Here is a 57,383-nt window from a genome sequence, read left to right on the forward strand (position 1 = left end):
GACGAGACACGGCTGACGATGAACGCGGGAATGGAGGCCAACTACATGTCGACCGTGTTGGCGCTGGTGCGCCAGGGGCTGGGGATCAGTGTGCTGCCGGAGTCGGCGGCGGACAGTCTGGAAGGGTTGAAGCGCATCAATATCGATCACCCAGGGGTGAACCGGGAGATCGGATTGATCAGTCGCAGCGGGATGGGGCTGAGTCCGGCGGCGCAACGCTGTTTCGATTTGCTGAGTGAGCAACTTTCGCCGTCGTAGACAGGACCGGAGCGCACACGCTGTGACTGATATTAAAGCTTCAAGAGACCGGTCCAAACAGGCTTCGCACTCGTTGCGAAAACAGGCGTTATCAATAAGAAGATAGCGACGCGCGCCCTTGCAATTTCAAGCAAATCTCCGTGTACGCCATGGCTATGATCACGCCTACGACGTTTAAGGGGTTGTCACATTCATGAGCACATCAGAAAACACGGCACGGGCTTTTATACTCGCATCGCTGCATAACCTGGGCGTTGCTCAGGATAAGTTGCAGGCCATCAACCACGGTGCAGACATCTATGGACCGCAGGGGCTATTGGACTCTATCCACTTAGTTGGCCTTATCTCGGCGATTGGTGAATGGGTTGACACCACCGCCGGTAATTCCGAGAGTTTCTTCGATATTCTCGATGACGATCTGTTCGACAACTTTAAAGATATCAATCGAATCGAATCGTTATTGAACGGGAAATTCAGTCATGTCAGCTTTTGCGCCTGATAGTCGCTATATCCACACCGACAAAATTGAAAACATCTCCTATCAGCTGCTGGCAGACTACGTACCCACGCCGTTTTATGCCTACAGTGCCACACAGATAAAAACAGACTTTGCAGAGCTCAAACGCTCGCTCCCCCACGACATCGATTACTTCTACTCCCTGAAAGCCAACCCGAATAAAACCTTGGTTGCGCTCTTGCATGAGGCGGGGACGGGCTGTGAAGTGTGTTCCCTGGTGGAACTGGAAATCGCACTACGCCAAAGTGTGGCACCAAGCGATATCATTTTTGTCGGACCGGGAAAACATATTAACGAGTTGACGCAATGTTGCCTGGCGGGCATTAAAGCCGTGGTGGTCGAGTCCATCGAAGAAATGCGCTTGCTCAATGATATTGCCGCGGGCCTGGGCGTAATCCAAAACATTGCCCTGCGTATCAATCCCGACTTCACTGGCGAAAAAGCCAAGTTGGTGATGAGTGGCAAGCCCCGACAATTTGGTATTGATGAGCAACTATTGCCGCAGGCATTCGCCCTGCTCGGGCAGTTGACGCAACTGCGCCTGGCGGGCATCCATATTTATCTTGGCACGCGCATTCTGGATTGGCAGGCCCTTGCCAACAATACGCAAAATATCCTGACACTGGCCGCCACACTCCAGCAAACCTATGAAATCGCCCTCGACTTCGTGGATGTCGGTGGTGGCTTTGGCGTGCGCTATTTCGACAAGGAAAAAGCGCTCGACCTGCCCGCCCTGGGCGAGGCACTGCTTCCGCTGGTGAATAACTATCGACAGGCCTTTCCACACTGCAGAATTGTTATTGAGCTGGGCCGCTTCCTGATTGCACGCGCAGGCATTTTTGTGACGCGGGTCAACTACCTCAAACCGTCCCGTGAAGAGTGGTTTGCGGTGTGTGACGGCGGTGCAAACTGCCACGGCAGCGCTGCCGGCATCAACTCCCTGATCCGTCGAAATTTCCCGATGGCGCGCCTCGGCCCGTCCCGGCCCGGTGACCTGCATCGCTACCAAGTGACCGGTCCGCTGTGCACGCCCACGGACCTGCTGGGCGAGAACATCATGCTGGCTGAGCTTCGTTCGGGAGACCTGATCGGTATCGCGCATTCCGGGGCCTATGGTGCCAGTGCGTCGCCGGTGGGCTTTTTGAGCTTTGGTCACCCGGCCGAAGTGCTTGTCGAAAACGACCAAGCCTTCCTGATCCGCACAGCCGATAGCGTAGACACCATGCTGGCTCCGCAGGTGTGTCAGCGTTTGTCTTTGGCCAAGGCCTGAGGGAATCGCCATGTCCCTTGAGTTTGCGAGTTCCCATATCGTATGGCGCCAGTTCGAAAAACCAACCACCACGCCCGCCGTCGACGACGCACAACTGAAGCTCGTGAAGGACTTCGTCAACGGCTTTTTTCACTCCCATGGCCATGTGGGCCAGGCCCAGGACGCCCATGCCTTTCGCTGGTACGCCGCACAGAACCAGGCATTCCAGGTCATGCTCAAACAGCTGGTCGGCGAGCTGGCAAGCCAGGCCCTGCTCAAAGACCTGGATCTGGTGGTGCTCGCCCACTGGACGCCGGACGTAGAGGTAGGATGCTCGGTAACCAACGCCATTATTCATGAGACCGGTGCCCATGATGCGTTTGGTATTGCTCTCAGCGATCACGGCTTGAGCAGCACGTTCCTGGCACTGCAGGTCATTGAGGATTACCTCGATGACAGCCACCGTGAAAACCGTGAAAAAAAGGCCTTGCTGTTGATCGCCGACCAGGACGCCATCATGTATGACTGCCCTGGCCTGGCCCGTTTCAACCCAGCAGCCAGCGCCTGCGTTGTACTGTTGCGCAGCGTGCCGAGCGAACGGGCCGGCGGCCAACCTGGAAGCATCGCGTTCAAACACTATCGCAAGGTGCCTTTTCCGGCCACGCGCCAGGCTCTGGATGCCCTACTCCTCACGCTGGCTATGTTCACGCCCAGCGAAGACCGGCTGCCCCTGCTGATCCTGACCACGCCGGTTTTTGCCGAACAGTTGCGCCAGCATGCGCCGTTGGCGAGCCACCGTATCGAGAGCTGGGATGAGTCTTTGTTGTCTTGTGCCCCCTGGGCTCGGCTGGAACAAATTGCGCCGAGCAGCCACCGTATTCTGCTGATGCTGGCACAGGGTGACTCTCTGTCCTGCGCCGGCTTTGTGGCGGGAGCCTGAGATGTATATCAATACGATAACCAGCCTGGTCGCTGCAGACCTCACGCCGCTGTCCGCGCTGGCAGAAAAATATGCCTGGGGTGAGCGCAACACGCGAATTTTTGGCCGTTTTCATCGGATGGAGTCGGCCAGCCTGTTTGAACACGAGGGTTTGCCTGACCTGATGATGCAGCTTTTGCAACAGTTCCGGGCCGAGTGTGACCCGGTACTGTTCGAGCAGATTGGCTATGTGGTCTGGGCGCACTCTCTGAATAGCCCCAGCCCTTTTGATCTTGGGCCTGTCCTGGCCAACAAGGTGCGCAGCTTTCTGGGGCGCACAGAGGTAGAGTTTTTCTCTGTTACCCAAGCGTCGTGCGCGTCGGCGCTGGTCGGACTGAAGTTTCTCGATGCCAAACTGGCAGCGGCTCACGCCAGGCAGGAAAACGTCTGCGGCCTATTGATCACGGGGGAAAAGTGCTTCCACGGCACCGTGCAATACGTCAATCAGAATGGCTTTTTCGGCGAAGCATTCTGCGCCACCCTGCTCAGCGCACGTCCTTCGCCCGGCGCCTTATGCATGAGTGGCATGCATGTCCAGCAACTGGCCGCCTACGGCACACGGACGCGCGAGACCAGTCGCGAACGTGAAAACGCCTACGATCATGCCTTCATTCCCACCATGCTGGAAACCGTAAACACCGCGCTGCTGAACGCTGGCCGACGTCCTGAAGAGCTGCGTACGCTGATCCCGTACCACATCAGCCCACCCACCTTCGACAGGATTGCCGACGCAGCAGGCTTTTCCCGGGACATCATTTACCGCCGTCATCTGTACCAGTTGGGACATTGCTTTTGCAGCGACACGTTCCTCAACCTGAAAAGCCTGCTGACGCACCGCGATAACGCTGTAGCCGTAGGCCCTATTCTCGCCGTGGCGTCCGGCATCGCGGGCACCTTTGCAGCCGTCGTTCTTGAATTGAATAATGAGGATCAGACATGAGCACAAACCATTTGACCCAGTGGCTGGTGCACGCTGCACACCAGTGCCCTGAGGGCACAGCACTGATCGAGGGTGAACATGCCGTGACCTGGGCCGCGCTCCATCAACGCGTGATCAATACGGCCGCCTACTTGCGCCAGCTGCAGGTCGAACGCGGCGACCGGGTATTGGTCTGGCTGCCGAACGGGGTGGATTTCGTCGTCTGCTTTTGGGCCGTGCAATATTTGCAGGCCGTGTTTGTGCCAGTAAACCCGGACACGCCGCTGGCCCGAGTCGGCTGGTTACTCGACAACGCAGCGTCGCACCTGCTGATTGCCCAGTCAGGGCAAGCCGCCGCGTTGGCAGCGGCGACAAATGACCTTGAACTACGCGTGCTGTTTGACCAGGTTCCCGACGCGCCAGAAAGTCATTCGTCACTGCTCTCCCTGCAACAAATGGCGGCAATCACCTCAGCGATGCCATTGGTGGTCGAGGGCGCACTGGATATTGACCTGGCCTGCCTGATCTACACCTCAGGTTCGACGGGCGACCCCAAGGGGGTCATGTTGACCCAGCGCAATATGCTCAGCGCGGCGGACTCCGTCGCCACCTATTTGCAATTGGCAGCCAGCGACCGGATTTTCTGCACGATCCCCATGAGCTTCGACTATGGGCTGTATCAAGCGATCATGGCGACCAAGGTGGGCGCAACGCTGATTATCGAAAAGGATTTCAGCCGTCCATTGTTTGCCCTCAAACAGCTGGTCAAGCACCAAGCAACCATCCTGCCGATCGTTCCCACACTGCTGGCGATCATTGCGCCATTGGCCAAGCGCTATGACTTTTCCTCCCTGCGCAAAATCACTAACACCGCAGCGGCACTGCACGCGAGCGACATCGACCTACTGGTCTCGCTCTTCCCGCAAGCCGAGATTTTTTCCATGTATGGGCTGACCGAGTGCCATCGCTGTACCTGGCTTCCCCCGGCCCTGTTGTCCCAGCACAAAGACAGCGTGGGCTATGCCATCCCGAACACCGAACTCTGGGTGGTGGACGACAGCGGCGTTGCACACCGCAGCAATGCCACGGGTGAACTGGTGATCCGCGGGGCAACCGTGATGCGCGGCTACTGGCGCAACCCGGAGCAGACCGCGAAGAAGCTGCGGCCTGGCCCATTGCCCGGTGAGTCGGTCCTCTACACCGGCGACGTGTGCCGGCTGGATGAGCAGGGCTTGCTGTATTTCCTTTCGCGCAGCGATGACATCCTGAAAACCAATGGCGAAAAAGTCGCTCCCCGGGAAGTCGAAAGCGTACTCAAACGCATGCCGGGAGTGCTCCAGGTCGCAGTGCTCGGTGTTGCCCACCCTGTCTATGGTGACGAAATCGTGGCCTGTATCGAATGCGTCGCGCCCCTCGACACCGCGCAGCTCAAAGCCTTTTGCCAGGCTCATCTTGAAGCCTATAAGCGGCCGCACCGCTATTACTTCAGTGAGGCTTTGCCCAAAAACAATAACGGGAAAGTTGACCGCGGCCAGCTGTCCGCCCTACTGCCGCACCGGGAGAACAGCCTGAACGTCGGGAGCACACAACAAACAGGGAGCCAATATGTATACGCCAACCATTATTGAAGCCATCGGGCTGGTTCTGGAAACGTCAAACCTCTCGGAGCTGAGTGCGCGCACACACCTGGAGCGCGACCTGGGATTTGAAAGCGGTTTGTATATCGAACTCATTATGTACCTTGAGGAGCGCATCGAGGACCTGGTGCTCGACCCGGCCACACTGGAATACCAGCACTTCGAGACCGTGGGCAGCCTGTCGAACTTCATCGAACTCAAACTCGCCAGCCGGGCGGCATGAATGGACGCCTGGTCTGAGCTCATAACGGTGTTTATGCGCTTTGAGGATCAAGCGCATACCGCATGGCGCCACCACTCAATGACGTACAGCTACGCGGCGCTCGCCCACCGCGCGCAGGATATCGCCATTGAAATAGTGCGCCAGCCGTCACGCAGCGAGACGCCGCTGGCGCCGGTCTTGGTTTATGGCCACAAATCCTTCGATTTCCTGGCGGCCTGGTGGGCCTGCCTGCTGTGTGGTTGTCCGATTGTGCCGGTTGAATCTGACAACGCTCCCGAGCGGCTGGAACGGATCGCCCGTACGGTCGGCGCCCGTTTGATTCTGAACACCGACGCCCTTCCCTTGTACGCCACCAATGCCAAGGTGATTGACCTCGCCGCCTTGCCGTGGCAGCACCATGCCCCTGCAGCGCTGCGGCATTTGCTGGACGACACGCGCAAGTGGATAGACAACGCAAGCGGCCCCCTGCTGGCTTACATCATGTTTTCCTCGGGAACCACCGGGGAGCCCAAGGGCATTCAGGTCAGCCAGGCCAATTTAGTCGATTTCGTGGCGTGGATACGCAGCGACTTTCCACTTGATGGGGCTATCACCGGAAATGTGCGGTATTGCTTCGATGTCTCCCTATTTGAAATCTGGCTCGCCTGGCAGTTTCTGCAACCGCTGTCGGTGCTCGACCATAGAGACTTGATCAACACCCGCAAAATGATTGCCCAGCATGCACAGATGGCATTGACCTGCTGGGTATCTACGCCGTCGATGATGCGCCTCTACTTGCTGGACCCGACCTTCACTGGGCAGACACTGGCGCAGTTGCGCCGGTTTATCTTCTGCGGTGAAACGCTGCCCAAAGCGATCGTCACCCAGCTGTGGACGCGCTTCCCAGGCAGTGAGGTGGTCAATACGTACGGCCCTACCGAATGTACCGTGGCGGCGTCACAAGTGCTGATTACCCAGGACATGGTGACCTCGTCACTGCCCCTGCCGATCGGTCGCGCCAGGCCCGGCGCAGTGCTGCAACTGGCCCAGCCCGTGGACGCTGCTGGCCGCGGGCAACTGTTGATCAGCGGCAAGTGCGTCGGCCCGGGTTACCTCAATGCAGCGCCTGCGCGTCAGGCCAGTTTCAGCCATGCGGATGGGCAGCCGACTTACGCCACCGGAGATATCGGCCTGTTTGATGGCACCTGGTACTACTTCCTGGGGCGTGAAGATGGCGAGGTCAAAATCCAGGGATACCGTATTGACCTGCATGAAATCGAACGTTTCCTGCGCGACCGCAACCTGGTCGCCGATGCGGTGGTAGAGCCGTATTGGCGCAAAGGCAACGCAGAGGCAATCCAGGCCTGCGTGATCCTCAATGCAACCTGCGAACTTTCACAACTTGGCCACGCCATGCAAGCCCATTTCCCCCCGTGGGCGATCCCGCGTTACTGGTACAGCACGCCCCGCACCGTACTCAATCACAACGGCAAACTGGATCGTTCAGCTGCCCGCCAACTGGCTTTGGACAACGGAGAAAAATATGTTTTTATCGCAAATCAAACCGCTGTTTGAGCGGCTGAAATATCAGAGCACAGCGACCGCGTTGATCAACGAGCAAGGCACCTACAGCTTTGCCGAACTGGGCGTGCGCACCGCCGCGATTGCGCAGGTGCTCGCACCATGGGCAGGCCGTAACGTGCTGGTTCACGGCCACAAGCAAATGGATGCCGTGGCCGCCATGCTGGCGTGTATCAGCCAGGGTTGCTGCTTTAGCTTTGCCGACCAGTCCAACCCCATTGCGCGAATTGAAAAAATTGCCCGGCTGACCCGCGCCGAGCTGATCCTCACGGCGACGCCCCAGAAGCTCGAGGGTCTGGACCCTTGGCCCCAATGGGTGACCTCCACCCTGGAGAACGGCGACCCGGCATCACTGCCACTCGAACCCAATTTGACCCAGCCAGCCTTTTATATTCTCCCAACATCGGGCAGCACCGGTGAACCGAAGGGTGTCGTCGTCAGCTATGAGAACTTCGCCGCATTCTCGATCTGGTACAGCCCGATGATCCGTGACGGTATCGCACACGGATGCCATGTGAGCCACGCCTGTTTCTCCTTCGACATGGGCTTGCTCGACCTTTTCCCGGTGCTGTGCGAGGGCAGAGCCCTGTTGATGCTGGATCACCGCCACAACATGCTGCCGCGGCAAAATATCCGCCTGATGTCGCGCTATCCGCAAAGCCCGGTCACCAGTTGGTTCTCCACGCCAAGCTTTGTCGATTTGATGTTGAAGGACCCTTTGTTCAGCGGGGAGCAGTTTCCGGACCTGAAGCGGTTTTTCATGGCCGGCGAGCGCGCCTCGCTGGGGTTGGTGACCCAGTTGCAGACGCGTTTCCCGGGCCTGGAGGTAATGCACGGTTATGGCCCGACCGAGACCACCGGCATGACCCATACCTTCGAGCTTGGCCAGCCGCCCCAGCACGTCGCAGGCCTACTGTCCCTTGGCGCTGCCTGCGGGTTGACCGGGATCAGGATCGTCGATGCCGAGGGTCAGAGCCTCCCGCCAGGCGAAATAGGCGAAGTGCGTTTGTACGGCCCGCAAGTCGCACTGGGCTACTTGCCTGAGGACGACCCACGTAACAGTGCATTCAGCCATGACGAGTTCGGACGTTACTACGCCACAGGTGACCGGGGTTTTTTGGATAACGAACAATCGCTGTTTATCCACGGTCGGGATGATGGGCAACTGAAACTGAACGGCAACCGTATCGAGCTGGCCGAAATTGAAAGCAGTGTATGCCGCTATGTGGAGGTGACCCAGTGTTGCGCGGTGCCGATCAAGGAAGAGGGTAAGGTCATCGACCTGCAACTTTTCATTCAATTGCGCGAGGACAGTGCAACCCACCGCGCCGCACTGCGCCAGTTCCTGGCAGAACAATTACCGGCCTACATGATCCCGAAATCCCTGTTCTTTTGTCAGACCTTCCCCGTGACACTGCATGGAAAGATCGACCGCCAACAGCTGGTGGATCAACACAAAGAGCCGCTGTCCGTCAGCTGATGGCCACCTGCAAGCACATATAAAAAACTTCCCGCCACCACGGCGAAAATGCCCATCACTCACGCACCGGCGCCGGACAGGCGCCGGCGTCAATCGTTTTCCCCAAGGATAAGGGCGTCGCGATGCGTTTTAGTCATATCGGTTATGTGGTGGGCGACAGCGACGCAACGGCTGTCGCGGTTAAACCGTTTTTCCCGGTTATCGTCCGATACAAAGAATATGTTGGCGCACAAAAAGTGTTCATCACCCTGCTGGAAACGGATGACGGGCACAGCCAGATAGAGTTGGTCGAACCGTTGGAAAACAATCTTCCCTTGCGCGAGCTATTGGCCAAATCCGGCAAGTCGTCGCTGCCCTACCACATCTGCTTTGAAGTCGATGACTTTGATGAGCAATTCAACGTCATGAAGAGCGCCGGCTGGATCGTACTGACACGCCCGTTCAACGCCTTTGACAGCAACCACCGCTCCAGCCACCTCTATCACCCTGATGCCGGGGTCATTGAAATCATGTCAGGCCCGCTATGAGTCAACTCTACGATGACACGTTCGCCGGGCAATCCTGCCCGTTGGGCGCAGACGCCCAGCAGATTGCCGACCAACTGCGCAACTTCGGCGACACACGGCAGATCATGGAGCAGTGGTCGTTCGCGGCGACGTTGAACCATCTCGGCTTGCCGCAAAGGTACCAGGTACCGCCAAGCCGTCAGGTGATCAGCCTGGCTGAACGCTATGAGCTCTACGAGCAGATCGGTTTCCTCTCCCCGGCGCTGATATTCAGCGCACCCGGGCCGAGCATGGCCGCCTATGTGGTGGCCGGGCTGGGCAACGAACAGCAGCAGGATGCCTTCTTCGGCCAGTTCCAAAAGGCATTGTGCTGGTCCTGTTTTGCGATGACCGAACCTACACAGGGCAGCGATGCCGGGGCCATGCAGACCACAGCGACACCGGTTGACGGCGGGTACCTTATCTGCGGGCGCAAGATGTTTATCGGCAACGGTGTCATCGCCGAAACCGGTGTGGTATTTGCGCGTACCGCACCGGGGCAATTGGGGATCAATGCTTTTGTGTTTTCGCCACAAGACCCGGCCATCACCCGCCACCGCCTTGAACTGACAGGGCTTGACGGTACAAACCTGGCGCTGATGGAGTTCAACAACCTGTTTATCCCGGCAGGGGATTTGCTCGGGCAACACTTGAAACCGACCCAGCGTTTTGCGCAGTCGGCGATGGCCACGTTCGATGCGCTGCGCCCCTGCGTCGGCGCCCTGGCGCTGGGAGTGGCGCGACGCGCATTGCATGAATGGCAAGCCTGCGTCACGCCGACCCCGGCACAGTCACAACGGCTGTCGCATATGAAGCGCCGCTGGTATGCCGCTTACCGTGAGGCGTCGAGGGTCTGTCAGCAAGTCGATGAGCAGCACACCCTGGAAAAAAGCCCTGGCATGGTGAAAACCGCCTGCGTGATCCTCGCCGATGAAATTGTCAGTGAACTGATCCACGCGTTCCCCACAGACGCTCAGCCTGTACCGGCAACCCTGTGGCAGGCATTTCGTGATGTAAAAGCCTTTGAGTACACCGAAGGCACACGACAGATCCACCGCCTGAACCAGCGTTTTTCACCCCGACCAGCCAGCCAGGAGTGCCGATGACGCTCGCCCCTCTCGTGCAGGGTCAACTGAATATCGTCAGTACCTGTGAAGCCATCACGCCGGACAGCCGGCACTTTCTTGCTACCCGGGAGCTATCGACCCAGGCGCGCTGGTATCAACACTGGCCACACATCGATTGCGGCGAGCGCCTGCACGCCAAGGCCGCTGTGGACCTGTGCCGCCGCGTCATCAGTGAGCCGTACCCGACCCAGTTGGTTTACGACAGCCTGCACCCGGCAGCGCGCGGTGCAACGCCCCTGCTGCAAAGCCTGATATCCCAATGCCCGGGCTTCATCGAAATCTGGGGCGTGTGCAGTGGGCAATTTGATCCGCATTACGCCGGTTCTCTGGCTAACACCCTGCTTCAACCCGGGCAACGCCTGCTGTATCTGTATGACCCGCTGCAGCGCCTGAGTGGTGACCCGACGCCCCAACTGGCGACGCTGCACTACCTGATCTTTTCTGCACAAGCCTAGGGGCAAGCAATGGATACCCAGTTTGCTTCATTGATCGAGCGCCTCGCCAAACCCACCCTGCTGCCGATGCGTCCGGGTGAGTCGCGACAGCTGGCGACCCTGAAGGCCGAGGTGCTCACCTGCGGCGAATACCACAGCCGGGTGCTGATAGAGGACAACCACGGCCCACAGGCCAAAAGCGCACTGTTGCTGCACGGCTGGGGTGGTCATCCGATGATGATGTCTGACCTGCAAGCAGTGCTGCAGGCCCAGGGATACAGGGTCTACACCCCCTTCCTGTTGGGCCATGATCCTCTCGCGCCGGCCAATTGCGATTTGCCCGGCCAGTGCTCCTTACTGTTGGCAATGCAGACCCGATACGGCCCGTTCGATACCGTGGTTGCCCACTCGGCCGGCGGGCTAATCACGGCGATGGCGCACTGGCTGGGTTTTACTCTCAACCACGTAGCACTGCTGTCAGTCCCGGCATCACTGTCCAGCCTGTTGCAGCATTATTTGACGCTGCTCAAGGCAGACGAACAGTACCTGCCACTGCTCGGTCGCTATTACCAGAGCCGCTACCCCATGCCCGCCGACTTGCAGACCGCACACCCGTACACCTTCCACGGGGCACGTGCACTCATCTTGCACGGCACGCAAGACCAACGAATCAACCCTGCCGACGCCAGGCAAATTCATGCTCAGTTGCCGGATAGTCAACTGCATATCATCGACAATACAGGCCACCTGGGAATTCTCTCGCACCAGCGTACCCAGCAAGTGCTGGCCGGGTTTCTCGGCGCGAAAGACGCCAATCATGAAAAAGGGAACACCCATGCTGGGGCATATTGAATCCATCACCCTTCACATTCCCGAGCAGCGCACGTCACTGGTCGAGGCCGGCCTCACCCTTGGGTTGACCGCGCTGGATGTCAGGATGTTTTCACGCTTCTACGGCCTGGAGAGCTTCCCGCGTCATCCCGGTACGGTGGATGACCTGATACGCCAGCTCCTAGAACAATTCGTCGCCACTCATCCTGACGTCGTCGCACGCATCCGGCATGTGGTGCATGCGCATACCGTGCCGACCCTGCGGCCGTTTCACGAGACCGGCAGGGCCGTACTCGACGCCTGCGGGTTTGCCCACGACACCGAGTACGCCAGCCTGACGATGGGCCACTGTGCAACCTCGTTGTCGGGCGTGGAATATCTGTGCAGCCGCCTCAAGGACGGGGAATACGCGCTACTGCTGATCGGCGAGAAAGCCTTCCACCCGAAGGTGGAGCTTCTGGACGACACCACCATCATGGGCGAAGCCGGCTGTGCCGTGCTGCTCAGTCGATCAGGAGACCGCGCCAGGGTCATTGCCCGGCACAGTGAGCAGGCCGGCCAGTTCAGTCAACACAAGGGGAATGAACCCAGGACCAACCCGGAATTCGCCGATGCCTATTTCGACTTCGTCAGCACGGCCATGCGCCGTGCGGCGCAGCAGTTCGACTGCGCGCTGGATGCCCTGGACTGGATAGCCCCGCACAACGTCAACCTGTCGTCCTGGCAGAAAATAGCCGACGCGCTCGCTATCCCCCGCACAAAGGTGTTTTTGCAGAATGTTCCCCGCTATGGCCATTGTTTTGGCGCGGACCCCTACCTCAATCTCGCCGCACTCATTCGTGGGCAACAGCTTGCTCCCGGCGCCAAAGTGATGCTGGTCAGCGTCGGCATGGGCGCCACCTTTTCCTCGCTGTTGCTTGAGTTACCTGCCGGCAATGAAACCCCCGTTTTTTGCAACCTCGAGCAATACCCGGATGTGCGGCCCGATTAAGTTAACGCCTAGTTATTCCTCTATGCGAACGCAGCCACCCATGAGCGATATCACCCGCCGCTACCCACAACTTTACGCGCTGTCAGAGCGACTTCTTGCCGCCGGACAGCTCGAGGAAAGCAATCTCCCACTGGCGATCGCCTATCTGGATGACCTAGAGCTTAGAAGCCTGGCCTGTATCGGCATACCTTCACAGTTCAACCCCTGGGAAACGCCGGTCTTTTCCAATGTCAGCTATCCCTGGCACTTGCAAATCATCGAATACCTGAGCCGAACGGACGCCAGCGCCATGATGCTGTTGCCGGGCGCATCCCTCAGTACCCGGGCCATCCTGACCCTGGGCAATGAAGAGCAGCAGACACGTTTCTTTGCCTGCTTTGCCGAACGCCCGGCCTGGACATTCTTTGCCGTCACGGAGCCCGACATAGGTTCAGATGCCGGGGCCATTTCCACTGAGCTCACGCACAGCGAACAGGGCTGGCGGCTCAACGGCACCAAAAAATTGATTGGGGGCGCGATGCTGGCAAGCGCCGGCCTTGTGTTTGCGCGCTATCAACAAAGCCAGCGCCTGGTGATGGTTTTCCCTGATGAAACCGAGCCCGCCTTACTGCGTGAGCCACTGGGTACCGTCGGTTTGGCAGGTGCGGGTTTAACACGCCTGACGTTCAAGGATTATCGCGTCCAGGAAGACGATATTCTGGGGCACGAGCGGCGCGAACTCCTGCAGGGGCTCAACGCGTTGAGCCTGGTATTCGAGCGTCATCGTCCCATGGTGGCCGCCATGGCGCTGGGCACCACATTTGGCTTGCTTACCGCCCTCGACACCCGTCCCTTGCCGGCCATTGCGAGGCGCTCGGTCGCGCGGCTGTGGCGAAAATACCACGCGATCTACCAACAAATGCTGACCGTGGCAGAAGGCTACAGCAACGGCCAGCATCAGCACGCCCTCACCAGCCAACTCAAGCGTAATGCTACCCGCCTGGTCGAGGAAACCGCGTGTCACCTGCCCCACTGGCTCAACCGCGATGACTGGCTGGAAGATCGCTTGCTGCGCAAGCGCTATCGCGACAGCTTTGCGTTTGAGTACATGGAGGGCACCAGCCACATTCACCTGCTCAATAGCTTCCGTCCGCCCGTAACCCAAGGGACCAGCCTGTGACACTCTGCCTCGATCCTGCCGATATCGTGTTCCAGTCGTTTCACCATACTGATCCGGCCATGCCCGAGTCAGACCCCCATATCCCGCACTGGCGTTCTTATACGCAGCATTTCTTTCGGGCGAACGGTGAGACGCTCAGCCCGCAGGACGATCGGGCGCTGGAGTGGGTCACCAGCACGGAGCGCGCCTCCTTCAGCGATATGATCGCCGTGCTGCTGCCCCGGCTGGCCAACGTCATTACGCCTGCGCGAGTGAAAACCGTGCTGATGGCGCATTGGACGCCAGACCTGCACATGGGCAGTTCGGTGGTGAATGCCGCCATCCATCAATTGGGACTCTCCGCCTGCCTGGCATTGGCGATCAGCGATCGCGGAGCGGACGCCGGCCTGTATGCGCTGGACGGCCTCAATGATTGTCTGGCCGGCAAAAACGAGGATGGGCTACTGCTGATTGCCGAGCAGAAAAACCTGATGTATGCCTCGCCGCTGATGGCAGCCCTGCAACCGGAAAACAATGCCTGCGTCTGCCTGTTCAACAAGCAGCAACGTGGCTTGCGCTACCGGGGCTTCAGGCGCGCGCGCCATGCGCAATGGTCCAGCGAGTACCTTGCTCACGCCGTTGAACAGTTGGGGTTGACCCACGAACGCCTGACGCTGATCGGCCCCGCCCAACTACTGGAGGCCGCGCATGCCGGCGCTCGCTCGTTTGCCATCAACCCTAGGTTGCTGTGCGCGGCCCCTTTCGTTGCGCTGCGTACCTTCTGGGAGCCGCAACGTGACTACCTGCTGATCAGCGAAAATGATAACGGGATCAGCCTGTGCGGGCTCGCAGCCGAAGAGGGTCCACGATGAACATTGCCTCCCTGGCCACTTATATTCCTTCGACTCGCGTGTCGCTCGAGGAGGTCGTCGCGCATCGCGGCGGCAGTCCGTCAGAAGCCCGCACATTTGGCCAACTGTTCGGCATGCGGGAGGCATCGACCCTGGCGGATGAGGAAAGTGCCGAGGGCTGCTTTCACGCCTTGCTCCAGCAACTGGGCGAGAGCCTGGATGAAGGGGAGCAGATTGATGCGGTCATCTTGATCCAGGGCCTGCCCTCTCCCTCCGTGCGCCAAAGCGTCAACCTGTCAGCCCTGCGTCAACGGTCAGACTTTATCGCCGTGCAGGCACCGCTGCTGACGCTCAACCAGCAAAACTGCGCCACCCTGTTCTGGGGGTTGCGGCTGGCCGAACGATTGCTGGCAAGCGGCAGACACCGCTGCGTGGCGCTGCTGGCGGGGGACACGCTCGCTGATTTTGACCTGGCCGAGCGCTATATCCCGGGCTGCACAATGATTGCCGACGGCTTCGTGGCCGCCCTGCTCAAACCCGGTGGCGGTCAACGCAGGGTGTCAGGCATCCAGTGCTTTTATCATCCTGGGTTCTGGCAAGGCCTGGACGGTACTCGCGAGGACACCAAGCGCTTCTATCAGTCCCACAACCACCTGGTCGAACATGCCCTGTCGTCCTACCCCGACGACGTGCGCAAGCGTGCCTGGCTGCTGCCGCACAACATCAACCGCCTCAGTTGGCAAACCTGGCTGCGCCATCCAGAAAACCGCGACCGATCGGTCGCCACTGACCTGCTGAGCCAATGTGGGCACTGCTATACCGCGGACCCTCTGCTCCTGCTCGACCGCTACGCCCCGCACGATACTGGCCGCCCTGCGCTGCTGCTATCGGTGGGCCTGGGAGGCTGGGTAGGTTGCGCCGCCATTACCTCAGACGCCTTACCGGAGGCTGTCCATGCTCAATAACCCCAATGCGATTGCGATCGTCAAGCCGTCCGCAGCCAAGTTTGCGCAGCTGGGCTTTCTGAAAATTGCAGAGGCTGCCGTGCGCCAGCACGGGGACAAGGTCTGGATCGGTGAGGGCAAGGATGAAGTGCTGCTGCTGGCTGGCGCGCGACATATCCGGTTTTTCCTTGAGAACGAAAGCCACTTTCACAAGGAGCTCGACAACGGCCAGTCAGCCAGGCGGCTATTACTGGGCCAGTCGCTGATCACCGCGCAGGAAGGTGAAGAATGGCACCTGGCCAGAAAGCTCACCGCACCGCTGGTCAATCCCAAATCAGTGTTACTCAAACAAGGCACCCAACATGCCGCGCAGTGGCTGGTGGACATTCTCCAGGACCCGCAGACAGGTTCCATGCGGGAGATCTGCCTGCAATGGGCGTTGATGTGTGTTGCGCAAGGGTTCGTCGGCTCCACGCTGGGTCCTCTGCAGCTGGATCGCCTGATCAATCACTTTCGCACGATCTACCTGCAACTGATTGTCGACGAGCCGACCGAGGATTACACCGCGTTATGCCAACACCCGGCCCTGACCGCGTTCCGCGAGGAACTTGAGGCCATGATCGGGCCGTTGATCACGGGAGACGGCGGCGGGAACGTCGACATGCTGCAACGTTTTTGCCAGGCGCTCGATATCAAGGCCAACCCACAGGAACGGGAACGGGCGATCAGCATGTTGCTGGGTAATCTGGTTGCCAGCGTGGATAACACCGGTATCGCGCTGCTGTGGTGCCTGACCCATCTGTCACAGCACCCGCATTACCAGAACCAGGTGCGTGAAGAGGCGCGCCACGGAACGCGCGACATGGCCAGCGCCATCGTCAAGGAATCGTTGCGCATGACCCCGGTGACGGCGTTTTTCGAGCGCGGCACCCTCGCCCCTCTGGAGATCGACGGCGTCAGCGTGCCAGCCGGAACCAAAGTGCTGTTTTCACCCTGGTTGATCCATCGCGATGCGGCTTACTGGCCCGAGCCGCTGAGTTTCAGGCCAGAACGTTTTCTTGAAGGCCGCAAAATTGCCCGGGAGCACTTTGTGCCCTTCAGCGTGGGGAAGCGCAATTGCGTAGGCATGGCGCTCGCGCTGGACCAACTCACCACTGCTGTTGAAACGCTGTGCAGCCATTGTCATTTCAGCTTGGCGCCATCGACCGCCCCCGCCGCACTCACACCGCTGTACGGTCTGAATGTGATGCCCAGGGGCACTATCTGTTTCACCCTTGAATCTGTAGACAGAGCCACTGCGCATGAATGCATCGCCTGACCTGGCGGGAGATGCCATCCCGAAACTTAGTGTGTTTTGTTTTTCGGACGTGGCCCGCGACAGCTTTGCGCAAAAATATGAACAGTTGCTGAGCACCGCCAGGCTGGCGGATGAGCTCAACTTTCATGCTATCTGGACGCCTGAACGACACTTCCACACCTTTGGCGGCATGTTCCCCAACCCCTCGGTGGTCAGCGCTGCGCTGGCCGCGAGTACCCAGCGTATCGGGATCCGCGCAGGCAGCGTGGTGCTGCCCCTGCATGACCCGTTGCGCGTCGCTGAAGAATGGGCGCTGGTGGATAACCTGTCTCGCGGCCGCGCCGGCGTTGCGTTTTCCTCGGGCTGGCAACGCAACGATTTCGTGCTCAATGCGCAGAACTACAGCGAACGTCATGCGGTGCTTTTTTCTTCGTTGGAGCAGATTCAGGCGCTGTGGCGCGGCGAGTCCGTAACACGCCACGAACTGTCCCGGCCGGGGCAACCGGAACCCGTCACGCTGCAAACCTGGCCACCGCCCTATCAGGCCACGATTCCGGTCTGGGTCACGACGGGGAGCAATCCGTTGTTGTTCAGCGAGGCGGGAAAGCGCGGCCTGAATGTGCTGACGCACCTGATCTCACAAACCCGTGACCAGTTGCAGGAAAACTGCGCCAGCTATCGCCTTGCACGTCACCACGCTGGGCTGGATCCGGCGGGCGGTACGATCACGCTGATGATGCATACCCAGGCCGGAGAAGAGCGGGAATCGCTGTCGCCGTGCCTGCGACCCGCGCTGGCGCGCTACCTGCGCGCGTTTATGCAGCTGTCGGAAAACCTTAATGCGCCACCGGCGCAGGGCCAAGAAACGACGGACAAGAAGCAGGACTACGCTCTTAAGTGGGGCGTGGAAAAATACCTTCACCACTACGGTTTGTTCGGCTCGGCAGCCGAGTGCCTGACGCAGCTCAAGCAGCTCAAGCGTGAAGGCATCGACGAGGTGGCGGGGCTGGTGGACTTTGGCATGCCTCAGGACAGTGTTGAAACAACACTGCGCACTCTGGCGACATTACTGTGAAATACGGAGGTTGAATGAACAACATGAACACAATGAAATGGGTACTTGCGCTGCTGGCCGGCACCACCGCTTACGCTGCGGTGGCCTCAGAAAAAACCTTTGCGCTCACCGCGTTCAACAGCGTCGAAGTGCGACAGGGTATCAACCTGTCGATCAAATGCGCCGCGACATCTTCAATGGTGGTTTCAGGCGCTCCCGAGACGCTGAGCAAGCTCCAGGTGACGACAAACAACAAGGCACTTTTGCTCGTCAATGCGGCGGCGGAGAATGATCGCTTCGTCACCCATGCACTGGATATCACGCTGTACACCAGCGAACCACTGACCGGGCTGGCCGGCAAGGCAGGGGTTAAGATCGTGGCGCCGGCCTGTGCCGTCGCCCCATCCAAACTGGCGGTTGCCGGCAGCATGGGCACCGACATCCAGGTTGAAGGCAAGACGGGCGAGCTGGCGCTTGACCTGGCCATGGGCGGCACCTTCAACAAAAAACCGCTGCCCTTCATTGCAGAGGTGGCGAACGTGCGCATGAGCATGGGAGCTGAATCATCCTTGTGCAACATCCCACGAATCAACGGCAGCCTGTCTGCCGGTGCCCGCATGGCCGTCAGCCCATCGGCTCAGGTCGATACCGGTGCTACGGGGTCTTTCGCCAGCGAAATTTCAACCTCTGATTGCTCGTAAACAGCCTGTGTAAACGGGTCACTCGCAGTGTGATGGCAGCCGAGCTGCCATTGCACCGGGGTACGTTGCGCAGTAATGATCGCGCCATAAGCCAGGCAGAAAAGCCCCTCCCCTTGCACCTGGCAATAATGGATCTGCCCACTGCTGACGCCAAGTTCAACCATGACCTGCGCCACACCGCTCTCGCCTGCCTGGGGGATCACACAAAAGCTGGCAAGCGGCTTGGTCAGCCCCGTGCCTCGGGCTTTTAACCAGGCTTCCTTGATACTCCATAGCCGGGTAAAGCGCGTGAGGTAGTTGGCTTCGTCCAGCGCCAGCCAGCGTTGCTCGTCCGGGTGAAAAAAGCGCCGGGCGATGGCTTTTTTTGCCGCCACGTTTGCGCTGACTTTTTCCAGGTCAACCCCGACCTCATAGTCCTTGCACAACGCGATCGCGGCCGACTGACCGCTGTGGCTCAAGTTGAAACGCAGCCAAGGGTGCTCAGGCAGCCAGGGTTTGCCGGTCGCGGTCCTGGCCAGGCACACCTGATCAACCGGGATCGCCAGGCAATCAGACAGCACCTGATGCAACCAATGTTGTGCACGTTGACGAACCGTCATTTCCGGCAGCCCATCGTCAAAGTGCTGCAGCAGGCACACGGCCCTGCCTGCGATCAACTCAGGCAGGGGATTGCAGCGGTAAATTGATGGTGACCTTGCAACCGGTCTGTTCATGTCGATTTTCCAGAGACAAGTAGCCGCCGTGGCTCTCGGCAATTTGCCGGCACAAGATCAGGCCGATGCCGGTGCCATTGGGTTTGGTGGTGTAGAACGGCACGAACAGATTTTTCGGGTTGGTCAGCCCCACGCCCCGATCCAGGATGGAGATCAACAAGCGCCCTTTCTCCTCGGCCCATTCGATATCGATACTGTCGGTGCTGCCACCCATCGACTCGTCGGCATTTTTGATCAAGTTGATCAGCAACTGATGGATCTGTACCCGGTCGAGGCTTGCCATCAGCGGGCGCGGTCCCTTCAGGGTAATCACGCGGTGCGAAAACAGCAGCGGCAGCTCGCCCACCAGCGCCGTCAGATCCACCCATTCCTTCATCGCCGGCGCCAGTTTGCTCAACTGCCTGTAGCTGCTGATGAACGCAATCAGCTCACGTGCCCGCCGGTTGATCAGGTCGATGCCTTCGGCAAAACCGGACGGCAAATTGTCAGCGTTTTGCCGGTAATGCTGTTGCAGCATTTGGCTGATAGAGGCGATGGGGCTGAGGGAGTTGTTGATTTCGTGGCTTATCACACGCAACAAGTCCTGCCAGGCTTTCTGCTCTTCCTGACGCAACATGTCGTCAACGTCACTGACAAACAACAGCACGTTCTGCACACCGTCCACCATGTAGGTGTCGCTGGTCACCTTGTAGCGCCCCGGTCGCCCTTCATGATCGGACACGACCGGCTGCTCCGTGTTGGCGTTGTGCAAAAGACTGTCCAGTTGCAAGGTGCTGGCCGTATTGCCAATCAACTTTTCCAACGATGTGCCCGACATCCGCGAGGCGGCGCTGTTACACCAGATCAGTCGATGACTGCCGTCCAGGGCATAAATCGCAACCGTGATATTGGAGATCACTTTTTGCAGCAGGAAATCCATCTCGCGCTGCTGCTGACGGTGTCGCGACAGTTGGCCGGAAATATCATTGATTTGCTCGATGACCCCCTCAAAGGCCCCGGCCCCGTTGGTCACACCGCGCAGGCTGAAATCCTCCTGTTCAACGGCCTCGAGCAGATTGGAAATGACGTTGATTTTATAGATCAGCTGCTGAAAAAAGTGATAGCAGAAATAAACCAGCGTCACGCACAGCATAAACAGGGTGAAGAACTTGAGGTAAACGGACTGCTGCGGAAAAAGCCAGAGCAGCAGGTAAGCAATGATTCCGCCTATGGGGGCCAGGCTGCAGAGCAACAAGTGACGAAGTTCAAATGATTGAAAAAACTTACTCATGGCAGATTTTCAGTTTCTCAAGCCGACGGTAAAAAGCACTGCGGCTGAGCCCCAGCGATTCGGCTGCCCTGACCGCGTTACCGTCATACTGACGCAGGCGCTGTAACAGCAGGGTTTCTTCCGCTTCGGCAAGCGTGCACGCGTCCGTCAATCCTGACGGCAACTCGCTGGCCTGGCCGGCTGCGTCCTGGGCTGGCACCAGAAGCGGCAGGCAGAGGTCTTCCAGGTCAATCACGTTGGCACGACACAGCAACACAGCGCGCTCGAGCAAATGGCTGAGTTCGCGGATGTTTCCAGGCCATGAATAGTCCAGCAGCCGCTGGCGTGCCTGAGGCAACAAGACCGGTCGAGGCTTGTTGTATTTACGCGCAAAACGTTTCAGGAAGCGCTCGGTCAGCGGCTCGATATCTTCCAGCCGTTCGCGCAGCGGCGGCAGCTGGATTTGAATCAGGTTCATGCGGTACAGCAGATCCTGACGGAAACGCCCTTCTGCCACGGCCTTATCCAGGTCGGAATTGGTGGCGGCGATGATCCGGCATTGAGTGGTCTGGGTGCGCGACGACCCGACGCGCTCAAACTGCCGCTCCTCCAGCACCCGCAGCAATTTCACTTGCTGCGTCAGGGGCAGGTTGCCGATCTCGTCGAGGAACAGCGTCCCTTTGTCGGCCAGTTCAAAGCGCCCGATACGGTTTTCTCGCGCATCGGTGAAGGCGCCTTTGACATGGCCAAACATCTCGCTTTCAAACAACTGCTCGTTAATGCACCCCATGTTCACTTCGACAATACTGTGTTCGCACCGCGAGGAAATCTGGTGGATATACCGCGCGAGCAAGCTTTTCCCGGTGCCGTTCTCGCCCAGAATCAGCACGCTGGTATCGGTCACCGCAACCTTTTCCACCAGGCTGATCAGCCGTTTCATCGCCGGTGAGCGGACAACCCATTCGCTGTCCATATCATCTTCGAGCGCCAATTTGAGCAACTTGTTTTCTTCGCGCAGGCAATCACCGGAACGACGCGCCTGGCTGAGGGTGATCTGCTGCTGAACGATGCTCAGCAGACGCTCGTTGTCCCAAGGCTTTTGAATAAAATCGGCGGCCCCCGAACGCATCGCGTTGACGATGATGTCGACGCTGCCCCACCCCGTCATCGCGACAGCCGGCAAGCAATCATCAAATTTTTTCAGCTCGGCCAGCAACTGCAGCCCTTCCATGCCTGAGGTGGTGTCTTTCTGGAAATTCATGTCCATCAATACCAGATCCACAGGCCTGGCCGACAAATGCGTCAGCAGGCGATCGGCCTGGGTTTCCACGGTCACGTCGTACCCTTGCATGCGCAGCAGGATATCGAGGCTGGTCAGGATGCCCGCGTCATCATCTATCACAAGGATGTGTTTTTTATCGTTCATTGTAAGCATCCAGCTTGTACCGCCGTGCCCGGGGAGCACGGCGGTCGTTTATTCATATCGAATCGCGTCGGCGGGCGACATATTGGTTGCCCGTCGCGAAGGAAGCCAGACTGCGAGCGCCACCACCAGCGAAATCATAAGCGCGACCATCCAGAACAGGAGCACAAAGGGCGTGCTTCCATTACCCAGGACGCTCGTCAACTTGGGTGCCACAAAGAATGCCAGGGGCAAGCCGATGGCAAGGCCGGTCAACAATTGCTTACCGCCCTGGAGCATGAGCATACGCAACAAATTATTCTCGGTAGCCCCCATGGCCATGCGCAAACCAATTTCCTGGGTCCGCTGATTGATCAGGTTGCACATCACCGCATAAATACCTGTCGCCGCCAGTATCATCGCTACCAGGCCGAATAACATGAAAAGGTTGGCAATAAAATGCAAACCGGCAGTGTTGCGGGCCAAGCGGTCATCCAACGTCTGGATCTGATTGACCGACAAGTTGCTGTCCACCTGACGGACCGCGTTGATCAGCGCAGGCCCGAGCGTCTCTGGATGCTGGGCGTGCAGCACCAACATCAATGAGGACGCGGGCTGCTGCTCCAGAGAGCGGTACACCGTGGCACGGTGGCGGAAGGCGCTGAAAGGCCGGCCATGAATGACGCTGGGCACCACGCCCACTACGTTGTACCAGCGCTGGTCATCGCTATCGCGAAAGCGCAGGCGCTTGCCAATCACATCACGCTCTCCTGGCCAGAACCGTTCGGCAAAAGACTGGCTGACAACAACCACCTGCTGTGAGTCCCGCGTATCACCGTGGGCGAACTCCCTGCCCGCTGTAGGTGTGATACCCATGGCCGACAGGCTGCCGGGCATGACCTGCACGTCATTGACCATCGGGAAAGACCAGCGCTCGTTGGTGTTATTGGTGGACGAGTCGACATCCACCTGACGCGGCACGGTAAATTGCCCTACAGCACTGGTGGTCAATGCTGCGCTTTGAACCCCGGGGATCGCGGCGGTGGCGTCGCGCAGGCGCTGGTAAAACAGCACACGGCTGGCATCGTCAGGGTAATTATTGACGTTGAGGTGGACTTGCGCGGTGAGGTAGTTATGGGTGTCGACACCGTAATCAGCGCGGGTCGCCTGATAGACCAGCAACGCGAACAACGCACTGATGCACAGGATCGAGCAGGAGAGCCCTACCTCAAACACCACCAGGATCCGCGAAACCCGACCTGCGCCACGGCTTTGCGCACCTCGGGTGCCATCACGGAGCACATCATTGAAGTTGCCATGGACGATTTTCCAGGCCGGCAGTGCGCTGGTCAGCACAGCGGTGATGATCACGAGGACAAGGGCATTGACGATCAACAGGTTATCGAGCGACAAGTGCCACCAGAACGGGATCTTATTGGGCACGAAGCCAGGCAGTATCGTATTGGTGATCTCCAGGCCCCACGCCGCCAGCAGGACCGCCACGACACCGGACAGGAAGCAGATAAACAGACTTTCCAGCATCATTTGCAGTACCAGGCGGCCTGCGGGAGAGCCCAATGCGACCCGGATGGCAATTTCCTTGGAACGCTCGGTCGTTCTTGCCAGCAATAAATTCCCGACGTTACAGCACGCCAATAGCAGCACAAAACTGACCGCGAGCAACATGACGATAAAGATCGGTGTGGTCTCCTCGCCCATGAAATTTTCCTGGAACGTCAGCGCCTGGGCAGACAGTCCCTTATTACTTTCCGGATGTTCCAGCGCCAGTGAACGCATGACACCGTTGAGGTCGCGGTCAGCGTCTTCAAGCGTCGCTCCGGGCTTCAAACGCGCATACACGGAGACTTCCGGAGCGCCTTTACGCACCAGGTACTGCGAAGGTTCGAGCTGGGAAGGCAGCCACAGGTCATGGAAGAAAGGAAAGGCAAAATCGGCCGGCATGATGCCAACGATGCGGGTATGTACGCCATTGATCCTGATATCGCGGCCAATGAGTTGCGCGTCGCCAGCAAAGTAGTTTTGCCACATTGCGTAGCTGATCACCGCGACAGGCTCAGCGCCCGACTGAACGTCTTCCTCGTTTAGCACACGCCCGCGGAAGGGCTGAACAGCTGTATAGGAGAACATTTGTGGGGTATTTCTGATGGCCATATAGGAAACGGCCTTGCTGCCATCACTGATATCCGCACGCTCCGCGTAGAAATACCCCACATCCTCGAGCTGGGTCACGCGCGCCTTGATATCGCTGTAATCCATGTAGTTCAGCCCGGAATCGCTCAGGCTCACACCATTCACGGTCGGGTTGATCAGCACCATGCTTTTTCCGTCCGGGTAAGGGAGCGGCGTGAACATGATGGTATTGATCACCGAAAACATATACAGGGTCAACGCCAGCCCACAGGACATGATTAGCACGGTGATGAAAGTAAAGCCGGGGCTTTTCAGGAGTAAACGCAAGGCATAGCGAATGTCAAAAAGCATCTTATGCTTCCTTCACCAGGGTCAGTTGCGGCGCCTGTTCACCATCGCCGACGACCTTTCCGTCAGACAGGACGATACTGCGCTGTGCGCGTTCGGCAGAGCGAGGATCGTGAGTCACGATGCAGATGGTGGCGCCTTCCTGATGCAACTTATCGAGGATATTCAATACCGCTTCGGCGTTGTGCGAATCCAGGTTACCCGTGGGTTCATCCGCGAGAAGGATCGAGGGGTTACCGACGATGGCCCGAGCCACCGCCACGCGCTGCTGCTGCCCGCCGGAAAGTTGAGAAGGATAGTGACGACTGCGGTGAGACATATTGACCTTGTGCAAGGCCTCGGCGACTCGCTGCTGCCGTTCAGACTTGGAGATATCACTGCGGTAGGTCAGTGGCAGCGCAACATTTTCCTCAATGGTTAAGTCACTGATGAGGTTGAACGACTGGAAGATGAAGCCGATGTCTCGATTACGCACCTGCGCACGCTGTTTCTTGGAAATATTCTCGACGTTGTGACCGGCCAACTGATAAGTGCCGCTCGATGCCGTATCCAGCAGCCCCAGTACTGAAAGCAGCGTGGACTTCCCGCAGCCTGAAGGCCCCGATATGGCCACGTACTCGCCTTTTGAGATGGTGAGCGTGATCTTGCTGAGTGCATGGGTTTCGATTTCATCAGTCAGGAAAATCTTGTTCAAATCTGTCAGTTCTACCAAAGGTTCCATCTTATTGTCTCCAGGGCATTGTCCGGCAGCCGGCGCGAGCGGCATCAATTGGCGATTTGAATGTGATCGGCACCCTGCCAAGCGGTGCTGTCACTGAGAATTATTTTGTCGCCAGCCTTGAGCCCGCTGGTGATCTGAATGTAGTCAGCCGAACCCTGCCCGAAATCCACTTTCATTTTGGTCGCTGAGCGGTCTTTGTCATCCAGCCGGTAGAGCATAGAAGGCAAGTTATTCTGCGCGAATGGCGGCCGCTCGACATACAAGGAATTATTGATTGTCGTCACAGCGATCAAACCGTCGACGCTCAGGTCGGGACGGGCTTCCTGAGGCAGTGGTTGATTAAACGTAACATCCACCTTGACCGTACCGTTGGTAACCGCAGGATCGACCCTCGACAGCACGCCGGTAAAGCGGCTTCGACCTGTGTTGATCGTGACAGCCTGGCCGACCGCCAGATCACGCGACTGCAACTCGGGCACCTTGAGTTCGGCATACAGCTCCTTCTCCTTGGCCAGTCGGGCAATATCGCTGCCTATCGTGACCCGTTGTCCGACCTGGACTTTCACATCTTGCAGAATGCCATCTATGGGAGACTTGACCCTGAGCGAATCAACCTCCTGCTGACTCAACGCAACCAATGACTCCATTTTATTAAGGCGCACGATATTCGCCTTTGTATCAGCCTGGACACTGAGCTTAAGTGTCTTCAACCGCCGTTCTTCAAACACAACCTGTTGCGTGTACTGCTCAGTGAGGATGCGCGTGGTTTCATATTCCAGCCGGGGCACGGCCGCGATGTATTTTTTCTGGGCGGCAAGACGAAGTGTCGAGCCCAGCAAGCGACTCTTGGCCTCCAGCATCAACGCCTCTTGATTAAGAATTTTATTTTGCAGTTCGGCATTTTTTGCCTCGGTTTCTGCCCGTTGCGCGTTAAGTTCCAGCTGGTTTTCCTGAAGTCGCTGTTCGAGCGTCGGATTACTCATGACAACCAGCAACTCTCCCTTGCTGACCTTCATCCCGGCCTTATAGACAACTTCCTCCACCCGAGCATCAACGTTCGCCGCCACCCAGTTGATATCCCAGGGCAACAGTACGCCATTACCACGCACCTCGACGGCAAACTCACCGTACTTGACTTCGGCGACCGTCACGCTGCTACGGGCAACCTGGTAAGGCGAGAACCGATAGGTATAGATAACCAGCAATAGCACCAGCAAAAACACGCCACCCGCAATGGCCTTACTGTGCTTCTTGAATAAGCGCTTATTTCCCGGCTGCGGGATCGAAATATCCATGACAACACCAAAGTTAACGTTCTGCCCAAGCAACAGCATATTCCATGCCAGAATAAGAAAGCCCTATAACTAATTGATACTTATAAAGTAAAAACGTAGAACCAATTAATACGACCTACCCCACATGGCCGGGCGTCTCACTTTCGGAACGAACGCGATATGCCAGCGCCTATTATCGGGTTCCCAAGGACAATCCGTTGTAAATCGCCGATCCCACTATCGGGACGCAACACAACTTACCGCGTAAAAAGCTTTCGAAAATGGGACTGGCTTTTCCCTGAATCGAGATTCACTTAAAAAGCACTTAACAAACAGCCACTTGAGGCGGCTAAAAAAATGGCATAGCAATTGCCTGTTCATCTGCGCTGACAAACGCAACACCCATAATAAATCTCTTCGCCATTGAGCGCTGCAGAACGGAGTCTGTATGTGGGAACGTAAAATTTCAGACGCAGAAAAGACCTTATTTACACAACACATAATGGACGATTTGTATAAACGTCATTTTGATATCTACGGCAAACATGCCCACATGGAAAAAGCCCTGTGTATTGTCAATGTGATTAACCATATCGTGGAAAACATTTCAGAGGAGATCACCCTGGAGGACCTTGAGCAGATTTGTGGTAAATCCCGCTTTGATATTTGTCGGATGTTCAACTTGTTCTACAATGTGACACCGATCAAATGGATGTGGAGGGTCCGCCTGGCACTGGCAAAAGAGTTTATTCATCTGGCCCCGGAATGGTCATTGACTGATATAAGCTATGCCTGCGGGTTTTCCTCCTTGCCGCACTTCTCGCGTAGTTTCAGTAAAACCTATAATGAAACACCGCTGAAACTCAAGCAGTGCGTCATGAAGTCCACGCGACCGGAAGCCAAGAAAGAGTCTTCGGAATATGACTTTATCTTTGGCATACAAAGAAATGGCTTTTCACGCACGATGCTGATCAACAACATCAACTCACTCTGATCAATAAAAACCAGCCGACTACGCACGAACCTCAAGTCACTCATCCATTCGATACGGCAAGGCTAGAACAATCAACGTCACTGTGCAGCCGCTCCCCCTAGCGTCGGGAGACAGTGGGCGCGACAGATGAAGTGATTCTAACATTCGTCGTGGACGTTTGATGGGTACTTGAGGGGAATGCACGAAAGTGCACAGGGGGTACTCGAATAGTCTAGTGACTTTCTGCAATCAGCGAGCATAAGGCTAATGCCTTGGATGTTTGACACGTCTACGAATCGCGGCGCGCAAGCGCAGTGCGGGATGCCCCATAGCGGCATAATCTTCTTGCGCAGTAGCGTCCAGGAAACTGGAAATACGGCTGAACACCGTGGCATCACGCAGTGCGCCATTATGTCCTATGCCTTCGGTGACTATCAGTTTGCTTCTTCCCAAGACATGGTTGAGTACCATGGCCTCTTCCAAATCAATACTGACGTCGGCCTGGTCATGCAATATCAGCACTGGCTGTTGTATTTTGGCGATCAGTTCGGGGCCAATCTTATCGGGGTTCACACCGTAGCGTAACTGGTAGAGCTTCTTCATTGACGTCGCAATATGCCGGGGTAGTTTATGGCTGAGTACATAGTTGTCCAGCACCTCGCCAAAACTGCACGGACTGCTGATCAAGACCATTCTCTTGAACCGCAGCCCTTGCAGTGCAGCCATGCAGCCTACCAACCCACCGGACGAATGCCCGATCACCACTGAAAAAGGACCGCACTGTCGCTCGATATCGATGACTGCCCGGGAGAGATCGTAAAAAGAGACGCCCTTGCCCGGCGACACCCCGTGTGCCGGCAGGTCAGGTGCAAAAACCGTATACCCTTTAGCCTGCAGGCGCTGAGCAAGGTGCCTGAGCATGATGCTGCGGCCATCCCAGCCGTGCAGCAGCAATACTTTTTCTGCCTGCTGCTCGGCTTGAGGGTAAACGAACATCTTCACGAACGTGTGCCGCCAGGTGAGGTTTTCCTGCCGGCACTGGCTGAGCAGCATCATCTCTGCGGGTTTGTAAGGCAACGGTCGGGTTTTTTCAAACAGATGCATCGCATACAGCGCTGATAGGTAGGAAGACATCATGTCCAGCGAGTAAAGATCGAACAACCTGATGAAACGACACACACGAACATAGTGAGTCGTTGGCCTGACCCTGGCCTTCATCAACAAGGTAGGCCGTAGTCGCATCACCACCAGTACACGAAGATAGTTCTGATGGATCAGCGAAACGACCAGCAAGAGCGGATAGATAACACTAAAGAACATGCTCGTTCCCTATCTTGCTCGCCAGCCGCCAATACTCATTGGCAAAGGCGAACAAGTTGATGGTACTGAACAGGATGATGATACTCATGATTGAGTTCAGGTTAGAGAACCGCTCCCATCCGACCAACAAGACGACGACCATCAGTAACTCTATGATGACCGTCAGAATCAACACGCGACGCGCCTGATCAAGTTGCTCAAGTAACGCTTGCAAGGACGCAACAAACGCCGTGATAAAAAACGTCGGCAATAAAATCAGCATCATCTGGCTACTGGCGTCTCTGATCGCCCCATCGCCTGAAAGAAGGCCAATCAGCATCTTTTCACTGAAGTAAATCGCGACGGTCAGCACAAGATAAAGCCCACCGATAAACATCAGCCCACGGTGCAGTAGCCGTTTCAATTCCCCACCGCTACTGATCGACAGGCGCTGATTTATCAATATCGCCAACGCAGAGCCGCACGCCACGGCCGGAATGACCACAAACATCCTGATCTTGGTAATGATCAAGAAGGCGGCGACATATTGCTCACCCAGGGTCCCTATCAGTGGAAATACCAGCAGTGAACTGAAAAACACCACAATGAAAGACGCAAAAATCGGCAACCCCACCTGCTGCAGCAAACCTTTCAAGCGCGGGATGAACGCTTGCGGCCGGTCATCCTGCTCCAGGTAACTGACTCGCCTGACCAGCCAGGTCGCGATCGGGATCAACAAGCCGGACGCCAGGGCATTGGCGACGATAATGGAATAAAAGCCCAAACCGTAGAGGTGGTAGCTGGTGTAGCAAATGCCGGCGTTCAGGATGATATAGGCAATCACAAGCAGCATGCTCACCGCGCTCCTGCCCTGCCCCCGGAGCGCGCTGTTACACATCTCCAACTGAATGAACGGCAACATCGAAAGGAAATACAGCGGCAGTGCCTCTTGATAAAAGCGACCACCAGAGACGGGAAGTAACTTCTCCAACCAAGGCGAAGTCAACGCAATCGCGCCGCTCAGCAATGCAACGATCAAAACACCCAGCACCGATAAAAGCGAAGTTGCCCTGAATACTTTCTGTTTTGACCAAAGGTTCACAGACCGGGCGCTGAACACCTGGTTACTGATGGCCAGGCATTCGAGAATCGCCAGGAACAAAAAGCTGAACGGCTGGATCATCGACAGCCAGTAAATCGATGTTGTCTCAGCGCCGTGCCCCAAAATGGCAGTCTGTATGTTTTGTGAAAAAGACACCGCGACGGCAACCACAATCATGGGCCAGGCAAGCTTCAGCAGATCTGCAATATCCCGGCCTGCGCCCTGGTGTTGCGACAGAACTATGCCGGGTGAGGTATTCACATGACCTCTCCCAGGCTGTCGCGCCGTGACATGGGGTAGTGCCCCGTCGTTTTTCCATACAGGCTGTAGAGCATCATCGAGAGATAGGACAGCGTGTGCGTCGCACCCAGCAGGTAGCCATGCCCCCCCATCAATTTTTCCGCTCTGTTGTTCAGCAGCGTGATCTGCCAGTGGTCTTCCTCGGCGTCCTGGTAGTCCTGCGCGGCGATGCGCATTTCCCACTGCAAAGCCAACTGGTTGCACTGACTGCTGAGGTCCGCGAACTCAGCCTTGATCAGCTGATGCCGGGTGGCTTTCACGCCAAAGCTCCTGCGGTTGGACAAGTGCGCCCAGCTCATGCCGAGCATGCGCATCAACAACCCCAGGCGGGCAGCGACAGAGACAATGAGTTGGAGGCCGTCGGCGGCGCTCGTCTGCTTTTCTCCGAAAAACTTCAGCTCCAAGCCGAGGGCGGCAAGCACCCTGTCCGCCTGCGGTGGTTGCCCGGCTACCACGGTTCGTTCGTTCGGCACGAGTTGATAACCCTGGCTGAATGCGCACCGAGCCGGGTCGGTAGACTCAAGACGCAACAGCCGCACAGCATCTGCGGGCTCATTGCCCGCAAACAGCTGAAAAACCCTGTCAAACAGACCGTCAGGCATAGGAGCTCTCCAACTGCACATGCTGCTCGATCCAACTGATCAATTTACCCACCGTCGTGAAGGCATCCTGGTCGATTTGATCAGGCTCAAACATCAAACCAGGCACTTTCTCTTCGAGGGTCAATAAGAACTGCACAAACAGCACCGAGTCCAAATCCAGGTCTTCGTTAAAGTCAGTTTCCAGATTGACCGACACGGCCGAGGACATAATATCGTTAAGCGCTTCATTAACAGCCAAGAGAAGGTGTGACATATAAAACCTCGCTGGAGTGGTTTCTTTCGATTAGCACGCATGAAAGCGTAACGCCCATGCCCATGGTGATGCAGAGGATTCTGTTGCCTGTGAATGTTTCCAACAGCGCCGACAAGTTAAACAAGATATCGGCACAATACGCATGCCCGTAGTTGGCAATATGTTCGGTAAACATGACGCCCTTGAAGTCCAGCCTGGCGGACACTTTTTTCAGCAACGGCAGATCCAGGTTATTCGGAACGATGGCATCAATGCTGTCAGGCGAGACATTGAATTTATCCAGCGCGTAACGATAAAAATCATAATATTCCTGTTCCAGCGACGCATATAACTCGCGCCGACGTACAGCCGACTCACCCCGGTGATTGTCATAAAAAGACGATAAATGCCTGACGGCGGTGTGTTTCAAGTTCCACAGCGCTGGCCCGGCATTGAGCAGCATCGCCGCCGGCACTTCGGCCAGGACGCTGTTATCCAGTCGACTGACAGCACTGTGAAAAGCCTTCTCTCCCGTCAGCAGGAGCATAGGCTCGCCCTTCTTAATCAATCGGCTTTTTAACAAGTGAATGGCCGACAGGGCAGACGAACAATGATTCAAACTGACGCTGAATACTTGCCAATGCGCTAGGCCACACGCGTGGGCAATATCGTCCAACCAATGATTATCAAAGAACGTGTTATGTGTTTGTGTCTTGGCATACACGAGGCAACCGTTTAACTGTTTGACCTGGGGGTTCGCACTTACCAGTGCGCGCAACGTTTCCACCAGCATCTCGGCATGTGTTGTGGAAGACAGGCCGACCGACGCCAAGGAATAATAGCGCTGGAGTACCTTGCCAGCCCCCGGTTTTAAATCATGGGAGTGCTCAAGCGAACTCAAGGGGACTAAAGAAATACGATCCGGCAACCAACATAAATAATTAAGTGGCAGCATACAGTTTCCGCATGGAGTAATTGTTTAACGCAACTATCAATTACCCACATCGTCCCAGAAACGCGTCGTGCTTTTTGCCTCAAATTGCTTAAAAGGCAGATTTTTCCCATTTGCTGGTCCCACAAATGGAATTTTTAACAACTAACTGGCCGCCAGCTGGACCGCTGGCGGCCTGCAGGTCAGTCCAACATCGCCACATGGCGGGGATGACTGGCGACGCGCGCCATCCACGCCTGAACACCCGGATAAGCGTCCAAGTCAAAACCACCTTCATGGGCCACGTGGGTGTAGGCGTACAACGCCACATCGGCAATGGAGAACTGGTCGCCCACCAGATACGGCGTCAGTTGCAGTTGGCGCTCCATGACCTTGAGCGCCTTGTAACCGCCCTTGTGCAGCTTCTGGTATTCCTCGAGGCGGTCTTGCGGCAAGCCCAGGTAAAACTGGATAAACCGCGCCACTGCAATGTACGGCTCGTGGCTGTATTGCTCGAAGAACTGCCACTGCAACACTTGCGTGCGCAGGCGTGGCTCGGTGGGCAGGAACTCACTGCCATCGGCGAGGAAGTTGAGAATCGCGTTGGACTCCCACAGGCAGGTGCCGTCTTCCAGTTCCAGCACCGGGATCTTACCGTTGGGGTTCTTGGCCAGGAACTCCGGGGTCTCGGTATCGCCGTTGAGGATATCGACATCGATCCATTGATACGGGATGCCCAGCAGGCTGAGCATCAATTTGACCTTGTAGCAGTTGCCCGACTTGTAATCGCCATAAACCTTGTACATGGGGCTCCCCTTATGCCGCTTGCGCGTGCTGTGCTTGACGGACCACCGCGGCCAGGCGCTTGAGACCTTCGTCGAGGAGGGCCGGGTCGATATGGCTGAAATTGAGTCGCAGCGAACCGTGGTGCTGGTCCGGCTCGGAAAAGAACGGTTCACCGGGCATGAACGCGACGTTCTGGTCGAGCGCTTGAGCCAACAAGGTGCGGGTGTCGAGCGGCTGTTTCAAGGTCAGCCAGAAGAATAATCCACCCTGGGGCACTTGCCAGTCGGCCAGATCGGCGAAGTGACGTTCCAATGCGGCTTGGAACGCATCGCGACGCTCGCGGTAAAAACTGCGCAGTTCCACCAGGTGATGCTGGTATTTCTCCGTGCCGATCCACTGCATCGCTTGCCACTGGCCGACGCGGTTGGTGTGCAAATCCGCCGACTGCTTGAGCTTGAGCAGGTGCGGGAACAGGTCCGGGCTGGCAATCAGGTAGCCAACGCGCAGGCCCGGCAACAGGGTCTTGGACACGGTGCCGGTGTAGATCCAACTGGCTTTTTTCAGGCGTCCGACAATGGGTTTGGCGCTGCCGCCGTCGAACGTCAGTTCGCGGTAGGGCTCATCTTCGATCAGGGTCACGCCAAACTCGTCGAGCAAGGCGGCGACGGCGGCGCGCTTGGCTTCGCTGTAGCGCACGGCGGACGGGTTCTGGAACGTCGGGATCAGGTAGATGAACGCCGGACGGTGGCGTTCAAGGTTGACCCGCAGAGCGGCCAGGTCGGGGCCATCGGCTTCCAATGACACGGTGAGGCATTCGGCGCCGAACAGCTGGAAGATCTGCAAGGCAGCCAGGTAGGTCGGGCCTTCCAACAGGATCTGCGTGCCTTTGTCGATATACAGCTTGGCCGCCAGGTCCAGGGTTTGTTGGGAACCGCTGACCACCAGCACCTGGCTGGCCTGGCACGGCACGCCAAGGGCTCGGGCCTCGGCGGCGAGCAACTCGCGCAATTGTGGCTCGCCTTCGCTCATGCCGTATTGGCCGATGTTCAGCGGCATGTCATCCCAGTTCAATGCTGGCAGCATGGCCTCCGCCGGCAGGCCCCCGGCGAACGACATCACTTCCGGGCGCTGGGCTGCCGCGAGGATTTCACGGATCAGGGAGCTTTTGAGGCGCGTAACACGTTCAGAGAAGGCCATGGGGTCACCGGTAGCGAAGAGTGCGTTAAATACGTCAAACTGGTTGACCGAAATTACGACGACTTCAGTGGATACGTCAATATGCTTGACCTTAAAAACCAGACCCGCCAACAAGAGGCCATGGAGGCGTTCTTTTTCGGCTACCAGGCCTTCACCGCCAAAGCCGACGAAATGCTCGAACGTCGCGGCCTGAGCCGCGTGCACCAGCGCATCGTATTTTTTATCGCGCGCTACCCCGCCTTGAGCGTGAAGGAACTGCTGGAATTACTCGGTGTGAGCAAGCAGGCGCTGAACATGCCCCTGCGCCAATTGCAGGAAATGCATCTGGTCGACAGCGTCGCTTCCGAAACCGACAAGCGCAAACGCCTGCTGGCGCTCACTGAAGAAGGCCTGCGTTTTGAGCAATCCCTGCGCCGCGAACAGGTGAAGTTGTTGCAACGCGCCTTCAGTGACGCGGGGGCTGAAGCCGTGGCCGGATGGCTAGCGGTGAACCAGGCGCTAAGTGGCCTGAACTAGCCTTTCATCCACTTTTACGCAGCCGATCGAAAACATTATTTGCTTTATTTGTATACAAAAGCATAATTCGCTTCGTGCGAGTTCCTGACCTATTGGTCAACAAACCCGCCAGTACCTCACAGCGCCTAAGCGCTGGCCATAACAATAAAATGCTTGAGGAGTACTCGCTGTGGACAGCCGCAAATCCGAAGCCTCACCCCTGGACCTCCAACCCACCCGCACCGGCTGGCTGGAACGCCTGTTTAAGCTGCGCTTGCATGGCACCACAGTGAAGACCGAGCTGATCGCCGGCCTCACCACCTTTATCACCATGGCCTACATCATTTTCGTCAACCCGAACATCATGGCCGACGCCGGCATCGATCACGGCGCGGCATTCGTCGCCACCTGCATCGCCGCCGCGCTGGGCTGCCTGCTGATGGGCCTCTACGCCAACTGGCCGGTAGGTCTGGCGCCGGGCATGGGCTTGAACGCGTTTTTCACCTACACCGTGGTCGGCACCATGGGCTACACCTGGGAAACTGCGCTGGGCGCGGTGTTTATTTCCGGCGTTCTGTTCATGGGCCTGACCCTGTCCCGCGTGCGCGAATGGCTGCTCAACAGCATCCCTGTCAGCTTGCGCCATGCGATGGGCGCGGGTGTCGGCCTGTTCCTCGGGGTGATCGGCCTGAAGACTGCGGGGATCATCGTCGACAGTCCGGCGACCTTGATCAAACTCGGTTCGTTGCATGAGCCCGCGCCATTGCTGGCAGCCGTGTGCTTCCTGCTGATCGCGATCCTCAGCTACCACCGCGTGTTCGGCGCGATCCTGATCAGCATCATCGCCGTGACCATCGCGGGTTGGGGCCTGGGCCTGGTGCACTACAACGGCATTCTTGCCACACCTCCGAGCCTGGCACCGACCTGGATGGCGATGGACGTAAAAGGTGTATTCAATGTCAGCATGATCAGCGTGGTATTTGCATTTCTTTTTGTACACATGTTCGACACTGCCGGTACACTGATGGGCGTCGCCCAGCGGGCCGGCCTCGTCAACGCCGATGGCAAGATCGATAACCTGTCCCGTGCGTTGAAAGCCGACAGTGCTTCCAGCGTATTCGGTGCCATGGTGGGTGTACCACCGGTGACCAGCTACGTGGAAAGTGCTGCCGGCGTGGCCGCTGGCGGGCGTACCGGGCTGACCGCCGTGACCGTGGGCATTCTGTTTGTGGCGGCGATGTTTTTTGCACCGCTGGCCGGGATGATTCCAGCGTACGCCACGGCGGGTGCGCTGATTTATGTCGCGATGCTGATGATGGCGAGCATGGCCCATATCAATTGGGATGAAGCCACTGACAGCATCCCGGCGATTGTCACCGCAATCATGATGCCGCTGACCTTCTCGGTCGCCGACGGTATCGCCTTGGGCTTTATCACGTATGTGGCGCTCAAGGCTGGCACCGGCAAGTACCGCGAGATTTCTGTCAGCCTGTGGGTGCTGTGCGCGATCTTTATCGCCAAATTCATATTTCTATAAAGGAGCAACGGATGAACCTGGAAACCTGGCTACTGTTCAGCGGCGCAGCATTGGTGGTGATCCTCATACCGGGGCCACTGTCCCTGCTGATGATCAGCAACAGCCTCAACTATGGGCTGCGCCGCTCGTATCCAGCGTTTCTTGGCGGGGTGTTTGCCTCGATCTGCCTGCTCAGCGCCTCGGCGCTGGGTTTGGGTGCGTTGTTACTGGCTTCCGAGCAACTGTTCAGCGCCTTGAAGATGGTTGGCGCGGTGTACCTGTTTTATCTCGCCTGGCAGAGCTGGCAGCAATCGCGGCAACCGGCCCAGCGTGCCGAGGTGCCGTACGCCGCCCCCGTCCCACGCTTTCGTGCGCTATTTGGCCGGGCGTTCGTACTGGGCGCGAGCAACCCCAAGGACATCCTGTTTTTTGCCGCTTTCCTGCCGCAATTCCTCAACAGCCAACAGCCTTTTCTGCCGCAACTGCTGATCATGATCGTCACCTGGACGGCGCTCGACCTGATGTGCAAGCTGGCCTACGGCCTGGGTGCCCACGGCGCTGCTCGCTACCTGCGCAGTGGCAAGGGCCAGAGTTGGTTTAACCGCATCAGCGCCGGGCTATTCGGTGGCGCTGGCGTGATGGCATTGATAAAGGCTAGGACCGGCTGACTTTGGCGAAATAGACACTCGGTCGGCTCCCCCTCATACCGCGCCACTGGATGCCTGCTACGATCAGAACCAGACGGTTTTCGCTCATGGCGCTGCTGACGTCTACCAGTGGCAGCACACCCGGATTAAAGCGAATGGTTTCATTGAGCCACTGAGCCGTCAGTCGCGTATCCAACTCGATCGTCCCACCGTACGTCCAATGGATTGAAACGTAGTAAACCTTATTGGACAGAGGGTGGGTCACGATCAAATCACGGGTGGTTTTATTGAAATGCTTCACCAGCACTTCATGCACGTCAAAGCCTTGCTGCTGCAACACGTGTGTAATGGCCTGGCGCATGGCAACCCCGCGCTGGACCGGGCGCTTGGGAAGGCGGAATTGAAGCGCAGGATCTAGATCTAAACCTGATATCCGGAAGTCGACTCGGGTAAAGCCTGGCGCTTTGCCTTCTACCCCTATGAATATCGATTTACTTTGTCTGTCAGTAGGCCTCAGCAATCTCAACACATCATCCGTTTGCCCTGGTATCGCGGGGGCCGCTGGCAACCAATCGTTCAACGTCGCACGGAGATTGAGCATATGACTGGCCGTTGCAGGGCGTTCCGGGCCTGATAACTCAATAATTCGTGCCACTGTAAATTCTCGGCTTTTGGTGGTCATGGTGGGGAATGCCGTGCCGACGTACTCCGCCAACGGCCTGTCAAAGAGAGGGGCATGGAGCTGCCACCCGCCCGTTGGCGTGCGCGATACAGGAAGGGGCTGTTCAGCACGTGATGTGCTTGCCCAACGCTCAATATCAACGCGAGCCAATGAAACCAGTGGTTCATCCTGTGTGATAAACACTATGTAACCCAAGGGTGCCTGCCCACCCTGGGGGAGCAATCGGTAATAACCGCTCAAAGGATCGTTCAGGGCCGTATAGGGAGGCGCCAGCCGGAGGACATTGTAGGAAAATCCTCGACTATCTACCGGGACGTGAAATACGCCGGGCGCCGGGGACGTCAATTGTTGATGGTTCAGAACCTGCACACGCCAATCCAACCAGTGGGTGGACGTGGAGGAGGACTGGCGTATCTGGCTTTCCGTCGCCCTGCGCACCACGGGTGGCCACCAATCCGGCGGCGGTGGTACCGGGGGTGTCCACGGGCTAAGCAGGCTCGTACTCGTTCCCGCCACCGGTTGCGGCGCGTCCGCGCCGAGTAACCACTCCCTGGACTGGTGAATATCCAGAATCAGTTCGTCCTGACCCGGCGACTGCTGGTTTTTCAGACGAAACCCTTGCCCGCTGTCCCGTTTGTAAACCGGATAATGGTGTGTGTCATCCGCCACAAATAGCTCTCCATTTTTGACGTAGACACCTTCCCGACCCGGCCCCCTCAACGCCACGGCCCCCTCCGGCACCGATGCAGTCTTGAAACGCTCCAGGGCCGGAAGTTGCCTCACGGATGACGCCGAACGGGGAACACCACTCGGTTCCACCCGCCAGCGGCGTATCCGCCCCAGAGCCGGGGGCAGCGCAGACCGTATCGCGGAAGCTGCCGCAACGCCCGCCCTCTTGGGGCCGGGTACGAAAGTCATTACCAGGTTGACCATAAAAAATTTAATCGTATCGGCCAACACGCGCTTATCACTGGTGTCGCCATAACGCTTGTAATGCCGCGCTGCAACGTACAACTCATAGATGTCACTGAACACTCCGAGTATTGGAATAAAGGCACTTAACACCATCCGTGTTTTGGCTAAGCTATCGTCGCGAAGGCGGCGGATTCGGTATTCCTTCAGCGCTTTATTGGAGTAACTGGCTGCCTGTGTCTGGCGTTGCAACTCGTGCACTTTGCCGTGGTACAGCAACGCCTGGGCATTGCAGTTGGACGTGGCGACAATCGCCAGCCAATCCCGTGGATCACTGGCAATCTGCTCGAGCACCTGTTCTTCAATCTCATCAAGCAACAGCGACGGTTCCAGATGCTTGACGGAGAACAGGCGGGTCAACCGCCAAATCCCTCTCACGAGGGAACTGCCAGGAAGCACATCAAATAGGTTGAAGACCTTTGGTTCGAACGGGGACTGATGCTTTGCCTGAAAAGCCCAGCCGGGTGCGACCTGGCGTGCCAGCGTCTTAACGTTATCGGGCAATGCGCCTAGACGGTTCAATTCAGCCTTGGCCTTTTCAAGGTTGCCGTACTCAGTGAGTACCAAGGCGAGGGGGGCCTGGGGCCAATAGACCACGCAAAGCTCCGAGCGCTTGTCTTGCACGACCACTATCCCTGCGACATAGCGATCATGCTGCATCGTATGGCCCACCAAATGAACCACGTGCAGTTGTAACTCATGCTGGTTTTTCATCAGGTCCTGCGGTGTCCGTGCGGCCATTGCAGTGCTGAAAACGCTTTGTGCTGTCGCCGACAGCCCCTGTTGAACCGCTGAAAACAGATGATGCTTACCACCCGCTCGCAACACGCGATTCAATAACTCGGGAATACGTCCTTCGCTGAGCGGGCGGTTGGGGTTAACAGGTGGATAAAACACCTTATTGATCAACGCGTCGTACCGGCCGCCGATATCCAGCGAAGAGATGATTTGCCTCAAATGCCCGGTAGAAAGACTGTCTGGCCACGTCCGTCGCAGAGGGCAAGCACGGTTCAATTTATGGTTCGTCCACGGTGCCAGCGGATCCAGGTTGTGCAGCGCCAGCTCCAACAGACTGAAGGCCCTGCACGAAGAAGACGCGGGTAGTAGCTTTTGCGGGTCTTTCAAGCGGCAAGCGTCTTTATGATCACAATACGTGCCGTGGATATCTCCGGACATCGCCATAAAGGGCTCGTCTATCTCCACCCCCAAGGAGAGCCCCTCGTGGCGCAACCGGGCGGTCAACTTTTGGCGGGCATAGGTGCTCAAGTCCGGCAGACGTTGCTCGAGCCGGGCTAAAAATGCCCAGGTGCTGCTCATGTAAAGCTTCTGCGAGCGTCTGAAGTGTTTTCGCTGCGCACGGGTTGCCCCCGTTAACCATCCCGGCATTTTTTTCGCTTCGAGCGCTACCTTGCGCAGCAGCTCGACATTCGCCTGCGCGCGGCTCAGAGCGCTATTGACGGGAACCTGCAGGTGTTGCTCCAGCTCGGTCAGCAACAGCGCACGACTCAACTCGGCATCCTTTACCTCACTGAAAATACGCGTGATGTCATCGGCGCTGTTGTACAAGCGATAACAAGTCCCAATGAGCTTCTTGAGGGAGGCCAATGCAGGCTTGCCAGGGATAGGCACGTAGCGCACCTCTAAGGTTTTACGCGCCGCATGTGTGCGTAAGTCATTGCGCTTATCGCGCGCGACACAGCCCCACAGCACGGAATCGTCCCGACTGACGAGGCTGGCCTTGACACTTCGGGTGAGGGCGTCCAGCCCGGCAAAAGCCATCACTCCGCCCACTTCGCCAAAGGCATACAGCACCACGGGTAGCTGGCGAAGCGGGACCCTCACCGCTGCGGCGGTCGTCACCACCCTGATGTTATGGAGCGAATAAAAGGCATCCAGCTCGCTGCCAATGGCGATCGACAATACCTGGGTTTGACTGTTCGGACGCCGGGCGGGCAAAGGCTGCTCCACCACTTCAATCATCAAGTCACGATGCGCCGCACTCAGCAACTTAAGCCTGTGTTGCACCTGCACTTCGCAGCGCAAGGCCTCGGCTTGGGCGTGCATAAACGACACAACCCGCCTGGGCGTCCCCTCCCCACCTGGGCGCTCAGACCAAAAATCAACGTGAAGCAATCGTTGCCCGGCACCCAGCGACAAGGCATGCAAGGTTTGGGCGTGAACCTTGAGTTGGTCCACCCAGGCGACGACCTCCTGATATTCCGGTGTCTCGGCGCTTGGATTATCCGGATCCAGCAGCGCGACCAGGCCTTTTTCGTAACGCTTGATCTGCTGCTCTGCCGTGCGCAGCGCCAAGCCGGGCGCGATACTGGCAAAAATAATTTCTGTGCTTCGTCGCTGGTGGTCCCAATCGAGCAATTCGTCACGCAGCGCGCCGAGCCGAGCCCCCCCGACCAGTTGTTTCCTGTTGCCCTCCACGTGCTTGAGAAAGGAACCTGCATCAAGTGGCTGCGGCCGCTCTGTGGCAAATACGTGCGGGTGATAAATCACCGAAACACAGGCCAACTCGTTATTCCATTGCTGCCTCAGCAACTCCTGCGCGCCCAGCGCCAACGCATCCTCTAAAATCTCCAAGCCACGCACAACGCTGGACGCCGGGGATAAGTCCGCAGGACGGCATAACACTGGGCGACGATTTAAAGGCAAGCATTGCCAGAGCTCGTCAAACCGCGACTTGCTCAGCTCCAGCACACCGCACTGAAGCGCGACGAAGGAAGGGTACTCGTAGAGATTGCGGGCCACACCCGGCAGGTAAATGATATGCGGCACACCACTGGGGTCACCCTCGCGATAGATATGCAAGGCACCTGGAATCACCATCGCAGGTGTACCCGGCCAGAGTAACTGGCCCACTCGCACACCGGCCCAATCCCCCCCCGCGACCTGACGCGCCTGCGCGCTCGGGGCATCAATCACGGCCTGAACCATGGCCATTCCGGTACTCGACAGCTCATCCAGTTGCCGCGCGATCAAGGCACGGTCGGCGAAGAGTTCCTCGTGCAACGCTACCCAGCGCTCCCGGCGCGTCCGCCAGGAACCGTATGCCAAGGTGTCCCAATAGTGAGCGGCCGTGTGGATTAATCGCTCATAGAGCCGCATCGCGACCACTCGTTGAAGGGCTTCCAACGGCGTCAACGTCAATCCAGAGCCGGGCTTTCCTTTGATGGTCAGGGTGGTTGACGGGGAAACACTGGCAGCCGTCCAGGGCTCAAAAAGCAACGACAATGCCCGACTGGTCAGGCTGTCGACTTTCTCGGGCTCACCGCCCTTCGCAGGCACGGTAAACAGCAGATCATCCGGTTCCTCCTTGAATTCCTTGTACAGCTCGGCGCGAATCACCTTCAAGATTTTGGGCGAGCGCCCCAGCAGATGTGTCAGCGTCTGCGCCGACTCGCGGCAGCGCATGTCGGCCAGCCAGATCTGATTGATCAGACGGCTGGGATGGGTAGAGGTGCGAATCCGTACTTTCAACTGGTTGCGAATGGCCCGTAACTCGGCGTCGACGGTCTCTTCAGCATCGCTGGCGTCGTCAATGTCGTCGGTGTCGGACGCAGGGCTGGAAACGGGAGGAGCGGACTGACTTTCGGTGGCCGAGGTCATGGTGTTTTTTCTCGTGGAGGAAAACACTCAGCCTAAGCAACGCAGGCGGTCAGAAGGCGCTAGATAATTGAACCCACTGCAGGCAAAAAAAAGCCCGCAGTGTGGGCGGGCGAAAAACCAACGAAGAGCTTTGGGGGTGTGAAGCGAGGTGACGCTCAGCTACCGCGATAGGTGGAGTAGCTGTAAGGCGAAATCAGCAGCGGGACATGGTAATGATCCTGTTCGGCGCTGATGCCGAAGCGCAGCACCACCACATCGAGAAACGCCGGTTCAGGCAATTGCACGCCACGGGCGCGGTAGTAATCACCGGCGCTGAATTGCAGCTGGTAGACACCGCTGCGGTAATCGTCGCCTTGCAGCAATGGCGCGTCGCAGCGGCCGTCGCTGTTGGTCACGGCGGTAGCGACCCGCTCAAGCTGAGTGCCGTCGACGCGATACAGTTCAACCTTGATCGCGCTGCCGGGGCAGCCGTGTGCGGCGTCCAAAACGTGTGTGGTCAAGCGTCCCATGGCGTCTACGCGCCTCCCGTGGTCAGTAGAAGAGTGATCCGCACTTTTTCAGGGCATCGAAAAAGCCGGCGATGACTGATTAAGACACTTTTAAAAAAAATTGTACACAATAAAAATCACAAAGCCTCGGATCAGCACACCGCTGATGCTCGACAGACTGATCGATGGGTAATCCTTGCTTTTAAACGACCTTTTGTCCATTAGCTGACCAGTCAGGCAAGTTTCTTGCTACACCCTTTACACAGAGCTCTGCGGAAAAAATGCATAAATGCAGGCTTACAAAGTTGCCGACAAGTTGTATACAATCACTCATCGCCGTGACGCCACCCAGTCTTTTCACTGCCCGGCCGCCACATGAATGATCACGAACAAGAAGGAAGACTGCAGTGAGCGCTGACTACCCACGCGACCTGATCGGTTACGGCAGTAACCCTCCTCACCCCCACTGGCCGGGCAAGGCGCGCATCGCGTTGTCTTTCGTACTCAATTACGAAGAAGGCGGCGAGCGTAATATTTTGCACGGTGACAAAGAGTCTGAAGCCTTCCTGTCGGAAATGGTTTCGGCGCAGCCGCTGCAAGGCGCGCGCAACATGAGCATGGAGTCGCTGTACGAATACGGCAGCCGCGCTGGCGTGTGGCGCATCCTCAAGCTGTTTAAAGCATTTGATATTCCACTGACCATCTTCGCCGTGGCCATGGCCGCCCAGCGTCACCCGGACGTGATCCGCGCGATGGTCGAGGCCGGTCACGAAATTTGCAGCCACGGCTACCGCTGGATCGACTACCAGTACATGGACGAGGCCCAGGAGCGCGAGCACATGCTCGAAGCCATCCGCATCCTCACCGAACTCACCGGCGAGCGCCCATTGGGCTGGTACACCGGGCGCACCGGCCCGAATACCCGCCGGCTGGTGATGGAGGAAGGCGGTTTCCTGTATGACTGCGACACCTACGACGACGACCTGCCCTACTGGGAGCCTAACAACCCTACCGGCAAGCCGCACCTGGTGATCCCCTACACCCTGGACACCAACGACATGCGCTTTACCCAGGTGCAGGGTTTCAACAAGGGCGATGACTTTTTCGAATACCTCAAGGACGCCTTCGACGTACTCTACGCCGAAGGGGCCGAGGCGCCGAAGATGCTTTCCATCGGCCTGCACTGCCGCCTGATCGGCCGCCCTGCGCGCCTGGCTTCGTTGAAGCGGTTTATCGAGTACGCCAAAGGTCACGAACAGGTGTGGTTCACCCGCCGCGTGGACATTGCCCGTCACTGGCACGAAACCCACCCGTACACGGGAGCAGCGAAATGACTGCGTTCCAAACCCTTAAACCATCGACCCTGAGCCGCGATGAATTCGTCGCCGCCTTCGCCGACATCTACGAACATTCGCCATGGGTGGCCGAGAAGGCCTTCGACCTGGGCCAGGACGCCTCGATCGACGAGATCGAAACCCTGCACCAGCGCATGAGCGACATCCTGTTGAGCGCCGATCATGCCAGTCAACTGGCCCTGATCAACGCTCACCCGGACCTGGCCGGCAAAGCCGCCGTCCAGGGCCAACTGACCCAAGCCAGCACCGATGAACAAGCCGGCGCGGGTATTCACCAATGCACGGCCGAAGAGTTCTCACGCTTCACCGAGCTGAACGACGCCTACAAGGCCACGTTCAAGTTTCCCTTCATCATGGCGGTAAAAGGCAGCAACCGGCATCAGATCCTGGCCGCGTTCGAAACGCGCATCCACCACTCGGCAGACGCCGAGTTCAAGTGCGCACTGGCCGAGATCAACAAGATCGCATTGTTCCGATTACTGACCCTCTAAACGACCATCCCCAGCCACTCTATCTAAGGCAGACAAGAAGAATGAAAGCTTACGCCGTACCTTTCGAGAAGTTCGTCAACCTGGCCGACGCCCGTCTGGGCACCAAGATCCTTTCGGTGACCGATGACTGGTTCGCTGACGCCAACCGCCTGTTCCAGCCGACCCCGGCCGTGTGGAAGGAGGGCGTTTTCGATGACAACGGCAAGTGGATGGACGGCTGGGAGTCGCGCCGCAAGCGCTTCGAAGGCTACGACAGCGCGGTCATCCGCCTGGGCGTACCCGGCTCGATCAAAGGCGTGGACATCGACACTTCATTCTTCACCGGCAACTACCCGCCGTCGGCGTCGCTGGAAGCCTGCTTCCTGGCCTCGGGCGACCCGGATGAGAACACCCAGTGGGTGGAAGTGCTGTCGGCCGTCGAGCTGCAAGGCAACAGCCACCACTACCACGAGATCAACAACGACCAGGCCTACAGCCACCTGCGCTTCAACATCTATCCGGATGGCGGCGTGGCGCGTCTGCGTGTGTACGGCATTCCATTCCGCGACTGGTCGTCGGTCGGCGACAACGAACAAGTCGACCTGGCCTCAGCCCTCAACGGTGGCCGCGCGCTGGCCTGCTCCGATGAACACTTCGGCCGCATGAGCAACATTCTCAACCCAGGCCGTGGCATCAACATGGGCGACGGCTGGGAAACCGCACGTCGTCGTACACCGGGCAATGACTGGGTGATCGTCGCCCTGGGCCACCCGGGCGAGATCGAGAAGATCATCGTCGACACCCTGCACTTCAAGGGCAACTACCCGGACACCTGCTCGATCCAGGGCGCGTTCGTCAAGGGCGGCACCGACAGCCAGATCGAAACTCAATCGTTGTTCTGGCGCGAACTGCTGCCGGCGCAAAAGCTGGAAATGCACGCCGAACACACCTTTGCCGAGCAGATCAAGGCACTGGGGCCGATTACCCACATCCGCCTGAATGTGTTCCCGGATGGGGGTGTAAGTCGCCTGCGCGTCCTCGGCAAGGTCGCGAAATAGACACTGCCTGTAGTGAGCGGGCTTGTCCCGCGCTGGGTGGCGAAGCCGCCCTAAAACCAGGCGCCTGAGTGCTGTCTGGCAGAAAGCGGTGGCTGGATTGGGGCGGCTTCGCCACCCAGCGCGGGACAAGCCCGCTCACTACAGAAGCAAAACAAACACATAGAATCTGGATAAGAAGACAGCCATGCGCACACTGATGATCGAACCCCTGACCAAAGAAGCCTTCGCCCCTTTCGGAGACGTTATCGAAACCGATGGCAGCGATCACTTCATGATCAACAATGGGTCGACCATGCGCTTTCATAAGCTGGCGACGGTCGAAACCGCACAGCCTGAGGACAACGCGATCATCAGCATCTTCCGCGCCGACGCGCAGGACATGCCGCTGACCGTGTGCATGCTGGAACGACACCCGCTGGGCAGCCAAGCGTTCATACCGCTGCTCGGCAACCCCTTTCTGATCGTGGTCGCGCCACTTGGCGATGCACCTGTATCAGGTTTGGTCCGCGCCTTCGTCACCAACGGCAGGCAGGGCATTAATTACCATCGCGGCGTCTGGCACCACCCGGTGCTGACGATCGAAAAGCGGGATGACTTCCTGGTGGTTGATCGCAGTGGCACAGGCAATAACTGCGATGAGCATTTTTTTGAAGAGGATGAGCGGTTGATCCTCGCCCCCCACCAATAAGAGAAGGCCGGATCACCCGACAACAAGGGTGACAGGCGAGAGGTAAAGACTGTGGAAGCACATCTGTTGGAATGGCTGAACCTGAGCGTGCGCTGGGTTCATATGATCACGGGCGTCGCGTGGATCGGCGCTTCTTTCTACTTCGTCTGGCTGGAAAACAACCTCAACCGCGTCAACCCCAAGAGCGGCCTGGCCGGTGACTTGTGGGCGATCCACGGTGGCGGTATCTACCACCTGGAAAAATACAAACTGGCCCCACCGACCATGCCGGACAACCTGCATTGGTTCAAATGGGAGGCCTATTTCACCTGGATGTCGGGCGTCGCGCTGCTGTGCGTGGTGTTCTACCTCAACCCGACGCTGTACCTGCTCGCCCCCGGCAGCACGCTCAGCGGCACCGAAGGCGTATTGCTGGGCATTGGCTCACTGTTCGCCGGCTGGTTCATCTACTCCTTCCTCTGCGACTCGGCCCTGGGCAAACGCCCTGCCCTACTCGGTTTCATCCTGTTTGTGCTGTTGATTGCGGCGGCCTATGGTTTCAGCAAGGTGTTCAGCGGGCGTGGTGCGTACCTGCACGTGGGTGCCGTGATCGGCACGATCATGGTCGGTAACGTGTTCCGCATCATCATGCCGGCGCAACGCGCGCTCGTGGCGGCTATCGCGGAAAACCGCACGCCGGATCCGGCGCTGCCCGCCAAAGGCTTGCTGCGTTCTCGTCACAACAACTACTTCACCTTACCGGTGCTGTTCATCATGATCAGCAACCATTTCCCGAGCACCTACGGCAGCCAATACAACTGGCTGATCCTGGCGGGTATCGCGGTGGCGGCGGTGTTGGTGCGCCATTACTTCAACACCCGGCATAACAGCCAGAAGTATGCGTGGACCTTGCCGGTGGGCGCGCTGGCGATGATTTGCCTGGCCTATGTGACCGGTCCCAAGCCCGTCGCCGAAGTGGCCAAGGCACCGGCTGCCATTGAGTACCAGCCGCTGCCGGAAACGGCATTGGGGGGTGGTTTGAAGCCCGCCGCGCCGCCAGCGCCCGCAGCTGAACCGGTACCGGCTCAGGCCACGACGGATTTTGGCCAAGTGCACAGCGTGATCGAACAACGCTGCACCGTGTGCCATTCGGCCAAGCCCACCAGCCCGCTGTTCAGCACCGCTCCGGCCGGGGTGATGTTTGACACACCGGCGCAGATCCAGCAGCAGGCCGCGCGTATTCAAGCGCAAGCCGTGGCGAGCCAGATCATGCCGTTGGGCAACATCACCCAGATGACCCAGCAGGAGCGGGATTTGATTGGTACCTGGATCAACCAGGGGGCCCGCACCAATTAATTAACTGATTCACACAGATCCAAATGTGGGAGCGAGCTTGTTCGCGAAGGCGCTGGATCAGTCAGCACATTCAGTGACTGACACGCCGTATTCGCGAGCAAGCCCGCTCCCACAGGGGATTTGTGGTGATGTAGAGATTGCGTTCCACACAACACAAAAATAAAAAAGATCCGAGGTGTTGCATGACCGAGTTAGTCGAACCGCAGATTCCTGCCGTGCCCGCGATGGTGCGGCTGCCCCTCTTGCAACTGATTCTGGTAGGCCTGCAACACGTCTTGCTGATGTACGGCGGCGCCGTCGCCGTGCCCCTGATCATTGGCCAGGCCGCCGGCTTGAGCCGTGAAGAAATCGCCTTCCTGATCAACGCCGACCTGCTGGTAGCCGGCATAGCCACCCTCGTGCAGTCGTTCGGCATCGGCCCAGTGGGCATCCGCATGCCGGTGATGATGGGCGCCAGTTTCGCCGCCGTCGGCAGCATGGTCGCCATGGCCGGCATGCCCGGTATCGGCTTGCAGGGTATCTTCGGCGCGACCATCGCCGCCGGGTTCTTCGGTATGTTGATCGCGCCGTTCATGTCCAAGATCGTGCGCTTTTTCCCGCCCTTGGTGACCGGCACCGTGATCACCGCGATTGGCCTCTCGCTGTTTCCGGTCGCCGTGAACTGGGCCGGTGGCGGCAGTGCCGCTGCGACGTTTGGTTCGCCGATCTACCTGGCGATTGCCGCGCTGGTACTCGCCACCATCTTGCTGATCAACCGCTTCATGCGCGGTTTCTGGGTGAACATTTCGGTACTGGTCGGCATGGGCCTGGGTTACGCCTTGTGCGGCCTGCTTGGCATGGTCGACCTCAGCGGCCTGGCCCAGGCACCGTGGGTGCAGGTGGTGACACCGCTGCACTTTGGCATGCCTAAGTTCGAGTTGGCGCCAATCCTCTCGATGTGCCTGGTGGTGGTGATCATCTTTGTCGAGTCCACCGGGATGTTCCTCGCGCTGGGCAAGATCACCGGCCAGGACGTCACGCCAAAGATGCTGCGCCGTGGTTTGTTGTGTGATGCCGGCGCGTCGTTCTTTGCCGGGTTCTTCAACACATTTACCCACTCTTCGTTCGCACAAAACATCGGCCTGGTGCAGATGACCGGCGTGCGTTGCCGCTCGGTGACGATCATGGCGGGGGCCTTTCTGATTGTGCTGAGCCTGCTGCCCAAAGCGGCATACCTGGTGGCGTCGATTCCACCGGCGGTGCTGGGCGGTGCGGCGATTGCCATGTTCGGCATGGTGGCGGCCACCGGGATCAAGATCCTGCAGGAAGCCGATATCGCCGACCGTCGCAACCAACTGCTGGTGGCGGTGAGTATCGGCATGGGCCTGATCCCGGTGGTGCGCCCGGAGTTCTTCGCGCAGCTGCCGCTGTGGATGAGCCCGATCACCCACAGTGGCATCGCCATGGCCACCCTCAGCGCGTTGTCGCTGAATATCCTGTTCAACATCCTCGGCGGGTCAGAACGACCTGCCGTCGCGCCTACGCATTGATTCCTTCGTTCTTACAAAAACAATAACGATACTGGGAACCACGACATGCACGCCATTCACCCGGGGCCGGCCACAAGCCGTGCCCCATTCTCGCCCCACGCGCTCTGTTACAGCGCACTTGAGCCCAGGCATAAGAGCCAGTATTCTCCGCGCCCGCTCGAATCGACTCAAAAAAAAACAGCGAATGTAAAAGCTGACTGCAAGGCCAACTTATCCCGGCCTTATGTCTGCGGCCAATGTGCGCAAAAGTCCCCTGAATTCGACTGCATCCCATGCAGCCGACGGGGATTTTTTGGCTTTTTAAACACCTTGGCGCAGCTCTTGCTAAATGCACTAAAGCTGACCGAACAGACGATTTTTGCAGCTGACCAAAAGGCGCCACACCAGAGCGCCTGCGTAGAAGAAAAACCATAAAATTTTAACTCGGGAGCAACCGAATGAAACCTATGTTCAAAGGCCTGATGCTGGCGGGATCCCTGCTGGCAGGTGGTCAAGCCGTGGCCGGTGACCTGTTGCAGTGGCAGAACAACAGCCTGACTTACTTGTGGGGCAAGAGCTTCACCGTCAACCCGCAGATCCAACAAACCGTCACGTTCGAACATGCCGATGCCTGGAAGTACGGCGACAACTTCTTCTTCCTCGACCGCATCTTTTATAACGGCAAAGAAGATGGCAACGTCGGCCCGAATACTTATTACGGCGAGTTCAGCCCGCGTTTGTCGTTTGGCAAGATTCTCGACAAGGACCTGTCCTTTGGTCCGATCAAGGATGTATTGCTGGCGATGACTTACGAGTTTGGTGAAGGCGATAACGAATCGTACCTGGTCGGTCCTGGCTTCGATTTGAACATTCCGGGTTTCGACTACTTCCAGCTGAACTTCTACCAGCGCCAGACCGAAGGCAATCGCCCGGGTGATGGCGTTTGGCAGATCACGCCGGTCTGGTCGTACACGATTCCGGTGGGCAACTCCGACGTGTTGATCGACGGCTTCATGGACTGGGTCGTGGACAACGACAAGAATGCCCGTGGCACTTACCACGCCAACCTGCACTTCAACCCACAGGTCAAATATGACTTGGGCAAGGCATTGCACTGGGGCGACAAGCAGTTGTATGTCGGTTTTGAATACGACTACTGGAAGAACAAGTACGGGATTGAAGATTCGGGTGCGTTCAAGACGACGCAGGATACGGCGAGCTTCTTGGTCAAGTACCACTTCTAACTCACACCGCAATACAAAATGTGGGAGCGGGCTTGCTCGCTCCCACATTTAGTTTGGGGGCAACCTCAAAAACCGAGTGATTTCCTCACGCTTGGCCAACGCATCCCGCCGCCCCAATTCAATCAACTCGCTGCAATACCCCGCCTCGAACAGCAAGTAACTCAACACCCCTGCCCCGCTGGTCTTGGTCGCCCCCGGCCCGCGTAAAAACAAGCGCAACGCCGCCGGCAATTCCTGGCGATGCCGCGCGGCGATCTCATCAATGGGCTGGCTCGGCGCAATCACCAGTACTTCAACCGGCGCCAGGCCCTGAGCCGCGCTGTCGCCCGGCTGGAAATGGCTGAACTGGTTCAAGCGCTCCAGCAATTCGATATCGCTTTCCAGGCTGTCAATGAACGTGCTGTTGAGCATGTGCCCGCCGATCTGCGCCAGGGTCGGTTCCTGGCCGGTGTAGGTGCGTTGCACGGCCGGTTCATTGCCACGCGGGTTGCCGCTGACCCCCACCACCAGCACGCGATTGGCGCCCAAATGCAGGGCCGGGCTGATGGGCGCCGATTGCCGCACCGCGCCGTCGCCAAAGAACTCCTGGTCGAGTTTGACCGGCGCAAACAGCAAAGGGATCGCCGAACTGGCCAGCAGGTGTTCAACGGTCAACTGAGTGGGCATGCCGATACGGCGATGGCGCAACCAGGCGTCGATGGTGCCGCCGCCTTGATAAAAGGTCACCGCTTGCCCGGACTCATAACCAAAGGCCGTCACTGCTACCGCGTGCAGATGTTTATGCCGGATGGCCTCGTCGATGCCGTCCAGGTTCAAGCGCTCTTGCAACAGGTCGCGTAACGGTGAGCTGTTGAGCAAGGCCACCGGCACCCGGGCGCCCAGGCCCAGCAGGCTGTGGATAAAGAAGCGGCTCGCTTGGCGAATCACCCCCGGCCAGTCGCTGCGCAACACCTGGTGGCTACGAAAGCCCTGCCAGAAGGCGGTAAGACGTTGGATCGCGGCCCTGAAGTCCATGGCGCCGCTGGCCAGGCTCACCGCATTGATCGCGCCGGCGGAGGTGCCGACGATCACCGGAAAAGGATTCGGTGCTCCCGGCGGCAACAACTCTGCAATGGCCGCCAGCACCCCCACCTGATAAGCCGCTCGCGCCCCGCCGCCGGAAAGAATCAAGCCTGTAACCGGTTCAGCTGGGCGCATTGCTTCACTCCATGTGGGAAAAAATCGGTCTTATCAGCGGCGTTTTTCGTACAGCTTGGGTTCACCCGGTGGCCGGCTCTTGAAGCGGCGGTGAGTCCACAGGTATTGCTCAGGGCATTCACGCACCGAGGCTTCGACCCACTGATTGATGCGCAGGCAATCGACTTCATCGCTTTCGCCAGGGAAGTCAGTCAGCGGCGGGTGGATCACCAGGCGGTAACCGCTGCCATCGGCGAGGCGCTGTTGAGTGAACGGCACGACCAGCGCCTTGCCCAGCTTGGCGAACTTACTGGTGGCGGGCACGGTGGCCGCCTGGATGCCGAACAGCGGCACAAAGATGCTTTGCTTGGCGCCGTAGTCTTGGTCCGGTGCGTACCAGATGGCGCGGCCAGCGCGCAGCAGCTTAAGCATGCCGCGCACGTCTTCGCGCTCCACGGCCAGGGAATCGAGGTTGTGACGCTCGCGACCACGGCGCTGGATGTAGTCGAACAGCAGGTTGCCGTGCTCGCGGTACATGCCGTCAATGGTGTGCTTCTGGCCAAGCAGTGCCGCACCGATTTCCAGGGTGGTGAAATGCAGGGCCATGAGGATCACGCCCTTGCCATCCAGTTGGGCCTGCTTGAGGTGTTCCAGGCCTTCGACATGGGCCAGGCGCGCCAGGCGCTGGCGCGACCACCACCAACTCATGGCCATCTCAAAGAAGGCGATGCCGGTGGAGGCAAAGTTTTCCTTGAGCAATTGTTTACGCTCTTTAGCGGATTTTTCCGGGAAGCACAGTTCCAGGTTTCGCGCGGCAATACGGCGACGTTCGCCCGCCACGCGGTACATGCCAGCACCCAGCAGGCGACCAATGGTCAGCAGCGCGCGGTATGGCAGTTGGGTAATCAGCCACAGCAGGCCGAGCCCCAGCCATAACAGCCAAAAGCGCGGGTGAAAAAAAACAGCTCGAAAACGCGGGCGATCCATTACAGATTCCGGTAAAGACAAGGGCCGCGCATTCTACAACGGTTCGACTCGGCTTGCGGCGGGTGAGTGTTCTCGTTATAAGTCTCGACACTTTTCGTGACAAGCCGCTTTGCCGACCATGAGCCAAACCGAACCGCTAGACCAAGATCCCGTGTTCCAGCTGAAAGGCAGCATGCTCGCCATCACCGTGCTGGAACTCGCCCGTAACGACCTCGAGGCCCTGGACCGCCAGCTCGCCGCCAAGGTCGCCCTGGCGCCGAATTTTTTCAACAACGCCCCGCTGGTGCTGGCGCTGGACAAACTGCCCGCCGGCCAGGGCAGTATCGATCTGCCTGGCCTGATGCGCGTCTGTCGCTCCCATGGCCTACGCACGTTGGCGATTCGCGCCAGCCGCATTGAAGACATTGCTGCGGCCATCGCCATTGAACTGCCAGTACTGCCACCGTCCGGCGCGCGCGAGCGACCGCTTGAACCATTGGTCGGTGAAGAGAAGAAAAAACCGGAAAAACCACCGGAGCCGACGATCAAGCCGACAAAGATCATCACCTCGCCCGTACGCGGCGGGCAGCAGATTTACGCCCAGGGGGGTGACCTTGTCGTGATCTCCTCGGTCAGCCCGGGGGCGGAACTTCTTGCCGATGGCAACATCCATGTATACGGCCCGATGCGCGGACGTGCCCTCGCCGGCATCAAGGGCGATGCCAAGGCGCGTATTTTTTGCCAGCAGTTGACCGCTGAGCTAGTGTCCATCGCAGGCCAGTACAAGGTTTCAGAAGATTTGCGCCGTGATCCGCTGTGGGGGGCTTCGGTGCAGATCAACCTGTCGGGCGATGTGTTGAACATCATCCGTCTTTAACGGATACTGCCGCATTTTCCAAGCATCTCTAGACTCTGATAGCACAGCGAAACCGGCAATACTTGCGTAGGAATAATTGGAAGTTGGCGTTTCCCAGCGGAAACCACATCTTTTTCCTACAAAGGCTGTCCGCCTGCGGCGAGTTCCAAGAGATGTTTTTCAGGGACCGAAAAGTCCTTTTTCCTTAGGGGTGAAACACCTTGGCCAAGATTCTCGTGGTTACATCCGGCAAGGGTGGTGTGGGTAAGACCACCACCAGCGCCGCTATCGGTACCGGCCTCGCTTTGCGCGGCCACAAGACAGTTATCGTCGACTTCGACGTCGGTTTGCGTAACCTCGACCTGATCATGGGCTGCGAGCGCCGCGTGGTGTACGACTTCGTCAACGTGGTCAACGGCGAAGCCAACCTGCAACAGGCCCTGATCAAGGACAAGCGCCTTGAGAACCTGTACGTACTGGCCGCCAGCCAAACCCGCGACAAAGACGCGCTGACCAAAGAAGGCGTAGGCAAAGTCCTGGCCGAGCTGAAGGAAACCTTCGAATACGTGGTCTGCGACTCACCGGCCGGTATCGAAACCGGTGCTCACCTGGCGATGTACTTCGCGGATGAGGCCATCGTGGTGACCAACCCGGAAGTCTCCTCGGTACGTGACTCGGACCGCATGCTAGGCCTGCTGGCCAGCAAGTCCCAGCGCGCCGAAAAAGGCGAAGACCCGATCAAGGAGCACTTGCTGCTCACCCGTTACAACCCTGAGCGCGTCAGCAACGGCGAAATGCTCGGTGTTGAAGACGTGAAAGACATCCTCGCAGTGACCCTGCTGGGTGTGATTCCAGAATCCCAGGCAGTCCTGAAGGCTTCCAACCAGGGTGTTCCGGTGATTCTTGACGACCAGAGCGACGCCGGCCAGGCGTACAGCGATGCCGTCGATCGCTTGCTGGGCAAGACCGTGGAACACCGCTTCCTCGATGTGAAGAAGAAGGGATTCTTCGAGCGTATCTTTGGAGGCAACTAAACAATGAAATTTCTCGACTTCTTTCGCGCCAACAAAAAGCCAAGTACCGCGTCGGTAGCGAAAGAGCGTCTACAGATCATCGTGGCGCACGAACGCGGCCAACGCAGCACGCCGGATTATCTGCCAGCCTTGCAGAAGGAACTGGTCGAGGTAATCCGCAAGTACGTCAATATCGGCAACGATGACGTGCATGTCGCCCTGGAAAATGACGGCAGTTGCTCGATTCTGGAACTCAATATCACCCTGCCTGATCGTTAATCGAAAAGGCGGCCGCCACGGCGGCTCGTTCACCCTGATCCCTTTTAAGGGCCGGGTGGGCGAGCCGCCGTTGGCGTTTGTTGCGAGGCTGTTTAATGCCGTTGTCCAATATCCACATCCTCCATCAGGACGACGCTGTCCTGGTGGTGAACAAGCCGACCCTGCTGCTCTCGGTGCCTGGCCGTGCCGATGACAACAAGGACTGCCTGATCACCCGCCTGCAGGAAAACGGCTACCCCGAAGCCCGCATCGTCCATCGACTGGACTGGGAAACCTCGGGGATTATCCTGCTGGCCCGGGACGCCGATACCCACCGCGAACTGTCCCGCCAGTTTCACGACCGCGAAACCGAAAAGGCCTACACCGCACTGGCCTGGGGCCAACCGGAACTGGACAGCGGCAGTATCGACCTGCCCCTGCGCTACGACCCGCCGACCAAGCCACGCCATGTGGTCGACCACGAGTTTGGCAAGCATGCGCTGACCTTCTGGAAAGTGCTGGAACGTTGCGGCGATTGGTGCCGCGTCGAGCTGACGCCGATTACCGGGCGTTCGCACCAGTTGCGTGTGCACATGCTCTCCATCGGCCACCCGCTGCTCGGTGATGGTCTTTATGCCCACGAACAAGCCTTGGCTGCCTGGCCGCGCCTGTGCCTGCACGCGAGCATGCTGAGCTTCACGCATCCGCAGAGCGGCGAGCGCTTGCGCTTCGAGTGCTCCGCCCCGTTCTAACGCTGCAAATGCATTCAATGTGGGAGCTGGCTTGCCTGCGATAGCGGTCTATCTGTGCCAAATGTATTGGCTGACCCTCCGCTATCGCAGGCAAGCCAGCTCCCACAGTCGTTTTGTGTGGTGCTCAAGAAGGTAGCTTCACGCCAAATCGCGAGCCAATACGGTAAACTCCGCGCACTGCTGTCTGGAGCTATTTATGCGCGAAGCGTTGAATCAAGGCCTGATCGACTTCCTCAAGGCCTCCCCTACTCCTTTTCATGCCACTGCCGCCCTGGCCCAGCGCCTGGAAGCGGCCGGTTTCCAGCGTCTCGACGAGCGCGAGACCTGGACCACCGAAGCCAACGGGCGCTATTACGTGACCCGCAACGATTCCTCGATCATTGCCTTCAAGCTTGGCCGCCATTCGCCGCTGCAGGGCGGTATTCGCCTGGTCGGCGCCCACACCGACAGCCCATGCCTGCGCGTCAAACCTCAGCCGGAGCTGCAACGCCAGGGTTTCTGGCAGTTGGGTGTGGAAGTCTATGGCGGTGCACTGCTGGCGCCGTGGTTCGACCGTGATCTGTCCCTGGCTGGCCGCGTGACCTTCCGCCGTGACGGCAAGGTCGAAAGCCAGTTGATCGATTTCAAGCTGCCCATCGCCATCATCCCCAACCTGGCCATTCACCTGAACCGTGAAGCCAACCAGGGTTGGCCGATCAATGCCCAGACCGAGCTGCCGCCGATCCTCGCGCAATTTGCCGGTGACGAGCGCGTAGACTTCCGTGCCGTGCTCACTGAGCAGCTGGCACGGGAACACGGGCTGAACGCCGACGTAGTGCTGGACTACGAGTTGAGCTTCTACGACACCCAAAGTGCCGCCGTGATTGGCCTGAACGGTGACTTCATCGCCGGCGCGCGCCTCGACAACCTGCTGTCGTGCTACGCCGGCCTGCAAGCCTTGCTCACCAGCGAGACCGATGAAACCTGCGTGCTGGTGTGCAACGACCACGAAGAAGTCGGCTCCTGCTCGGCGTGCGGCGCGGATGGCCCGATGCTGGAACAGACCCTGCGTCGCCTGCTACCAGAGGGTGATGAATTCGTACGCACCATTCAGAAATCTCTGTTGGTGTCTGCGGACAACGCCCACGGCGTGCACCCAAACTACGCCGAGAAGCACGACGCCAATCACGGCCCCAAGCTCAACGCGGGCCCGGTGATCAAGGTCAACAGCAACCAGCGCTACGCCACCAACAGCGAAACCGCAGGGTTCTTCCGTCACTTGTGCATGGCACAGGAAGTGCCAGTGCAGAGCTTTGTGGTGCGCAGCGACATGGGTTGCGGCTCCACCATCGGCCCGATCACCGCCAGCCACCTGGGCGTGCGCACCGTGGACATCGGTTTGCCGACGTTTGCCATGCACTCGATTCGTGAGCTGTGCGGCAGCCATGACCTGGCGCATTTGGTGAAGGTACTGGGTGCGTTTTATGCGAGCCGTGACCTGCCCTGATTCAGGGCCGGATGGGGTTTAAAATGTGGGAGCGGACTTGCTCGCTCCCACATTTGGTTCTGTGCACACCTGATCTGCATCACCTGCACTTTCTGCGATCCGACCTAGACTTGTCAGTATTCCCACTCCGACAAGGCCGTCGCACCATGATCTCCATGTCCTCTTTCCACGCCATGCTTATCCCGATTCTGATCGGCATGATCCTGTTGGCTGTAGGCTTCAACTTTCGTGACAAGCCCCTCGGCGTCTTCGGCATGTGGGTCGGCATGCTGCTGATCCTGGGCACCGTGGTGTACAAGATCCTCGCCAAACTGGCCGAATGACGATTGCACTCGTACACTCGCTCAACCCGTCGTTTTCAAGGTTGACCGCCTCGTGCTTTCCCGTCTGTTTGCCCTGCCCTGCTATTGCCTGATTGCCCTGCTCACCTTGCTGCCGCTCACGCCTGCCCAAGCCGTGGGCCTGCCCGGCCTATTGGGTAACAACAGCAAAACCCAGCCCCAGGCCGACGTGCCACTGGGGCAGTCGTTGGACGAGGTGATCAAGACCCTGGAAAACGACCAGCAGCGCACTCAGTTGCTGAGCGACCTGAAAAAGCTGCGCGCCGCCACGCAAAAAGCCCAGCCCGCCGCCGAGCAAGGCGTACTAGGGCTCATCGGCAGTACGCTGTCGGGCTTTGAGCAGCAGTTCTCCGGCGAAGACAGCCCGGTGGAGCGTTGGTCCAACGAAGTCGACCTGGCCAAAGAAGAACTCAGTGCGCTGATGCTGCCGGCCAACGAATGGCT

At 58.2% G+C, this 57,383-nt stretch carries 56 protein-coding genes (2 of these 56 only partly in view); 39 read left to right on the top strand and 17 right to left on the bottom strand.

Annotated features, from left to right (window positions below; genetic code table 11):
* The 20 genes from HU722_RS20280 to HU722_RS20375 form a co-directional block, all read left to right on the top strand.
* Positions 1–258 carry the 3' end of a LysR family transcriptional regulator gene (locus HU722_RS20280; RefSeq protein ID WP_065873337.1) on the top strand. Its footprint begins 630 nt before the window's first position, so the window shows 258 of its 888 coding nt (coding positions 631–888); its start codon lies beyond the left edge, outside the window; its stop codon occupies positions 256–258.
* 193 nt (positions 259–451) lie between these two features.
* A complete protein-coding gene (locus tag HU722_RS20285) occupies positions 452–757 on the top strand; it encodes a hypothetical protein (protein WP_186752060.1) in 306 nt (101 codons plus the stop codon).
* Positions 738–2,045 carry a type III PLP-dependent enzyme domain-containing protein gene (locus tag HU722_RS20290; protein ID WP_065891063.1) on the top strand — a complete coding sequence of 436 codons (1,308 nt, stop codon included), beginning with the start codon at positions 738–740 and terminating at the stop codon, positions 2,043–2,045. The genes HU722_RS20285 and HU722_RS20290 overlap by 20 nt, the downstream gene beginning before the upstream one ends.
* Before the next feature lie 10 nt (positions 2,046–2,055).
* Positions 2,056–2,964, top strand: coding sequence for a hypothetical protein (locus tag HU722_RS20295; protein WP_065873340.1), 909 nt, complete (start codon positions 2,056–2,058; stop codon positions 2,962–2,964).
* A gap of 1 nt (position 2,965) precedes the next feature.
* Positions 2,966–3,943 carry a beta-ketoacyl-[acyl-carrier-protein] synthase family protein gene (locus HU722_RS20300; protein ID WP_065873341.1) on the top strand — a complete coding sequence of 326 codons (978 nt, stop codon included), beginning with the start codon at positions 2,966–2,968 and terminating at the stop codon, positions 3,941–3,943.
* Positions 3,944–3,954: 11 nt separating this feature from the next.
* The gene (locus HU722_RS20305; RefSeq protein WP_225930645.1) at positions 3,955–5,550 is read left to right on the top strand and encodes a class I adenylate-forming enzyme family protein; all 1,596 of its coding nucleotides are present in this window, start codon (positions 3,955–3,957) and stop codon (positions 5,548–5,550) included.
* Positions 5,528–5,782, top strand: a complete 255-nt coding sequence (locus HU722_RS20310) for a phosphopantetheine-binding protein (RefSeq protein ID WP_065873343.1) — start codon at positions 5,528–5,530, stop codon at positions 5,780–5,782. Before HU722_RS20305 ends, HU722_RS20310 begins: the two co-directional genes overlap by 23 nt.
* Positions 5,783–5,815: 33 nt before the next feature.
* A complete protein-coding gene (locus tag HU722_RS20315) occupies positions 5,816–7,336 on the top strand; it encodes an AMP-binding protein (protein ID WP_225930708.1) in 1,521 nt (506 codons plus the stop codon).
* Positions 7,305–8,822 carry an AMP-binding protein gene (locus tag HU722_RS20320; protein ID WP_065873345.1) on the top strand — a complete coding sequence of 506 codons (1,518 nt, stop codon included), beginning with the start codon at positions 7,305–7,307 and terminating at the stop codon, positions 8,820–8,822. Before HU722_RS20315 ends, HU722_RS20320 begins: the two co-directional genes overlap by 32 nt.
* A 122-nt stretch (positions 8,823–8,944) precedes the next feature.
* Positions 8,945–9,349 (top strand): VOC family protein, encoded by a 405-nt coding sequence (locus HU722_RS20325; RefSeq protein WP_065873346.1) that lies wholly within the window; start codon positions 8,945–8,947, stop codon positions 9,347–9,349.
* Positions 9,346–10,473: an acyl-CoA dehydrogenase family protein gene (locus tag HU722_RS20330; protein WP_065873347.1), complete on the top strand. Its 1,128-nt coding sequence runs from the start codon at positions 9,346–9,348 to the stop codon at positions 10,471–10,473. The genes HU722_RS20325 and HU722_RS20330 overlap by 4 nt, the downstream gene beginning before the upstream one ends.
* Entirely contained in the window at positions 10,470–10,949 is a 480-nt protein-coding gene (locus tag HU722_RS20335) for a hypothetical protein (protein WP_065873348.1), read from the top strand. Before HU722_RS20330 ends, HU722_RS20335 begins: the two co-directional genes overlap by 4 nt.
* A 9-nt stretch (positions 10,950–10,958) precedes the next feature.
* Positions 10,959–11,780 (top strand): alpha/beta fold hydrolase, encoded by an 822-nt coding sequence (locus tag HU722_RS20340; RefSeq protein ID WP_065891065.1) that lies wholly within the window; start codon positions 10,959–10,961, stop codon positions 11,778–11,780.
* Positions 11,746–12,750 (top strand): 3-oxoacyl-[acyl-carrier-protein] synthase III C-terminal domain-containing protein, encoded by a 1,005-nt coding sequence (locus HU722_RS20345; RefSeq protein WP_225930646.1) that lies wholly within the window; start codon positions 11,746–11,748, stop codon positions 12,748–12,750. Before HU722_RS20340 ends, HU722_RS20345 begins: the two co-directional genes overlap by 35 nt.
* Entirely contained in the window at positions 12,695–13,909 is a 1,215-nt protein-coding gene (locus HU722_RS20350; protein ID WP_225930647.1) for an acyl-CoA dehydrogenase family protein, read from the top strand. The genes HU722_RS20345 and HU722_RS20350 overlap by 56 nt, the downstream gene beginning before the upstream one ends.
* Positions 13,910–13,968: 59 nt before the next feature.
* Entirely contained in the window at positions 13,969–14,760 is a 792-nt protein-coding gene (locus HU722_RS20355) for a hypothetical protein (RefSeq protein WP_189683649.1), read from the top strand.
* Positions 14,757–15,704, top strand: coding sequence for a beta-ketoacyl-[acyl-carrier-protein] synthase family protein (locus tag HU722_RS20360; RefSeq protein ID WP_065873353.1), 948 nt, complete (start codon positions 14,757–14,759; stop codon positions 15,702–15,704). Before HU722_RS20355 ends, HU722_RS20360 begins: the two co-directional genes overlap by 4 nt.
* On the top strand, positions 15,694–17,001 hold the full coding sequence (locus HU722_RS20365; RefSeq protein WP_065891066.1) for a cytochrome P450: 1,308 nt from the start codon (positions 15,694–15,696) through the stop codon (positions 16,999–17,001). The genes HU722_RS20360 and HU722_RS20365 overlap by 11 nt, the downstream gene beginning before the upstream one ends.
* Positions 16,985–18,055 carry a MupA/Atu3671 family FMN-dependent luciferase-like monooxygenase gene (locus HU722_RS20370; RefSeq protein WP_186752061.1) on the top strand — a complete coding sequence of 357 codons (1,071 nt, stop codon included), beginning with the start codon at positions 16,985–16,987 and terminating at the stop codon, positions 18,053–18,055. The genes HU722_RS20365 and HU722_RS20370 overlap by 17 nt, the downstream gene beginning before the upstream one ends.
* 14 nt (positions 18,056–18,069) lie before the next feature.
* Positions 18,070–18,735 carry a GIN domain-containing protein gene (locus HU722_RS20375; RefSeq protein ID WP_065873356.1) on the top strand — a complete coding sequence of 222 codons (666 nt, stop codon included), beginning with the start codon at positions 18,070–18,072 and terminating at the stop codon, positions 18,733–18,735.
* Here the strand turns inward: HU722_RS20375 and HU722_RS20380 are convergent.
* Positions 18,672–19,373 (bottom strand): 4'-phosphopantetheinyl transferase family protein, encoded by a 702-nt coding sequence (locus HU722_RS20380; RefSeq protein WP_225930648.1) that lies wholly within the window; start codon positions 19,371–19,373, stop codon positions 18,672–18,674. The genes HU722_RS20375 and HU722_RS20380 overlap by 64 nt on opposite strands.
* Before the next feature lie 19 nt (positions 19,374–19,392).
* A complete protein-coding gene (locus HU722_RS20385; protein WP_256534315.1) occupies positions 19,393–20,367 on the bottom strand; it encodes a sensor histidine kinase in 975 nt (324 codons plus the stop codon).
* On the opposite strand from HU722_RS20385, the gene HU722_RS29040 reads away from it, so the two are divergent.
* Positions 20,350–20,700 carry a hypothetical protein gene (locus HU722_RS29040; RefSeq protein WP_274611402.1) on the top strand — a complete coding sequence of 117 codons (351 nt, stop codon included), beginning with the start codon at positions 20,350–20,352 and terminating at the stop codon, positions 20,698–20,700. The genes HU722_RS20385 and HU722_RS29040 overlap by 18 nt on opposite strands.
* A 10-nt stretch (positions 20,701–20,710) precedes the next feature.
* On the opposite strand, the gene HU722_RS20390 is transcribed toward HU722_RS29040, so the two are convergent.
* The 4 genes from HU722_RS20390 to HU722_RS20405 are packed head-to-tail and all read right to left on the bottom strand — an operon-like array spanning position 20,711 to position 26,614.
* Positions 20,711–22,123: a sigma-54-dependent transcriptional regulator gene (locus HU722_RS20390; protein ID WP_065873359.1), complete on the bottom strand. Its 1,413-nt coding sequence runs from the start codon at positions 22,121–22,123 to the stop codon at positions 20,711–20,713.
* 48 nt (positions 22,124–22,171) lie between these two features.
* Positions 22,172–24,601, bottom strand: coding sequence for an ABC transporter permease (locus HU722_RS20395; RefSeq protein ID WP_065880805.1), 2,430 nt, complete (start codon positions 24,599–24,601; stop codon positions 22,172–22,174).
* 1 nt (position 24,602) lies between these two features.
* Positions 24,603–25,319, bottom strand: coding sequence for an ABC transporter ATP-binding protein (locus tag HU722_RS20400; protein WP_065873361.1), 717 nt, complete (start codon positions 25,317–25,319; stop codon positions 24,603–24,605).
* Between the two features lie 44 nt (positions 25,320–25,363).
* Positions 25,364–26,614: an efflux RND transporter periplasmic adaptor subunit gene (locus HU722_RS20405; protein WP_065873420.1), complete on the bottom strand. Its 1,251-nt coding sequence runs from the start codon at positions 26,612–26,614 to the stop codon at positions 25,364–25,366.
* A gap of 427 nt (positions 26,615–27,041) precedes the next feature.
* Here HU722_RS20405 and HU722_RS20410 point away from each other — a divergent pair, with 427 nt between their 5' ends.
* Positions 27,042–27,587, top strand: a complete 546-nt coding sequence (locus HU722_RS20410; RefSeq protein WP_065873362.1) for a helix-turn-helix transcriptional regulator — start codon at positions 27,042–27,044, stop codon at positions 27,585–27,587.
* Positions 27,588–27,830: 243 nt separating this feature from the next.
* Here HU722_RS20410 and HU722_RS20415 read toward each other — a convergent pair whose 3' ends face one another.
* The 7 genes from HU722_RS20415 to HU722_RS20445 form a co-directional block, all read right to left on the bottom strand.
* Positions 27,831–28,886: an alpha/beta hydrolase gene (locus tag HU722_RS20415; protein ID WP_065873363.1), complete on the bottom strand. Its 1,056-nt coding sequence runs from the start codon at positions 28,884–28,886 to the stop codon at positions 27,831–27,833.
* Positions 28,876–30,228, bottom strand: a complete 1,353-nt coding sequence (locus HU722_RS20420; RefSeq protein WP_065873364.1) for an MATE family efflux transporter — start codon at positions 30,226–30,228, stop codon at positions 28,876–28,878. The genes HU722_RS20415 and HU722_RS20420 overlap by 11 nt, the downstream gene beginning before the upstream one ends.
* A complete protein-coding gene (locus tag HU722_RS20425) occupies positions 30,225–30,869 on the bottom strand; it encodes an acyl-CoA dehydrogenase family protein (protein ID WP_065873365.1) in 645 nt (214 codons plus the stop codon). Before HU722_RS20425 ends, HU722_RS20420 begins: the two co-directional genes overlap by 4 nt.
* Positions 30,862–31,122, bottom strand: coding sequence for an acyl carrier protein (locus tag HU722_RS20430; protein ID WP_065873366.1), 261 nt, complete (start codon positions 31,120–31,122; stop codon positions 30,862–30,864). Before HU722_RS20430 ends, HU722_RS20425 begins: the two co-directional genes overlap by 8 nt.
* Positions 31,097–32,056 carry a 3-oxoacyl-[acyl-carrier-protein] synthase III C-terminal domain-containing protein gene (locus tag HU722_RS20435; RefSeq protein ID WP_065891068.1) on the bottom strand — a complete coding sequence of 320 codons (960 nt, stop codon included), beginning with the start codon at positions 32,054–32,056 and terminating at the stop codon, positions 31,097–31,099. Before HU722_RS20435 ends, HU722_RS20430 begins: the two co-directional genes overlap by 26 nt.
* Positions 32,057–32,235: 179 nt before the next feature.
* Positions 32,236–32,838 carry a glutathione S-transferase family protein gene (locus tag HU722_RS20440; RefSeq protein WP_065873368.1) on the bottom strand — a complete coding sequence of 201 codons (603 nt, stop codon included), beginning with the start codon at positions 32,836–32,838 and terminating at the stop codon, positions 32,236–32,238.
* Positions 32,839–32,848: 10 nt separating this feature from the next.
* A complete protein-coding gene (locus HU722_RS20445) occupies positions 32,849–34,015 on the bottom strand; it encodes an aminotransferase-like domain-containing protein (RefSeq protein WP_186752062.1) in 1,167 nt (388 codons plus the stop codon).
* Positions 34,016–34,096: 81 nt separating this feature from the next.
* Between HU722_RS20445 and HU722_RS20450 the strand changes: the two genes are divergently transcribed.
* The 3 genes from HU722_RS20450 to HU722_RS20460 all read left to right on the top strand — a co-directional run bounded on the left by HU722_RS20450 (position 34,097) and on the right by HU722_RS20460 (position 36,694).
* Positions 34,097–34,531 carry a MarR family winged helix-turn-helix transcriptional regulator gene (locus HU722_RS20450; RefSeq protein WP_065873370.1) on the top strand — a complete coding sequence of 145 codons (435 nt, stop codon included), beginning with the start codon at positions 34,097–34,099 and terminating at the stop codon, positions 34,529–34,531.
* A 169-nt stretch (positions 34,532–34,700) separates the two neighbouring features.
* On the top strand, positions 34,701–36,047 hold the full coding sequence (locus tag HU722_RS20455) for an NCS2 family permease (protein ID WP_065873371.1): 1,347 nt from the start codon (positions 34,701–34,703) through the stop codon (positions 36,045–36,047).
* Positions 36,048–36,058: 11 nt separating this feature from the next.
* Complete coding sequence (locus HU722_RS20460) at positions 36,059–36,694, top strand: LysE family translocator (protein WP_065891070.1); 636 nt, start codon at positions 36,059–36,061, stop codon at positions 36,692–36,694.
* Here the strand turns inward: HU722_RS20460 and HU722_RS20465 are convergent.
* Both HU722_RS20465 and uraH read right to left on the bottom strand, forming a co-directional pair.
* Positions 36,681–41,945: a dermonecrotic toxin domain-containing protein gene (locus tag HU722_RS20465; protein WP_186752063.1), complete on the bottom strand. Its 5,265-nt coding sequence runs from the start codon at positions 41,943–41,945 to the stop codon at positions 36,681–36,683. The genes HU722_RS20460 and HU722_RS20465 overlap by 14 nt on opposite strands.
* Before the next feature lie 155 nt (positions 41,946–42,100).
* Positions 42,101–42,454 (bottom strand): hydroxyisourate hydrolase, encoded by a 354-nt coding sequence (gene uraH / locus HU722_RS20470; protein WP_065873374.1) that lies wholly within the window; start codon positions 42,452–42,454, stop codon positions 42,101–42,103.
* 386 nt (positions 42,455–42,840) lie between these two features.
* On the opposite strand from uraH, the gene puuE reads away from it, so the two are divergent.
* The 7 genes from puuE (at position 42,841) to HU722_RS20505 (ending at position 50,091) form a co-directional block, all read left to right on the top strand.
* Positions 42,841–43,767: an allantoinase PuuE gene (gene puuE, locus HU722_RS20475; protein WP_065873375.1), complete on the top strand. Its 927-nt coding sequence runs from the start codon at positions 42,841–42,843 to the stop codon at positions 43,765–43,767.
* The gene (gene uraD, locus HU722_RS20480; protein ID WP_065873376.1) at positions 43,764–44,279 is read left to right on the top strand and encodes a 2-oxo-4-hydroxy-4-carboxy-5-ureidoimidazoline decarboxylase; all 516 of its coding nucleotides are present in this window, start codon (positions 43,764–43,766) and stop codon (positions 44,277–44,279) included. The genes puuE and uraD overlap by 4 nt, the downstream gene beginning before the upstream one ends.
* A 41-nt stretch (positions 44,280–44,320) precedes the next feature.
* Positions 44,321–45,316, top strand: a complete 996-nt coding sequence (gene alc / locus HU722_RS20485) for an allantoicase (protein ID WP_065873377.1) — start codon at positions 44,321–44,323, stop codon at positions 45,314–45,316.
* Positions 45,317–45,500: 184 nt separating this feature from the next.
* On the top strand, positions 45,501–46,004 hold the full coding sequence (locus HU722_RS20490) for an ureidoglycolate lyase (protein ID WP_065873378.1): 504 nt from the start codon (positions 45,501–45,503) through the stop codon (positions 46,002–46,004).
* Between the two features lie 51 nt (positions 46,005–46,055).
* A complete protein-coding gene (locus HU722_RS20495) occupies positions 46,056–47,339 on the top strand; it encodes a urate hydroxylase PuuD (RefSeq protein ID WP_065873379.1) in 1,284 nt (427 codons plus the stop codon).
* 182 nt (positions 47,340–47,521) lie between these two features.
* Entirely contained in the window at positions 47,522–48,868 is a 1,347-nt protein-coding gene (locus tag HU722_RS20500; protein WP_065873380.1) for a nucleobase:cation symporter-2 family protein, read from the top strand.
* Between the two features lie 437 nt (positions 48,869–49,305).
* Positions 49,306–50,091 carry an outer membrane protein OmpK gene (locus HU722_RS20505; protein WP_049712208.1) on the top strand — a complete coding sequence of 262 codons (786 nt, stop codon included), beginning with the start codon at positions 49,306–49,308 and terminating at the stop codon, positions 50,089–50,091.
* 48 nt (positions 50,092–50,139) lie between these two features.
* Here the strand turns inward: HU722_RS20505 and HU722_RS20510 are convergent, their stop codons facing one another.
* The gene (locus tag HU722_RS20510) at positions 50,140–51,288 is read right to left on the bottom strand and encodes a patatin-like phospholipase family protein (protein WP_065873381.1); all 1,149 of its coding nucleotides are present in this window, start codon (positions 51,286–51,288) and stop codon (positions 50,140–50,142) included.
* 33 nt (positions 51,289–51,321) lie between these two features.
* Entirely contained in the window at positions 51,322–52,254 is a 933-nt protein-coding gene (locus HU722_RS20515) for a lipid A biosynthesis lauroyl acyltransferase (protein WP_065873382.1), read from the bottom strand.
* A 118-nt stretch (positions 52,255–52,372) separates the two neighbouring features.
* Between HU722_RS20515 and minC the strand changes: the two genes are divergently transcribed.
* The 7 genes from minC to HU722_RS20550 all read left to right on the top strand — a co-directional run.
* Entirely contained in the window at positions 52,373–53,110 is a 738-nt protein-coding gene (gene minC / locus HU722_RS20520) for a septum site-determining protein MinC (protein WP_065873383.1), read from the top strand.
* A 200-nt stretch (positions 53,111–53,310) separates the two neighbouring features.
* Positions 53,311–54,123 carry a septum site-determining protein MinD gene (gene minD, locus HU722_RS20525; RefSeq protein WP_017737535.1) on the top strand — a complete coding sequence of 271 codons (813 nt, stop codon included), beginning with the start codon at positions 53,311–53,313 and terminating at the stop codon, positions 54,121–54,123.
* A 3-nt stretch (positions 54,124–54,126) separates the two neighbouring features.
* Complete coding sequence (minE, locus tag HU722_RS20530) at positions 54,127–54,381, top strand: cell division topological specificity factor MinE (RefSeq protein ID WP_003175252.1); 255 nt, start codon at positions 54,127–54,129, stop codon at positions 54,379–54,381.
* Positions 54,382–54,476: 95 nt separating this feature from the next.
* Positions 54,477–55,112 (top strand): RluA family pseudouridine synthase, encoded by a 636-nt coding sequence (locus tag HU722_RS20535; RefSeq protein ID WP_065873384.1) that lies wholly within the window; start codon positions 54,477–54,479, stop codon positions 55,110–55,112.
* Positions 55,113–55,308: 196 nt separating this feature from the next.
* Complete coding sequence (locus tag HU722_RS20540; protein WP_065873385.1) at positions 55,309–56,598, top strand: M18 family aminopeptidase; 1,290 nt, start codon at positions 55,309–55,311, stop codon at positions 56,596–56,598.
* Positions 56,599–56,744: 146 nt separating this feature from the next.
* On the top strand, positions 56,745–56,921 hold the full coding sequence (locus HU722_RS20545) for a hypothetical protein (protein WP_175402976.1): 177 nt from the start codon (positions 56,745–56,747) through the stop codon (positions 56,919–56,921).
* Between the two features lie 52 nt (positions 56,922–56,973).
* Positions 56,974–57,383: the 5' portion of a mechanosensitive ion channel family protein gene (locus HU722_RS20550; RefSeq protein ID WP_065891071.1), read on the top strand. The gene runs 1,756 nt beyond the window's last position; 410 of the gene's 2,166 nt are visible here — the first part of the coding sequence; its start codon is at positions 56,974–56,976; its stop codon lies beyond the right edge, outside the window.

The sequence above is a fragment of the Pseudomonas tritici genome, assembly GCF_014268275.3.
Taxonomy (GTDB): Bacteria; Pseudomonadota; Gammaproteobacteria; order Pseudomonadales; family Pseudomonadaceae; genus Aquipseudomonas; species Aquipseudomonas tritici.

Excerpts from the sequence above, each read along its gene's own strand:
- HU722_RS20285 (WP_186752060.1), top strand. The coding sequence starts at position 452 with ATGAGCACATCAGAAAACACGGCACGGGCTTTTATACTCGCATCGCTG.
- HU722_RS20290 (WP_065891063.1), top strand. The coding sequence starts at position 738 with ATGTCAGCTTTTGCGCCTGATAGTCGCTATATCCACACCGACAAAATT.
- HU722_RS20295 (WP_065873340.1), top strand. The coding sequence starts at position 2,056 with ATGTCCCTTGAGTTTGCGAGTTCCCATATCGTATGGCGCCAGTTCGAA.
- HU722_RS20300 (WP_065873341.1), top strand. The coding sequence starts at position 2,966 with ATGTATATCAATACGATAACCAGCCTGGTCGCTGCAGACCTCACGCCG.
- HU722_RS20310 (WP_065873343.1), top strand. The coding sequence starts at position 5,528 with ATGTATACGCCAACCATTATTGAAGCCATCGGGCTGGTTCTGGAAACG.
- HU722_RS20315 (WP_225930708.1), top strand. The coding sequence starts at position 5,816 with ATGCGCTTTGAGGATCAAGCGCATACCGCATGGCGCCACCACTCAATG.
- HU722_RS20320 (WP_065873345.1), top strand. The coding sequence starts at position 7,305 with ATGTTTTTATCGCAAATCAAACCGCTGTTTGAGCGGCTGAAATATCAG.
- HU722_RS20325 (WP_065873346.1), top strand. The coding sequence starts at position 8,945 with ATGCGTTTTAGTCATATCGGTTATGTGGTGGGCGACAGCGACGCAACG.
- HU722_RS20330 (WP_065873347.1), top strand. The coding sequence starts at position 9,346 with ATGAGTCAACTCTACGATGACACGTTCGCCGGGCAATCCTGCCCGTTG.
- HU722_RS20335 (WP_065873348.1), top strand. The coding sequence starts at position 10,470 with ATGACGCTCGCCCCTCTCGTGCAGGGTCAACTGAATATCGTCAGTACC.
- HU722_RS20340 (WP_065891065.1), top strand. The coding sequence starts at position 10,959 with ATGGATACCCAGTTTGCTTCATTGATCGAGCGCCTCGCCAAACCCACC.
- HU722_RS20345 (WP_225930646.1), top strand. The coding sequence starts at position 11,746 with ATGAAAAAGGGAACACCCATGCTGGGGCATATTGAATCCATCACCCTT.
- HU722_RS20350 (WP_225930647.1), top strand. The coding sequence starts at position 12,695 with ATGAAACCCCCGTTTTTTGCAACCTCGAGCAATACCCGGATGTGCGGC.
- HU722_RS20355 (WP_189683649.1), top strand. The coding sequence starts at position 13,969 with ATGCCCGAGTCAGACCCCCATATCCCGCACTGGCGTTCTTATACGCAG.
- HU722_RS20360 (WP_065873353.1), top strand. The coding sequence starts at position 14,757 with ATGAACATTGCCTCCCTGGCCACTTATATTCCTTCGACTCGCGTGTCG.
- HU722_RS20365 (WP_065891066.1), top strand. The coding sequence starts at position 15,694 with ATGCTCAATAACCCCAATGCGATTGCGATCGTCAAGCCGTCCGCAGCC.
- HU722_RS20370 (WP_186752061.1), top strand. The coding sequence starts at position 16,985 with ATGAATGCATCGCCTGACCTGGCGGGAGATGCCATCCCGAAACTTAGT.
- HU722_RS20375 (WP_065873356.1), top strand. The coding sequence starts at position 18,070 with ATGAACAACATGAACACAATGAAATGGGTACTTGCGCTGCTGGCCGGC.
- HU722_RS20385 (WP_256534315.1), bottom strand. The coding sequence starts at position 20,367 with ATGGATTTCCTGCTGCAAAAAGTGATCTCCAATATCACGGTTGCGATT.
- HU722_RS20390 (WP_065873359.1), bottom strand. The coding sequence starts at position 22,123 with ATGAACGATAAAAAACACATCCTTGTGATAGATGATGACGCGGGCATC.
- HU722_RS20395 (WP_065880805.1), bottom strand. The coding sequence starts at position 24,601 with ATGCTTTTTGACATTCGCTATGCCTTGCGTTTACTCCTGAAAAGCCCC.
- HU722_RS20400 (WP_065873361.1), bottom strand. The coding sequence starts at position 25,319 with ATGGAACCTTTGGTAGAACTGACAGATTTGAACAAGATTTTCCTGACT.
- HU722_RS20405 (WP_065873420.1), bottom strand. The coding sequence starts at position 26,614 with ATGGATATTTCGATCCCGCAGCCGGGAAATAAGCGCTTATTCAAGAAG.
- HU722_RS20410 (WP_065873362.1), top strand. The coding sequence starts at position 27,042 with ATGTGGGAACGTAAAATTTCAGACGCAGAAAAGACCTTATTTACACAA.
- HU722_RS20415 (WP_065873363.1), bottom strand. The coding sequence starts at position 28,886 with ATGTTCTTTAGTGTTATCTATCCGCTCTTGCTGGTCGTTTCGCTGATC.
- HU722_RS20425 (WP_065873365.1), bottom strand. The coding sequence starts at position 30,869 with ATGCCTGACGGTCTGTTTGACAGGGTTTTTCAGCTGTTTGCGGGCAAT.
- HU722_RS20430 (WP_065873366.1), bottom strand. The coding sequence starts at position 31,122 with ATGTCACACCTTCTCTTGGCTGTTAATGAAGCGCTTAACGATATTATG.
- HU722_RS20435 (WP_065891068.1), bottom strand. The coding sequence starts at position 32,056 with ATGCTGCCACTTAATTATTTATGTTGGTTGCCGGATCGTATTTCTTTA.
- HU722_RS20440 (WP_065873368.1), bottom strand. The coding sequence starts at position 32,838 with ATGTACAAGGTTTATGGCGATTACAAGTCGGGCAACTGCTACAAGGTC.
- HU722_RS20445 (WP_186752062.1), bottom strand. The coding sequence starts at position 34,015 with ATGGCCTTCTCTGAACGTGTTACGCGCCTCAAAAGCTCCCTGATCCGT.
- HU722_RS20450 (WP_065873370.1), top strand. The coding sequence starts at position 34,097 with ATGCTTGACCTTAAAAACCAGACCCGCCAACAAGAGGCCATGGAGGCG.
- HU722_RS20460 (WP_065891070.1), top strand. The coding sequence starts at position 36,059 with ATGAACCTGGAAACCTGGCTACTGTTCAGCGGCGCAGCATTGGTGGTG.
- HU722_RS20465 (WP_186752063.1), bottom strand. The coding sequence starts at position 41,945 with ATGACCTCGGCCACCGAAAGTCAGTCCGCTCCTCCCGTTTCCAGCCCT.
- uraH (WP_065873374.1), bottom strand. The coding sequence starts at position 42,454 with ATGGGACGCTTGACCACACACGTTTTGGACGCCGCACACGGCTGCCCC.
- uraD (WP_065873376.1), top strand. The coding sequence starts at position 43,764 with ATGACTGCGTTCCAAACCCTTAAACCATCGACCCTGAGCCGCGATGAA.
- alc (WP_065873377.1), top strand. The coding sequence starts at position 44,321 with ATGAAAGCTTACGCCGTACCTTTCGAGAAGTTCGTCAACCTGGCCGAC.
- HU722_RS20490 (WP_065873378.1), top strand. The coding sequence starts at position 45,501 with ATGCGCACACTGATGATCGAACCCCTGACCAAAGAAGCCTTCGCCCCT.
- HU722_RS20500 (WP_065873380.1), top strand. The coding sequence starts at position 47,522 with ATGACCGAGTTAGTCGAACCGCAGATTCCTGCCGTGCCCGCGATGGTG.
- HU722_RS20505 (WP_049712208.1), top strand. The coding sequence starts at position 49,306 with ATGAAACCTATGTTCAAAGGCCTGATGCTGGCGGGATCCCTGCTGGCA.
- HU722_RS20510 (WP_065873381.1), bottom strand. The coding sequence starts at position 51,288 with ATGCGCCCAGCTGAACCGGTTACAGGCTTGATTCTTTCCGGCGGCGGG.
- HU722_RS20515 (WP_065873382.1), bottom strand. The coding sequence starts at position 52,254 with ATGGATCGCCCGCGTTTTCGAGCTGTTTTTTTTCACCCGCGCTTTTGG.
- minC (WP_065873383.1), top strand. The coding sequence starts at position 52,373 with ATGAGCCAAACCGAACCGCTAGACCAAGATCCCGTGTTCCAGCTGAAA.
- minE (WP_003175252.1), top strand. The coding sequence starts at position 54,127 with ATGAAATTTCTCGACTTCTTTCGCGCCAACAAAAAGCCAAGTACCGCG.
- HU722_RS20535 (WP_065873384.1), top strand. The coding sequence starts at position 54,477 with ATGCCGTTGTCCAATATCCACATCCTCCATCAGGACGACGCTGTCCTG.
- HU722_RS20540 (WP_065873385.1), top strand. The coding sequence starts at position 55,309 with ATGCGCGAAGCGTTGAATCAAGGCCTGATCGACTTCCTCAAGGCCTCC.
- HU722_RS20545 (WP_175402976.1), top strand. The coding sequence starts at position 56,745 with ATGATCTCCATGTCCTCTTTCCACGCCATGCTTATCCCGATTCTGATC.